This window comes from Nostoc sp. CmiVER01, from assembly GCF_034531135.2.
Lineage (GTDB): Bacteria > Cyanobacteriota > Cyanobacteriia > Cyanobacteriales > Nostocaceae > Nostoc.
Window position 1 is genome coordinate 1 of sequence record NZ_JAVRBU020000026.1, and the last position, 57,671, is coordinate 57,671.

Here is a 57,671-nt window from a genome sequence, read left to right on the forward strand (position 1 = left end):
CAAAAGCGGTTGGTAAGGGAACAGGATTAAGATTAGCGATCGCTCATCAGATTGTAGTCGAAAAACATGGTGGAGCGATCGCTGTCAATTCAACTTTAGGTGATGGTACTGAATTTATAATTACGCTCCCAGTGAAAGGGGATGAAGGGGCACAGGGGATAATTCCTAACTCTTAACTCAGTACTCCCAATGCCCAATCCCTTTATGCTAGATTTGAAGCGGGATAGTTACAAAGTTACAAAGCTATGGTTTAGGTTCTAATGCCTAACTGGTGCGCCATCCTTTAGTATAAGCGTATACCGCCGAGTGCTTAAAACTGTACCATCGTTTGATTAGCTCAGTTGGCAGAGCGATCGACTCTTAATCGGTGCGTCACAGGTTCGAGTCCTGTATCAAACACCAAAGGAAGTTAGCTCACTGGTAGAGCAATCGACTCATAATCGATGTGTTGTAGGTTCGATTCCTATACTTTCACCCAACCCTGTCCGGATCAAAAGACAATACCCTTCCAAGGTATCCAATATGGTACGGGAGAAATCCCAAAACGGTTCAAGTCCGTCATTTTCCAAACTCTGCGGTGTAAGTGTTCTGCTATTGGTCATTACTCATAAGGGTAGATGTTCTGTAGCCACAGTCAAGGAGTAAGCGCAATGCATTTTTCCCTAACTTGAGTATCTCCCTTCGTTTTCTACATCTAGTTTTCTTTTAAGATTCTAGATTGGTCAATTGAACGGTATATTTGAGCGCGGTTCTTTTTTCTAGATTGCCATTGAGCAGTTTGGGAAAAAGAATAGCAATCTTAATCCAGTTTTGGAGAAGCTTTTGCCCACACCTAAACTGTAAACACTTGCACTTGCAGAGTTAAAAAATATTTTGTAGTATTATAGTAATACAAGTAGCTAAAATTAATCCTTTAGGCTTTGTCCGCAAGGTTACAAACTCCAATAACTGTAGTATTCAAGCTGTAAGACAGCGATTTGCATTGCAGGGGGTATTTGAGTTCAAGCAAGGTTATAAATGTGTTGATCAAATCTTCTTAGCTGGTTGCGATCGCGTAAATTATTTATGCAAATTACTATGTGGCAAACGTTTTATATCAAACCTAACGAAATCGGCATCTTATATCACCGCAGCGACTTTAAGAAAATTTTGCAACCCGGTACACACACGTATTTTGGTCGGCATTGGCAAGTAAAAATTTATGACCTCAATCAGCCACTAGCTCAGATTGAAAACCTAGAACTGTTGTTGCGAAATCATGAAGCCGAACTGCAACAACATTTATTGATTATCAGAACTGCATTTAATCAAGCTGCGTTAGTCCGCTACGGTCAGAATTGGGTAAGCGTTGCACCAAATAAATTGATTGCTTTTTGGCGTGGTTTTATTGAGGTAGAGTCTCATCTATTCAACTTAGAAGAAAGCTTAGAATTGCCTAGTTCATTTGTGCAACAATTGCGCTCACTTACCTTGAATGGACTGAAGAAGTTCCAAATATCAGAGTATGAGATTGGTTTACTATATCTGCAAAATAATTTTGTGCGACCTCTAGAATCAGGAGAGTATGCTTTTTGGTCGGTAGATAGAGATGTTACAGTCAGGACTCTCAGCCGAATTATCCCTAACCCAGATTTTCCCCTCGAAGATGTACTCATTGAAAAACATCCCGACTTTGTTGCTGCCTACTGTGAAACAGTACAATTACTGCCTTCGCAAGTTGCAATTGTGCGATATCGAGGGAAAATGATTTCTATTTTGCCACCCACCAGCCGCAAGTTATTTTGGCAGGGTGTTACAGTGGAAATTCTCGACATCAGCGCGGATGCTCAGTTACAGCCTAGCTTAGTGGCTGAGTTGGTTGAGGGTTCAACAGAAGTAAAATTGCTCAGTCGCAACTGTTTGCATATTTGCCAAGTTCCTGCCCATCACGTTGGATTAGTATATATTAATCAAGAGTTTCAAGGACAGCGATCGCCAGGGGTACATGCTTGGTGGTTATTTGGCCGTTCCTTTCAAACCGAAACCATCGACCTCCGACTACAAAATATGGAAGTATCCGGTCAAGACATCCTCTCTAAAGATAAAGTACCTCTGCGGTTGAACTTGACAGCTGGCTTCCGCATACTCGACCCATTAAGGGCAAAAAACGGATTGTCAGATATTTCTGGTTATTTGTACAAAGAATTACAGTTTGCTTTGCGGGGTGCGGTCGGCGAACGCAACTTAGATGCTTTATTAGAAGATAAAGGTGCAATTGATAGAAGTATATCTGAATACATTCGCCAGAAAGCCGCCGACTATGGAATTGAAGTAGATTCCGTAGGTGTCAAAGATATTATTTTACCTGGTGAAATTAAGACTATCTTAAGCAAGGTAGTCGAGGCAGAAAAAGCCGCTCAAGCAAACGTAGTTAGACGTAGAGAAGAAACTGCTGCTACTCGTAGTATGTTAAATACTGCCAAAGTGATGGAGGATAACCCCGTTGCATTGCGTTTGAAGGAACTCGAAGTATTAGAGCGGATTGCAGAGAAGATTGATCGCATTCAAGTTAACGGCAGCTTGGATAGTATTTTGACAGACTTGATTCGGATGAATCCGCAATGATTTAGTGATTAAAGGCGATCGCACCATCTAGTAAATCAGTTTTATTAACACGCAATCATCGCGATTTGGGCAAAGTACCCGGATTCTTAATTGAGGATTGGACGGTTTAATGCGATTACATCGCCTGATCGCGCGATCGCCACCGATTCATGGCGGGTACGTGATCGCAAGTTGGTTATCGAAGAATGCGTAAGTGCATCTCAGTACACAATCCCTCAAAAGGAAAGCCTTAGTACAATTCTAGACAATGCAAACTTGGATTATTGAGTAACTTTTGAATTACCTCTACACCAGAACGAAGTAGAGATTCAACTTGTTTTGTTGGTGCATTTCCGCAGCGTAGCCATACAACTTTAGGCGGAGAACCGTACAAACGGCTTCTTTCAGCAAAGTCTACATCTTGAGTTACGATGCAAAAGTCATTGATTTTAGCAAATTCCCATATTTCAGTATCAGTCTTCACTTCCAGCCCATGAAACTGAACGTGACTGGAATCAGGGAAAGCATCTGCTAATTGAGTTACCAGCTTGCGACTCAAATTTTGATCAAAAAGCAGCTTCAAATACCACCTACCGTTTGTGTAGGGTCTGGTAGAGAGGCAACTAAACGATGTTCGCGGTCAGCAGCAAACTCTAGACTTGCCCTAATATCTTCTTCTGTTAATTCAGGGAAATCGTCTAATATCTCTCCATGAGACATACCAGCTGCCAACCAACCGAGAACATCGTACACGGTAATTCGCATCCGTCTAATACAAGGTTTACCACCTCGCTTGTCCGGTTCAATTGTAATAATATCGTGATAGCTCATGGTGATTATAAACTGCATAGCATATTTCTAAGTCTAGAACAGCTTTACATGGTGCTGCAACGAGGCGATTTCCACGACGGGCTATTCTGTGTCGCACTTATTTCGTAAAGTAGTTTTATCAACGCGCAATCATCGGCATTTGTCAAAGTACTTGGATTGTTAATTGTTTAATGCGTAGGCGCAGCTCGTCGTAGACATCGCTTAGTTTCTTGCCGAGTGAGGGCGATGTCTACGACGGGTTATTTATTGTGCATCTTACACAAAATCTCTAAATATGCAGTAGCGTGGTGTAGAGTTGGGACGATCACTATCTAATTGAACAGCGTACTTAAGCTTTGAAGCGTAATCTATAATAGGGGTTCAAGGTTACTAGCAACAGGTAATTAGACACGTTAGCCAGAAAGAGTCCGATGCTATCCGATGGAAAGTTTTCTCATATTCATCTGATTTAGAATAATATGCGGAAAGTTTCAGTGTAATAATTAGCCAAAAAGAATCCAATGCTGTCCGAGAGCAACAGAGTTCACCAAATAGATAAAAAGTTTGATGACAACATTTCTAATGATAAGTTTATGAACCACTTATTCGTTCGTCTCGTGGCGAAAGATAAGCAGTTCACCAAGGTTGATTTCAAGTACTCAATTTTTGACACCTGTTATCTTCGAGGTTGCAAGTTTGATTCATGTGACTTTACTGGGTGTCGTTTCGTTGGAACTAATTTGCACGGGGCAAAATTTTCTGGTTGTAAGTTTGAGTACTCCACCTTTGAGAGAACTATAGTTGATAACTACATACTAGATACAGAATGTCCAGGCAATGAAAACCTCAAAATGAAATTTGCCCGGACGCTACGCATGAATTACCAGCAACTTGGAGATGCCGAATCTGTTAATAAGGCAATACGTATAGAGCTACAAGCTACTGAACTTCACTTGCATAAGGCATGGAATTCAAAGGAGTCGTATTACAGGAAGAAATATACAGGGTTGAAGCGGCTTGAAACACTTATAGAATGGACTAACTTCAAATTTTTTGACCTAGTATGGGGCAATGGTGAAAGCCCTTGGAAGCTGCTAAGAGCAACTATTATTATACTTTTGATCATGTCTATAATTGATGTTTGGAAATTCAAAAATAATCAAAGTAGTTACAGTTATATACAGGCATTTTTTGAAGCACCTCAGATATTTTTAGGGACACTTTCTCCATCCGCTTATCCGAGTTCATATTTTACACTAATCTTGTTCATTAGGTTAGTTGCATTTGGTTTGTTTATGTCAATTCTCATCAAACGTTTGAATAGACGTTAATTATGCATATTTACGCATTCGGCTCTATCTGTCGCGGAGATATATCGCTAGGGTCAGACGTTGATCTTCTTGCAATTGTAGAAGGTTATAACTATAGTATAGATCCAGATACCTTCTCGATCTATTCCTACAAAAGAATCCAAGAAATTTGGCATGAAGGCAATCCTTTTGCGTGGCACTTGTCGCTTGAATCACGATTGCTTTTTTCCTCAGATCAGCTTGATTATCTGAAAGCATTGGAAAGCCCTGAACCTTACAAAAATTGTGTTCAAGACTGTGAAAAGTTCTTTGCGCTGTTTTGCGAAGCGTATGACTCACTAATTGCTAATAACACCAGTAAAGTGTTTGATTTGTCTACTGTGTTTTTAAGCATCAGAAATATCGCAACTTGCTTCTCTCTTGGCACTAACGATAAGGAGCGTTCAGACTTCTCTAGGAATTCTGCACTTTGCTTAGGATGTAATAGTATTCCAATTGCACTAGATTCATATCAAATTTTAGAAAGATCCCGCCTATTATGTACAAGAGGTCACGGCAAAAATATAACAGATGATGAAATAGATACCGCGATCCAAACACTTAATGAAGTGTATGAGTGGATGAATAACTTAGTGAAAAAGGCTAAAGAATATGAACGAGTTTAATAACCGTATTGCGGCTCAGAGGCAAGTCCTTCAGTTGGTAAACCGCAAAAAATGGCAAAAGGAAGAGCTATTAGGGCTTTCCTCCAAGGCAATCGAAAGGTGGATTTCTGTTAACCGTATCGATCCTGAATCTCGGTTAGTGGAGCTTGTTAAGACCGCTTCTGCAAAGCTCTTCTTTCTTGCCAACAAAAGCCAAGAGCAAATTTCCGAGAACTACAAGATGATATCCGAAGAAATCGCGGTTATCTCTCAAACAATAGAGCAGGAAATTGGCTAACAAATCGTTGCAGCGATGGAATCGATGATGACTCGCTGCTTCATTCAGTTCCTAAACCTTCAAGATATTGTTTGTTCGTCGCCAAATCACCGGGGCTACCATCAACACAACCAGCAAATTTTTGAACTGCTGCCGAAAATGAAATAGGCTAAATATCTTGCTTGGACGTAAATTTTATCTGCTACTGCTCAATTTAGTCGCTACACTATATTTAATCTAAAAAATCGTCATTTAAAATAGTCTTTCATTTTACAGTTTTCCTTTGAGCAAAATGCAAGCAAAATCTAAAAACCAGACTTTATAAGAGTTATACTATCTAAAGCATGAAAATAGATTGTTCCTAAATAACCCTGGAAGTTGCATTTAGGCTAAAAATAGGCTCTTTTTTCTACCGCCGCTAAAAAACCTTGCATTATATGATGTTGAGGAGCGATCGCTAGGTTCGGAGTAATCCCAAGAGTGCATTTGACGGAAAGGAAGACCCATCTTTTGGAAGACGTACTTCTCTTTCACACCAGAAGCTACCAAATCAGGCTTCAGCGCTTTGATAAATTCCTCGAATTCGTAAGCGGTAACGTCGTCATAAACGATGGTGCCGTTTTCGATGTAGTGAGTGGTACGTTTGTAGTCATCGTTATGAGCGAACTCATAACCTGTACCAATCATCTTCATGCCCAAGTCTTGGAAGGCTGGGACAACGTGGCGAGGACGTAGACCACCAACCATGATGGCAACGGTCTTACCATCCAAACGGGGGCGGTACTTAGCAACTACCGCATCCATTGTGGGCTGATACTTGGCGATAACTTTCTCAGCGTTTGCTTGGATTGTTTCGTCAAATTTGGAAGCAATTTCCCGTAAAGATTCAGCAATCTTGGTGGGGCCGAAGAAGTTGTATTCCAACCAGGGTATACCATAAGCTTCTTCCATGTGACGGCTGATGTAGTTCATCGACCGGTAACAGTGGATGAGGTTCATCTTCACATTGGGGGTCATCAACATTTCGTTGATGGTGCCATCACCTGACCACTGAGCGACTACGCGCAAGCCGATTTCTTCTAACAGGATGCGGCTAGCCCAAGCATCTCCACCGATGTTGTAGTCACCAATGATGGCTACATCATAAGGAGTACCTTCAAACTGAAGTGTACCGTCTTTTTTCGCTTTGTCTGCTCTGGTGAATACCCAGTCACGAACCATGTCGTTAGCAATGTGGTGTCCCAAAGATTGGGAAACACCCCGGAAGCCTTCACAACGCACAGGTACAACTGGCTTGCCGATTTCTTTCGATGTCTTCCGAGCAACTGCTTCGATGTCATCCCCAATTAGACCGATGGGACATTCAGATTGAATGGAAACACCACGGTTAAGGGGGAAAAGTACATCTAGTTCTTCGATTAGCTTGACAAGTTTCTTGTCACCACCGAAAACGATATCTCTTTCTTGGAAGTCAGAAGTGAAGTGCATGGTACCAAAGGTATCAATACCTGTGGTGCCGATGTAGTAGTTACGACGACCAGACCAAGACCAGTAACCGCAACCTACAGGCCCGTGGCTGATGTGGATCATGTCCTTAATAGGGCCCCAAACCACACCTTTAGAACCAGCGTAAGCACAACCACGAGCGGTCATTACCCCAGGAAGGGATTTGATGTTAGACTTAACGCCGCAATCGGACTTACCTTCTTCGTATACACTTAAATGCTTTTCCCGTTTTTTCTTAGCTTTATCGGGGTAAGCGTCTAGAACTTCTTTAATTAGTTCTTTTCTTTCTTCGATGATGTTTTGATTTTCTGGAGGTGTCATATTTAGCCTCTGTGACTCGTAAGGATCGGGGCATAGGGGGACTAGGAGTCCCCTCTAAGGTTAAGGGGGAGATTAGAGGGAAAGGTAAAAGGTCAAAGGTCAAATGTGAGATTCTTCCTTTTTCCTTTTTCCTTGTGCTAAAGCCTTATTTATTAGCAGCGACTTATGATACAGGAGCTTCAGCAGCAGTCTTACCAACCAACTTGGCAGCATTTTCGTCGCTTTCGAGAATACCGAATTCAATCAACAATTCTTCTAGTTCTTCCATTTCGATGGGTGTAGGAATAGCCAGATTCTTGTTGTCGATAATTTTTTGAGCCAAAATCCGATATTCGTTAGCTTGGTTGCTTTCAGGTGCGTACTCGTTAACAGTCATCCGGCGTAATTCTGCGTGTTGAACAATGTTGTCGCGGGGTACGTAGTGAATCATTTGGGTGTTCAACCGTTTTGCCAAGGTTTCGATTAATTCGATTTCTCGGTCTGTGTTACGGCTGTTACAAATCAAACCACCCAAGCGCACGCCACCAGTGTGAGCATACTTGAGTACACCACGAGCAATGTTGTTAGCAGCGTACATCGCCATCATTTCACCTGATGTAACGATGTAGATTTCTTGTGCCTTACCTTCGCGGATAGGCATAGCGAAACCACCACATACAACGTCACCTAATACGTCGTAAGATACGAAGTCTAGGTCTTGGTAAGCACCATTTTCTTCTAAGAAGTTGATGGCGGTGATGATACCACGACCAGCGCAACCTACACCGGGTTCTGGACCACCAGATTCTACGCAACGAACGTTACGGAAACCGGTCAGCATTACTTCTTCGATTTCGATATCTTCTACTGCACCACGTTCTGCGGCGAGGTGAAGAACGGTTGTTTGAGCTTTGCTGTGCAGCATCAAACGGGTGGAGTCAGCTTTAGGGTCGCAACCGACGATGAGGATGCGTTGACCCATTTCTGCCATAGCTGCTAAGGTGTTTTGGGAAGTGGTAGATTTACCGATACCGCCCTTTCCGTAGAAAGCTATCTGTCTTATATTTTCTTCTGTCATTGTTCGTGTTTCCCTGCAATTGGTTGGTTGGTGGGTCTGTGCGTTTGTCAGTTGCGTTCACGCCAGTTGAGCGACAGTAGTGAGCGCGTGTAGAGCATCGTTGGTACCATTGGCATAAATGCCTGCTGGGGGCGATCGCTCCACAGCCAAAATTATTGACAGTAAGTACATGGATCTTCCTTCGTTAAAATTTTTTTATTTTGATTTTTCGTCCTTTGTTCTTTGTCAAAACAAATGACAAAGAACAAAGAAAATTACGCAATTTACAAATACGTCATAATGTGTTTCAGCTTGCAAGATTCAATAGGACTTGATGTTGTTATTTGTCAACAATCAATGCATAGTCCTATTACTTGTTCAAAATAGCGCCCTTCATATTTGTGACGCGATCTAGTGCAGCTTTGGTGTCTTCTGCTGACACTCCACGCACAGCCATTGCTTCACCGAGATGCTTGGCGATCGCATCGAAGTGTGGTTGCTGTAGATTCAATCCTGCGTGGGTTTTGTCCATTGGACGACCGCCGTATTGCTTTGGCCCTTCAAATATTTGAGCTAAGAAAGCAACTAGATGATTACGTTGCTTCGCCATATCTGTACCAGCAAAAATGGGATTGAGGAGGCTGTCTGTGGCAATGCGTTTGTGGAGTTCATCTACTACTTGTTCAATAGCTGGTTGTCCACCAATGTTGTCGTACAATGTGCTCATATCCTGTTCCTTTGAAGCGAGTTGGATGATGAAATTTGCAAGTAGGCGCTTAATGTATGAAGCCTATATGCTGTTAGCCGTGATAGCTAATTTAGCTATTGGTTGTCGGTAGGATTGAAGCATTGATGTGGAGACAATTATATGGTTCAAATCCTACTTTCTGTTCCTGGCTGAATGCATATTAGAGCGTATTTGTAGATTACGTTAAGTCCTACAGCAATTCCTAAACTGCTTCGACTACAAGGCTCTTGCTGACACGATCTTGTAATCTGGCTTCGATCGCAATTTTGAGAGTTGCTGTACTACTAGAACAGGAACCGCAAGCACCTTGCAGTACAACTTTAACGCGATCGCCTTCTACATCATAGAGTTCTACATCTCCCCCGTCTGCAATCAGTACGGGTCTGACTTCTTCATCAAGAACCTTTTGAATTAGAGCAATCTTTTGCACGTTTGTTAGCGATCGTTGCTTTGAATTAACAATTTCTGTGGCAACTTGTACGCCGTAATTGTTGAGAGCAGGTGAGGCGTATTCCTGTTGAACTGATCTAATAATATCATCGATATTAGCCAGACAGGAACCGCATCCGCCACCAGCTTTTACATAATTTGTTACTTGTTCGGCATCCGTGAGATGATTTTCTAGAATCACGCGGCGAATTTTGGACTCGCTGATACCAAAGCAACTGCAAATTAATGCACCTTCATCGTCATCATCATGAGTAGCTAGAGGAATGCCACGATAATTATAGATAGCGGCTTCTAGGGCTTCTTGTCCCATGACAGAGCAATGCATCTTTGCTTCTGGTAAACCACCCAGGTAATCTGCAATGTCTTTATTGGACACTTTCAGAGCTTCATCTAAGGTTAAACCTTTGACCATTTCGGTTAATGCACTAGAAGATGCGATCGCACTAGTACAACCAAAGGTTTGAAAGCGAGCATCTAGAATCTTATCAGATTCTACTTCCACTTTCAGGTGCAATCTCAGAGCATCACCGCAAGCAATGCTGCCGATTTCACCCGTTGCAACCTTAATTCCAGGTTCGCTCGTTTCTTCAATTTCTCCCTGATTTTTGGGATCGTAAAACAGTTCTAATACTTTATCGGTGTAGTCCCACATATTTAGTGCTGAGTAATGAGTGCTGAGTGCTGAGTGGGGGAGTGGGGAGTGGGGAGTAGGGATTAGTAAATTCTTTATTCCCTATTCCCTATTCCCTAATTAACGATGCGCTAGTGCTTGTTCTTGTCCTTGCAACCAACCTGCATCATCATTTTTGAAAGGAGAGAGGGCGCGTAAACGTTCTACAATACTGGGCATTACTTCAATTACTCGATCGATTTCGGCTTCTGTGGTGTAGCGACAAAGACTGAAGCGAATTGAACCGTGCAAAGTTGTATAGGGTAAGCCCATTGCCCGCAGGACGTGGGAAGGTTCTAGAGAACCGGAGGTGCAAGCAGAACCGGATGATGCACAGATACCGTATTTGTTCAATAACAGTAAAATTGCTTCACCTTCGATGTACTTGAAGCCGATATTTGTGGTGTTTGGCAATCTCTGCGTAACGTCGCCATTAACTACACAATCGGGAATTTTAGCTAGTAAAGTTTGTTCGAGGCGATCGCGCAGCTTTATTTCTCTTGCGATCGCTTCTTCTAAGTGTAACAGTTCTAGTTGGGCAGCTTTGCCCAAGGCAATAATTCCTGGAACATTCTCTGTTCCCGCCCTACGTCCGCGTTCTTGGTGTCCCCCAATCATGAAGGGACGGAATCTAACTCCACGCCGGATATATAAAGCACCAATTCCTTTGGGCCCGTGCAACTTGTGACCAGACAGGGTTAACATATCCACCGTGCTAGTCTTCATATTCAACGGGATTTTTCCCACTGCTTGCACCGCATCTACATGGAAGATAGCACCATATTCTTTGACGCGCAACCCAATTTGCTCAATCGGGAAAACCGTGCCGGTTTCGTTATTAGCATACATAATTGTCACCAGGGCGGTGTTACCCGTCAAGGAAGCTTCTAGTTCATCTAGATCCAGCTGCCCTTGATGATTTACTGATAGATAGGTAACACTATAACCTTGGGTTTCTAATTGTTTGCAGACATTGAGTACTGCTGGATGTTCAACTTGAGTAGTGACAATATGTCGCTTTTCTGGTTGCGCTAACAGTGCGGCTCGAATCGCCGCGTTATCTCCCTCAGTACCGCAACTTGTGTAGACAATTTCAGACTCATCGGCTCCCAGGATGGCTGCAAGTTGTTCTCTTGCTGTTCTCACTGCTTTACCGACTTGCCCACCAAAAGTATGCATACTGGAAGGGTTGCCGTAATAATCCGTCAGGTAAGGTAGCATTACCTCTATTACTTCTGGGTCTACCTTAGTGGTGGCATTATTATCGAGATAGATGCAGTTATTTTGCATTGTTGTCTTCAATTAAGAATTAGGAATTATTTAATTAAGCTTCAGAACCCACTGATTGGGATTGACGCTTTTGCAACTGCTCAGAGTATTTCTGGGAATAACAATTAAACCAACGTTCCCAGTAATCTTGTTTATTTGTTAATTTAGCGACTACGCGGTTGTAATTGGCAAACCAGCCTTCCCAGTAATCGCTAGGCTGCTTAATGCAACCGTTGCAGGTGGGACAACCAGCTTTACACTGAGGTACGGTATGAATGCTACCAACGCAGTTTGTACAAAGTTCAGGGTCAATCCAGTGCTGTCCATCAACCACTTTTACTGCATTTGTAGGACATGCCGTTAGACAGAGATTGCAGGAAATACACTGGCTAGTAAGAATTTTGTAAGCCATGATTTATTCTCCTTTTGGGCGTGGGGAGTGGTGAGTGGTGGTGAGTGGGGAGTGGTGAATATTGAAATTCCCCACTCCCTACTCCCTATTCCCTAATCCCTAATTCCCTAATTCCTTAACGTATTGCTCGTAAAACTCTAAAGCAACCTTTTCAATCACGTCGTAAGCTTCAACAGTCTTTATTCCAGCTTCTTGCAATTTTTCTTGAGGACAGTTACCAATCTTCGAGACTAGAACTGCTTTGCAATCTGCGATCGCTTTCATAATATGCTCAAAGGAAGCTTCTTCACCGTATCCACCTTGGCAGTATTGGTCAATTTTGCGATGGCTGACAAAGCGAACTTCGTTTCCACCCACTTCGTAAATTTGGAATTCTTTCGCATGACCGAAGTGTTGATTAACCAATCCGCCACCTTTGGTTGCTACTGCAACGAGGATTTTCGGACTGTTGGCAACTTTCTTACCTGCTAACGCCTTATCTTTGGCTACTTTAAGTTCTTCTTTAAACTTCTCAATCCCTTCGTGAACGGTAGCGCGTTGCTCCATGTCATATTCTGGAGTCATTTCCAAGAATTTCTCTTTGGAAAATTCCTGGCTGCGGTCTTCTCCCAATAATCCTACTGCATCGGCGCGGCACTGGCGACAGTGACGCATCATTTTCATGTTACCGGAGCAGTTGTCTTGAACTTCTTTGAGTTCTTTGGGTGTAGGGCCGCGTTGACCGGTTAAACCGAAGTGTGTACCATGTTCTGGTGCAGAAATCAATGGCATGATGTTGTGCAAGAATGCACCTTTCTCACGAATGACCCGATTCACTTCGACTAAGTGATGGTCATTAATTCCGGGAATCATCACTGAGTTGACTTTGCACAAGATATCAGCATCTTTGAGGGCTTGCAATCCTTCCATCTGTCTTTCATGGAGGATTTTCGCACCTTCAAGACCTCTGTAACGCTTGCGTCTGTAGTGAACCCAAGGATAAATCTTAGCACCGATCTCTGGATCTACCATGTTAATGGTGATCGTAACGTGATCTATATTTAATTGTTTAATGCGATCGATGTAATCAGGCAGCATTAAACCATTGGTTGATAAGCACAGCTTAATGTCTGGTGCTTGTTCTGCAATCAACTCAAATGTGCGGAAAGTCTTTTCTGGGTTCGCCAGAGGGTCGCCAGGGCCGGCAATTCCCACAACTGTCATTTGGGGAATCTTGCCACCAATGACTAAAGCTTTGTGTGCTGCTTGTTCTGGTGTTAGTAATTCGCTAACTACTCCAGGACGGCTTTCGTTAGCGCAATCATATTTGCGGTTGCAATAGTTGCATTGAATGTTGCAAGCGGGAGCAACTGCAACGTGCATCCGGGCATAGTGGTGATGAGCGTCTTCGCTGTAGCAGGGATGTTTAGCAATGCGTTCTTGGAGCTTTTCGTCCCTTTCCACGGTGGTGCTGGTGGTGCTGTCGCAGCCGCAACCACCGGATTTTGCTTGGGTTGTCGATTCCGTAGCGTTGGAGTTGAGGAGTCGTGTAGACGGTGATGTCATTGAGTTTCGCAAAAGGTCGGTGGACTTGGCTGCCACTGTGGGAGATGGTGTTGCCACTCTTTATGCCCAGGAATTGAAGTCGCGTCTTTCACACTGCCTGCAAACCCTTGGGTTCGGGTGACTTGTTTTTAAGTAAGGCAGGCAATAGATATCTGATGTTCGGCTGGTGTGTGTCAACGTTCGGTTCTTGGGTAGAATTTGTGCTTACAGCCGCGACTTCTTTTCACTTCAGGCATGGTGCTATGTCATCCCTCCACTCACTTTTCGCTTTGTTTTGTTTCAGAGCGTTAGGTGATTGGCGATATAAGATTTATAGCAGCCGTCTCCTAGCCAAACGGTGCGTCTCTCTAGGATAGAATTTATTGGATTTATTACGTTTGTACTCAAATACTAAAAACCTTAATTCTTCAAGCATTACAAGAATTAAAAAAGTTTTTTTCAGGTAGGGGTTCTAGTATTTTTTGGTTGGGGTTCTAGTGTTTATAGATAGGGGTTCAGGATTTATTTGTACTCAGCCACAACCCAATACCAGCAAAGAATTTAATCTAATTGCAACTGGATTTTGGTTATTTAAATGTGTACTCACATTGCCCTCAATTTGCGTCAAAAGTAAGAAATGCCAAGGGGTTGAGGGTGAAAAACTGAAGCAATTTATCTTGTTTTACTCCATAAACGCATGAAATTGAATTCTGTATCTAACATATCATTTTTTTGAGGGTAAAAATGCACTTCATATTCTTTTAATTTTTCTTTGACAATGATGTTCAATTATGCCTTTAAGCCTTGCCTGGTAAGCTATATAAGCTAGTGGAAATAGATGTATTGCTGCACATAATTTTCAAAAAATTTAACTTTCTAGTTCTTTTTTTTCATTTCCACAATGAGGAGATGGGTAAGAAACTCTCAGATTTTGTGTTTAAGAGAAACAACAAACTATAATCTAACATGATTGAGCGATCGCAATGAATTTTCTGAATTGCTCATTACAAACCTTAGCAAAAAACCTAATCCCCTAACCCCCTTCCCGTGTCGGAAAGGGGGAAAATTTAAAGTTTATTTCTTGGATTTGGAGAGAGGTTTTACCGATAACCTGAATTGTCAGAGTGTCATTTAGCTACAATCAAACCAAGCGTGAAAAAATCTTAGTTATGATAGCCATCCCCCAACAGCCGCCAAAAATGACCGTTGAGGAATATCTCGAATGGGAACCTCAGCAAGACCTTCGCTATGAATATGCCAATGGCGAAGTATTTGCCATGACAGGCGGTACAATTCCTCATAACGACATTGCACTTAACTTGTACACTGCCTTACGCCCTCATTTACATTCCAGAGGTTATCGAGTGAATGTATTAGACGTGAAAATGCAACTCACTCCCCAGAGTCGCTACTATTATCCTGATGTTATTGTCAGTTGCGACCCTGAAGACCTCAATGCCCGTAAATTTATTCAACATCCCAAGCTAATTGCCGAGGTTCTTTCGCCAGGTACAAGCGCTAAAGATCGGGGTGAAAAATTTACTTATTACTTGAGAATCCCTAGTTTGCAAGAATATATCTTGATTGACTCGGAACAAATCTCCGTTGAGCGTTACTGTCGGGGTGAGGGTAGGATGTGGCTTTACTACCCATACACGGATGGAGATATCGTCACCTTATCGAGTATTGAATTTGAATGTCCAATTGAACTGCTGTACGAAGGTGTTGTATTTACCACTGAAGAATAAAGAGAATGTTCCGTGTTAACTTTTAAGCAACTGCATAACCAGTGTAAGGTCTTAACTCCGGTGGACGAAAGCCAAGGACGATATGTTCTTTAGGAATTCCAGCCCGTTCTAAATCGGCGGCAATGCCTTCTTCAGTGCCATCCCGTTGAATCCAAATTTTGCCATCAATTAGGTCAATATGAACCAGACAGCCATGAATGCGGCGATCGCCATCCCAACCTAGATCCATCCACAAATAGCGATCGCGGCTTCGATCAAACACCACTTCTGATTGAATGTTGGCATAAGAATAGGGTAGTGAGGCATATTCAGTGAGGATAGTTTCAATCACCTGGCGATAGTGGTCTAACTTGGTATAATCCATTGTTTAATAACCTCCTGTTTTGGATCAAAAGTAATCAGCTTTAAACGATGATTTCTCAGTAACAGTTTGCCAATAGGTTCTTCAAATAAATCATCAAAAATACTGTTAGGGACTGCAAGATATAGTATTCGTTCCGGCTCCAATTCAATCAAGATATCCTGATATAAAATATACTGACCTAACGCTTTTTCTAGATCATCAACATCCGATCTCCCGGTAAAACTTTTAATCTCAACTGCAATTTTGGATTCTGCTTTTTCAGCCGCCAACAACTGTTTAGCACCTAAATCAACATACAAATCTTTTTTACCAAACTTTAGAGTTAATGGGTCATGAGTAATTGTCCATTTGTCTTTAATCAAAGCATTTTTAACATTGTTGTGATAAAGGTCTCTAGCTGGCATACAGGTGTAGTTTTAGACTGATATTTCTATTTTAGGGAATCTCTGATTGTGCACCATCTTCGTTAAATACCATACGTAAGCGTAGCCCGTCGTAGACATCGTTACACTAGATTTATTAGGAAAAACAGGCTGTGTGATTCAGCAAAACAGAGTAGCAACCAGGAGGAATGCGATGAAAGCAGTGGTTATCCGTCGGTATGGCGGCGTTGAAGTGTTGCAGTATGAAGATGTGGAACAGCCGAAAATTGAGCCAACGCAGTTACTTGTAAAAGTTCGTGCTAGTAGCGTTAATCCCATTGATTGGAAAATTCGTCAGGGAATGTTGAGTCTGATTACTGGCATTAAATTTCCGAAGATTCTGGGGTTTGATGTGGCGGGAGAAGTTGTAGAGATTGGCTCTGGTGTCACGCGCTTTAAACCAGGAGATGCTATTTATGGCAGTACTAGCTTCCCTGGAGGAGGTTACGCAGAGTTTGCAGCCATCCCAGAAAACTTGGCGGTGCTTAAACCAACCAATTTAAACTATGAAGAAGCTGCTGCTGTGCCTTTAGCAGCACTCACGGCTCTACAAGCACTGCGAGATCAAGGAAATATTCAAACAGGACAAAATGTCTTAATTAATGGTGCTGCGGGTGGTGTAGGGATTTTTGCAGTGCAAATTGCTAAGGCTTTAGGCGCACAGGTGACGGGAGTTAGCAGTACCAAAAATTTGGATTTGGTGAAATCTTTGGGAGCAGACCGCGTAATTGATTATACGCAACAAGATTTTGCCGAAGATACAGCGCAGTATGACATTATCTTTGATGCAGTGGGTAAGCGATCGCTCTCACAAACCAAAAGAGTCCTTAAATCCAACGGAATTTATATCACCACATTACCCAGCCCCGAAGTCTTGTTAGAGAGTGTCTTAACAGCATTCCTCCCCGGTCAAAAAGCGAAATTTTTCTTTGAGAAACCTAACACTAAAGACTTGCTTTTTCTCAAAGAATTGATTGAAGCAGGTAAGATTCGTGTGGTGATTGATCGCACATATCCCTTGCAAGAACTAGCGGCGGCTCATAGTTATAGTGAAACTGGGCGTGCAGTGGGAAAAATTGCGATCGCGCAGTCCGTTTAGACATCGCGGTTTCTATTTGATTGCAGGACAATCAGCCAAAAGCAGCATAGGTGACTCAATTTTTGATTTTGGATAATAAAATTGTTCTCGCGTTTAAATTCGTTTGCTCTGGGACTTTTTTAAATTTTGGATTTTAGTCTATCAATCTAAAATCCAAAATTTAAAATCTAAAATTCGATGATTGGGGCTACTTAACTTCTATAAAAGATATTGAGTCATTTAAGTCAGCTCCAAGAGATTTATAATCCCCAGCACTAAACTCACGACATAAACCACCAGTTTCATTTTGGCAGACACGTACCACTTTACCAGACGGTACACTTAATGAGCTAATAGCGTCATTCCCTACAACATTTAAGTCCCCTTGGATCGCTTTGTATACTCCTGGACTTGTAGGAAATGACTGGGAAACTCCAGTCAAATTCAAATCTCTGTAGACCTTAACCTCTCCTCGCGGCATGTAGGAGAGCTTGTAGATAGTACCACTGTAGTCATCCGAAATTAACAAATTACCTTGCAGATCGACTGCCATATCCACCGGTCGACCCCAGACTTCTTCCGTTCTTGGAATTAGCCAACCGTTGACTAAATCTATCTCTTCCCCTAGAGTTTTTGTCGTACTGTTCCAGGGAAAGTAAGCTATTTTATAGCCCGTTTTCTTTTGCCGATTCCATGAACCATGCAGTCCCGCCACTACCCCACTTGAGTATAGGCTGGGAAAGTTGGTATTTTGTAAGAATGTTAGTCCCAAGGGAGCGGAATGGGCTTGAATACCCTTGCTAATTCTGTCCATTGCATTGCAATTAACACTCCCATTAGCATTGAACTGATAGTCGCGGTCAAACGGCATATTGTTGAGGCCGGTTGCCGTGTCAGGATTGGGGTTGCAGAATGGCCAACCGTAATTACCGCCATCTCGGACTTTCGTGAACTCCTCTGGTGGATGGTTGTCTACGTAAGAGCGGATAACCTTACCGTAATTGCCGGTACTATCGTTGAAGGGATAGCGGATCTCATCTCGATTATTAACGACTACCCAAAGGTCATTTGTGCCAGGTAAAAATGCTAATCCTTCGGCATTACGTAAACCTTGGGCAAAAAGCCGTTGATTGGTTCCATTAGCGTTGTATTGGTAAATCGCACCACGCTTTGGGGTACTAACAGTATCTTCCTTGCAAGCATTGCACGTAGAGGCGATCGACACATAAAGTTTGTGATTAGCATCAAGTGCAATATTTTTTAGCTCGTGACCATAAGAGCCTCTGAGTTCTGAGGTGCTGCTGTCTGGTAAGCCAGTTATAACGATTTGGCGATTTTTGGCGATTCTATCTCCAGAGTTGTAGATGAAGCGGTTAATTTGATGAGTCTCAGAGATATAAACGTAGGTGATGTTATCAATCTTATGAAACACAATGTCGTGTGGCCTGCGTAGACCCGTCACGAAGTCAGAAATAATTGGGTCTTTGCTGCCATTTTCTCGGACAATTAACACTTTACCCGTACTCGGCTGTGATACTAGAAGATCCCCATTAGGAGCAACTGCCATAAAGCGAGCTGCCTTGATTCGAGCATAAACAGAGACAGAGAAATTGGGCGGTACTTTCAAGTAACGATTAGTATTAAAGGGTGCAAAGGTCATTGTACTAGGCACTTTCACCTTAGTATCAACAGACGCAGGAGGCGGATTGCTTAACGCTGCGGTGGTAAGAACCTCTAAGGACATCAGACTCAGTAGCGATGTAGCTAGTATGCCTCCAAATATCTGTGTTAGTTTTAAAGCAAATGCAACCATCTTGAACTTCCCTCTAGCTTTGTAGTAATTTCTATTACACGTAAACTCTTGGCTAGCCGATTTTACCCGGAGTTTGCACAAAGTTAACTCAGAGGTACTGGTTTTTGAAAATACTTAAAATATCTTTATGTACTCTTATTTTTTTTTAACTTATCAAAAAATGGGTGAACCGAAAGTTACCAAGAAAAGCAGAGCGATCGCTCTTTTAAACCAAAAAATTTCTCACACTTAACAAAATTGTCATCACGCTATCTTCGCCTAAAACTATTATACAAAGAGTTTTAACAGCATTACTTCCAGGTCACAAAGCCAAGTTTGTGTTTGAAAAAACCAAGTCTTCAGCGTTAGTTTTTTCAAAAGTTTTAGTCCACTGTGGAGTTGAGCTATTAGCCAAAGAACTTGTTCTCTGATGAGATGTGGGGTTAAATGCGATCGCGCAATCTATTTCTGCAATAACCCTGAAATCTGTAAACATTATTCAAACTAGTGGATATACTCGTAATCAAACTCTCAACAGAAACGAGTATTATGCTGGACTGGTTAGCTTATTGGGGTGTAACTCAGGCCGCCGGGTTTAAAAATAAACCCATTCTGGAAGATTTAGCCAAAGATGCTGCTAAAGATTGGGCTAAAGATTTCTTAAAAGGTATCCCTGGCAAGATTTTCCAGAAACTTAAGAAAGAAGACATAGAAATTGCTGCTGGTAAAGCGTTAAAAGAATTTGTGCAACTCATGCAGCAGCAGTTAAAGGTTCGTTGCAAACTTGCTGAAACTGAGATTAAAGAGTACACCAAAGATATCAAGAAGTTTATCAGCGATAAATCGGTTGCAGAAACTCTTGGTAAAGGTTTTGATATTAATTGTGAATCTTTAGACGCTAAAACCTTAGAAGATAGTTGGAACAGGCTGCAATTAAAACCTCTGCCATCTAAGTTTAACTGGCAATCACTTATAGAACAGTATTTTACAGAAGTCCAAGAACTTCTTTTAGATTCAAAAGAATTACACCATCTTCTAGAACTACAAAAGCTATCTGATATTGAAATCAATACAAAAGAAATTGCTGGTGTTATTGTAGATTTTAATTTAAGCAAATATCAAGAAGGAATCCGCGAACGCTATGGCAATCTCAAGTTAGATAGCTTAGATACTAGCGGCTATGCCTATAACGAACTGAAATTATGGCGGATTTTTACTGCTCAAAATGTCCGGGAAACTCATCAAGTTTTACCACAAGTTCACGAACTGTCTAAAGAACATCTTAGACGACTGCGAGAAAGTGAACAAGTAGAAGCTGTTGAATTAGAAGAGTTAGAACGCCACAAACGGGTTTATTTTGAACAGCCGATACGTTGTGTTTTAGATGTTGTCAATAAAAAGCAAGATTATAAAAGTATTGTGATTTTGGGCGATCCTGGTTCAGGTAAATCTACATTGTTGCAATTTCTGGCTTTGAATTGGGCTGAGTCTCCACTGGATAATGTTATATCTTTACCAATTCCCTTGCTTATTGAATTACGCACTTATATGCGGCGACGGGAAGATAAAGAGTGCAATAATTTTCTCGAATTCTTCCATCAATGTAGTGGTGCTGTTCATCATCTTAATCAGCTTGAACTAGATAAAAAATTAAAAGCTGGTAACGCCTTAGTAATGTTTGATGGTTTGGATGAGGTATTTGACCCTGGTAAGCGAGAGGATGTAATTACTGATATTCATCGCTTTACTAATGACTATCCTGATGTGCAGGTAATTGTCACTTCCCGGATTATTGGCTATAAACCGCAACGATTGCTTAATGCTGAGTTTCGCCACTTTATATTACAAGATTTAGACTTAGAACAAATTCAGGATTTTATCTACCGTTGGCATGAGTTAACTTTTACCGATGCTGTAGATAAAGTCAGAAAACGGGAACGGCTAAAAAGAGGAATTGCAGCTTCCAAATCTATTGCAGAATTGGCGGGAAATCCTCTGCTGTTGACGATGATGGCAATTCTTAATCGGAATCAAGAGCTACCAAGAGATAGAGCTACACTTTACGATCAAGCTTCGCGGGTGTTGCTGCATCAATGGGATGTGGAACGTGCTTTGACAGAAGATAAGAGGTTAGATCCTAAAACGATTGATTATAAAGATAAGCAAGCGATGCTGCGTCAGGTTGCTTATCTGATGCAAACTGGTGACAAAGGTTTGGCAGGTAATTTGATTAATGAAAATGATTTAGTCAAAGTTATGACTGATTATCTCAAAACCATAGAATTTGATAAACCCAGAGAAGCTGCGCGGGTGATGATTAATCAACTGCGGACTCGCAACTTTATGTTATGTTTCCTGGGCGCGGATTATTATGCTTTTGTACATCGGACATTTTTAGAATATTTCTGTGCTTGGGAGTTTGTCTGGCAGTTTAAAGAAACGCAAACGCTGAGTATTGAGGAACTGAAGAATGAGGTTTTTGGCAAACACTGGCAAGATGAAAGTTGGTATGAAGTCTTGCTGCTAATTGCGGGAATGATTGAGCCTAAATTTGTTGGGGAAATTCTTGATTATTTAATGGCGCAAGATGGCGAAGAGGAAAAGTTTGTCAATCTTTTTTTAGCGGCTAAGTGTCTTGTAGAAGTGAGAAATCGCTCGGCGATCGCGTCAACGGCTAATAAATTACTTGACAAGCTAAAAGACTTAACTAAATATGAACTCTGGTACTATTATGACAATAGCTACTATATATATGACAATAGCTATTATCCCTATTATGATGAAGGAATTGAGCTAGTTCAAGAAATTCACACTCAAGCAGTAACAGCAATTGCAACGATCTGGCAAGAATCTACCGACACCAAAACCTGGCTCAAAGAACGCGCTACCCAAGATGAGCACGAAGATGTGCGAAGTGCAGCAGTCGAAGAATTAGCGAAAAACTTCAAAGATGACCCTGACACCAAAACTTTCCTCAAAGAACATGCTATCCAGGATGAGCACTGGGTTGTGCGAAGTGCAGCAGTCGAAGAATTAGCGAAAAACTTCAAAGATGACCTTGACACCAAAACTTGGCTCAAAGAACTCGCTATCCAGGATGATCACCTATTTGTGCGACGTGGGGCAGTCAAAGGATTAGCGAAAAACTTCAAAGATGACCCCGACGCCAAAACCTGGCTCAAAGAATGCGCTACCCAGGATGAGCACTGGGTTATGCGAAATACAGCAGTCCGAGAATTAGCGAATCACTTCAAAGATGACCCTGACACCAAAACTTGGCTCAAAGAACGCGCTATCCAGGATGATAATAACAATGTGCGAAATACAGCAGTCCAAGGATTAGCGAAGAACTTCAAAGATGACCCCGACACCAAAACCTGGCTCAAAGAAAGTGCTACCCAGGATGCTCATGGGTATGTGCGAGGGGCAGCAGTCGAAGAATTAGCGAATCGCTTCAAAGATGACCCCGACACCAAATCCATCCTCAAAGAACGCGCTACCCAGGATGAGCACTGGGTTGTGCGAGGTACAGCACTCAGAGGATTAGCGAATAACTTCAAAGATAACCCCGACACCAAATCCATCCTCAAAGAACACGCTATCCAGGATGAGCATGAAAATGTGCGAGGTGTAGCAGTCAGAGGATTAGCGAATCACTTCAAAGATGACTCCGACACCAAATCCATCCTCAAAGAACGCGCTACCCAGGATGAGCATGAAAATGTGCGAGGTGCAGTAGTTGAAGGATTAGCGAATAACTTCAAAGATGACCCCGACACCAAATCCATCCTTAAAGAACGCGTTACTCAGGATGATCACGAATATGTACGAGGTACAGCAGTCAGAGGATTAGCGAATAACTTCAAAGATGACCCCGACACCAAATCCATCCTTAAAGAACGCGCTACCCAGGATGAGCATGAAAATGTGCGAGGTGCAGCAGTCCAAAAATTAGCTAAATACTTTAAATATGAGCCTGAATTGTTTGACATCTACTACAACTGCGCTGTTGATGATTCCTTTGAGCGCAAGAAAGGGGATGAACCTAATCCTCGGCGCATTGCACTGGAGACAATTATCAAGCAATTTTCTCAGCATCCCCAGACTTTACCACTGTTGCGCGATCGCGCCAAGAATGACCCAGATGAGCAAGTGCGGGAATTTGCTCAGAAGAAGTTAAAGCAGTGGGAAGGGTAAATGTAAGCTGATTTACTATTCACAGTAAAAGTTTATTGCTGCTGGAACCACTCCCCAAAGTGTTATGGATTTCAAACTCTCGGATGCAGCCAAAGACCGTTTAGAGGATCTCGTTTACCGCGCAAAAACTGAAGGTCTTACAGGAAGTGACCAGCGAGAGTTAGATCATTTCCTCACGCTAGAGCATATTATGAGGTTGGCAAAAGCAAGAGCTACTCAGTATATTAACCCTAAATAAGTATTCAAAATGTCTCGTCCATATATTAATGCAGAACTGCGACGTTTAGTTAGCGATCGCGCCGCCCATATATGCGAGTATTGTTTATATCCAGAAGTAGACGGCTTAGGTTTTCAAGTTGACCATGTAATAAGTGTCAAACACAGTGGCTCAACAAAGTCTGAAATAGCTGATTAGCTGATTAACCAGGGTTTTACCCTCAATTGCTAATCGCTCTCCTGGATTTGGCGGCACTGTCATCGCTGCCAAGTATTAAATAACTCCGTTAATAGTTGAAAGTTAACTGTTGTCATCACACGCCGAAACGTCGAGTAGCAGGGAAACTTAGTAGTATCTTTGAGATTTAACAGTTCTATTAATCTTTGTCGATACGTAAGTGTAAAGTCTTCCAGTGGTCAATAGCCCCAATATCCGGTCATCGCTCCCAGCAGTGTCAGCAACAGCACCAACCATAATTCATGCCTCCCCCCTCGGATATGGCGATAATCACCGAATTTGTTGTAACTGCTCAATCAGATTCATCTTGTTTTCAACCGTGAATGCTTAAATACCCTTATCAGTATTTTGATTTTTCTACGGTTATATGAAACCACCCTGCATCGCAGCTTTTTAAGGGGAGGAACCAAAATTAAAGTTCCCTTTTTTACGGGGGATTTAGGAGGATCTAAAACTATTTGATACAGAGAATAGGACTTTTCAAACATCCTCTAAAGGCTATGTTGATTTTTTTTAGCTTAATTAATACAGAAGTTAATTAGAGGTTTTAACTGAATTTGAAAGCATAATGCAAAACCGTTACTGTTGTTACATGCTAATCAACATTAATGTTTTTAAATAATTATCAGCGTCTATCTGCGGTTCATGGATATCCCAATCATAATTAATCCCATATCACAATTACCGCTAGAAGTAACAGAAAACCCTCAAGATTTACCTCTATCACCTCAAGGTGCAGAGGTAATTTTAGGTAACATTATTGAACCAGAAGAATTAGTTATACCTGTAGCACCCAATGCCACAACAATGTTTGGGCCTCGTGGTGCTTGCTTGTTATCAGAAACTGGCCCATTATGGGTATCAGATACAGGACATCATCGATTATTAGGATGGCAAAATTTACCCACAAGAGATAGTCAATCGGCTGATTGGGTAATTGGACAGCCTGACTTTTATCATGAAGGACAAAATGCTAAAACTACAGCAGGAAGAGCAACTTTAAGTGTACCAACAGGGATTTGTGCTTGCGGCAAAGGGTTAGCTGTAGCAGATGCTTGGAATCATCGGATTTTGATTTGGAAGAACTTACCAGAAGATAACAATGTTCCAGCAGATTTGGTGTTAGGACAAGTTAATTTTACTGATAATGAACCAAATCAAGGAAATCAAACAGCATCTGCTAATACAATGCACTGGCCCTATGGTGTTTTCTATTATCAAGGACGCCTATTTATTGCTGATACTGGTAATCGAAGAGTATTAATTTGGCATCAATTACCAACAGAAAATGGCCAACCTGCTGATGTAGTTTTGGGACAACCAGATATGATATCTCGCAATGAAAACGGTGGTGCTTCTCCAACCGCAGCGAGTATGCGTTGGTGTCACGACATCACCTTTTGGGAAGAAAATTTGGTTGTCAGCGATGCAGGTAATCATCGAGTAATGATTTGGCAAGGAATACCCACAGAAAATAATGCTCCTTGTGCAGTAGTTTTAGGACAAAAAAATTTTGATTTTGTAGAAATGAATCAAGGAGTTTATTTGCCAAGTGCTAGTAGTTTAAGTATGCCTTATGGTGTGGGTGTGGCTGGTGATTGGTTAGTAGTTGCAGATACCGCTAATTCTCGTTTGTTAGGATGGAGGAAGCCAGAATCAATTTTATCACTGCAAGGTGCGGCGGCAGATGCCCTTGCAGGACAAATAAATTTTCAAAGTAAAGGTGAAAATCGTAATTTTGGGCTGCCAAAACGAGATAGCTTAAATTGGTGTTACGGGATAAAAATTTGTGGCAAAACAGCAATCATAGCTGATTCTGGAAATAACCGAATTTTGCTTTGGCAGTTTAATAATTCGTAATGGGCTACGCCCCGCTACGCTAAAGTAATTCGTAATTTTGGAAAGTCAGATTTATATGGCGACTGAAGAAATTAGAGTTCGCGGTACTGTTCAAGGAGTAGGATTTCGCCCTACTGTATATCGTCTGGCTAAAGCCTGTGGTTTGCTTGGAGATGTTTGTAATGATGGGCAAGGTGTATTAATTAGGGTATCTGGTAGTGAGGAAGCATTAACAGAATTTGTTGCCAGATTGCAAACAGAATGTCCACCATTAGCAAAAATTAATCAGCTAACTAGAATTCCTTATGAAGGTAAATTTAACTTTAACAATTTTGTGATTTCTACTAGTGTCAGTAATGCCATTAAAACAGAAATTACCCCTGACGCAGCTACTTGTCCGCAATGTCAACAAGAAATATTTGACCCTTTTAGCCGCTTTTATCGCTATCCCTTTACTAACTGTACTCATTGCGGCCCCCGCCTGAGTATTATTCGTGCGATTCCTTATGACAGAAGCAATACCAGTATGTCTGCGTTTGCTATATGTCCAGAATGTGCAAAGGAATACCACGATGTCGAAAATCGGCGTTTTCACGCCCAACCTGTAGCTTGTTATGCTTGCGGCCCTTCAGCTTGGTTAGAACGCGCTGATAGTAAATCGGTTACTGCTTCCATGTTCTCCATGCTAGATGATGTTGATGCCGTTTGTACCTTGTTGCAAAAGGGTGAAATTATCGCAATTAAGGGCTTAGGTGGTATTCATCTGGCTTGCGATGCAACTCAGGAAACCGTTGTACAAAAACTGCGTCAGCGCAAAAAGCGCTATCATAAACCCTTTGCTTTAATGGCGCGAGATATTGAGATAATTGAACAATATTGTAGTGTCAACGCCAAAGAAAAAGAATTATTGACAAGTTCTGTTGCACCAATTGTTTTACTACAAGCAACAGGTAAAAAAGTAGCACCATCGATAGCATCGGGGCAAAATACCCTTGGTTTCATGCTACCTTATACGCCCTTACATCATTTAATTTTGCGGCGGATGAATCGCCCAATTGTTTTAACAAGTGGCAATCTTGCTGATGAGCCACAATGTATTGATAATGACGAAGTAAGAGAAAAATTACGGGCAATCGCTGATTATTTTCTCTTTCACAATCGAGAGATTATTAATGGGGTAGATGATTCTGTTGTGAGAGTTATCGGCGATAAAGTCCAAACAATTCGCCGTGCTAGAGGATATGCATCAGCACCAATTAGTTTACCATTAGGATTTCATAATATACCGCAAATTTTAGCAATGGGTAGTGAGTTAAAAAATACCTTTTGCCTGTTGCGTGAAGGAGAAGCGATTCTATCTCAACATTTAGGAGATTTAGAAAATGCTGCGGCTTTTAATGCTTATCAAGAGACTTTGAATTTATACTTAAATTTATTTGAACATAAACCAGAAGTAATTGCCGTTGATAAACACCCTGAATATCTTTCCAGCAAACTTGGTAAAAAACTCACAGATACAAATCAAATTCCAATTCATCAAATCCAACATCATCACGCGCATATCGCCGCTTGTATGGCAGAAAATGGGATTCCTTTAGATTCGCCTCCGGTATTAGGCATTGCTTTAGATGGTTTAGGTTACGGTGATGATAATACACTTTGGGGTGGAGAATTTCTTTTAGCAGATTATCGGAAATTTCAGCGACTAGCAACATTTAAACCAGTAGCAATGATTGGTGGTGAACAAGCAATTTATCAGCCTTGGCGTAGTACTTATGCCCACTTAGTAGCTACTAACCTTTGGGATGATTACCAACAACAATATGCTGATTTAGAAATCGTAAAATTTCTGAAAAATAAGCCACTAAAGCTACTTAATCAACTTATAGATAAAAAAATTAACTCTCCTTCAGCTTCTTCAGTGGGGCGGCTGTTCGACGCAGTAGCGGCAGCTATCGGTATTTATAGAGATGAATGTAGCTATGAAGGACAAGCTGCGATCGCAATGGAAGCTATAGTAGATGTTAGCAGCTTAAATAATGATAAAGAAACGCTAATCTATCCTTTTAACTTTAGCTTTTCAGATAGTATTTACTGTATAGACCCGCGTCCAATGTGGCAAGCATTGCTCCATGACTTACAGCAGCAGATTTCACAACAAGTTATGGCTGCCAAATTTCACAAAGGTTTAGCGAATGCAATTGTGGAAATGGTTAAGCATCTTTCTCAAGAAAATCTGATTTCTCAGGTAGCCCTAACAGGAGGAGTATTCCAAAATTGTATATTGTTACAGCAAGTTACCAAACAATTAGAAAAATTGGGAATAAAAGTACTCACTCATAGCTTAGTTCCAGCTAACGACGGTAGCTTATCTTTAGGACAAGCAGTTATTACAGCCGCACAATTAATACACAAGTATTGATATTTGAAAACTCAGAAATAATTTTCTCTGTGTTCTTTGCGCCTCTACGGTTAGTTTATATTCAAAAAAAAATGTGCTTAGGAATACCCGGACAAATTATAGAAATTACCAACGTTAACCATAAACTAGCCTTAGTTAATATTGGTAGTGTAAAGCGCGAAGTAAATATTGCCTGCATCGTTGATGAACAACATCCACCCGAAGCTTGTATTGGTGATTGGGTATTAGTCCATGTTGGCTTTGCCATGAATCGAATTAATGAACAAGAAGCAGCAGAAACATTACAACTATTCCAAGAATTAGCAGCAGCACAAGCAGGGATTAGTACTTATACCAATTCTGTATGAAAATGTGCCTATAGTGTAAAAAATAAAGAACGAACCGCCAAGAGCGCCAAGTACGCCAAGAAATAAGAAATTAAGAGATTTAGCGCAGCTTCATAAAGAAATGGTATTAAATAATAGACTTTTCTTGTCTCACGTAAAGAAAGGTTTTAAAACTCACCTCTTTCTTCCTTGGCGTTCTTGGCGTCTTGGCGGTTCGTAAAAAACTCCCTACCACAAAAGCGAAATTAACTATTCCCCAATCCCTATGAAATATGTTGACGAATTCCGCGAACCTCAAAAAGCAGAAGCCTTACGCCGCGAAATCACCAAATTAAGCCAGCAGCTAGAAAAACCCATCAAAATCATGGAAGTATGCGGCGGACATACCCACTCCATATTTAAATACGGTATCGAAGAAATATTACCCCAAACCATCGAACTAATTCATGGGCCTGGTTGTCCAGTATGCGTTATGCCAAAAGGGAGATTAGATGATGCGATCGCAATCTCTCAAAATCATAACGTCATTTTTGCCACCTTTGGCGACGCAATGCGAGTTCCCGGTTCCAAAACCACTTTACTGCAAGCTAGGGCGCAAGGTGCAGACATCCGTATGGTTTACTCTCCCTTAGATAGCCTGCAAATTGCCAGAGATAACCCCGACAAAGAAGTAGTTTTCTTTGCATTAGGCTTTGAAACCACAGCCCCCAGCACCGCCTTCACTATTCTGCAAGCAGCAGCCGAAGAAATTCATAACTTTAGTATGTTTTCTAATCACGTTCTTGTGATTCCTGCCCTCAAAGCACTGCTAGATAATCCAGACTTACAACTAGATGGATTTGTTGGCCCTGGCCATGTCAGCATGGTAATTGGCACTGACCCATATCAGTTTATTTCCCAACAATATAATAAGCCAATAGTCGTCTCAGGATTTGAACCCTTAGATATTCTCCAATCAATTTGGATGCTATTGCAACAGCTAGTAGAAAATCGTTGTGAAGTTGAAAACCAATATAACCGAATTGTCCAAAAAAGCGGAAACACAGTAGCCCTGCAAGCCATAAATAAAGTTTTCGCCATCCGAGATAGTTTTGATTGGCGCGGCTTAGGTGACATTCCCTATTCAGGATTAAAAATTCAACCTGAATATGCCCTATTTGATGCTGAACTTAAATTTACCATTCCTAACCTCAAAGTAGCCGACCATAAAGCTTGTAAATGTGGAGAAATTCTCAAAGGAGTCTTAAAGCCTTGGGAATGCAAAGTATTCGGTACAGCTTGCACACCAGAAACACCAATCGGTACTTGCATGGTATCTTCCGAAGGCGCTTGTGCAGCCTATTACAAATATGGACGACTCTCCACCATTGCCAAAAAAACAATCAACCAAAAACCAAAAATAACTCAAGTACCTCTCCCCGCCTGCGGCTTCTCCTCAGACTAAATACTCCGCATACTTCTGGGCTTCCCTCTGCGTTAAAAAAAAATTTTAATATGAATATTTCCTCCACAAACCCAATCCAAAAAATAGAACCAATCCGCCGTCGCCAACCTAAAGTGCAAGACACTCATATAACTCTCGCACATGGTAGCGGTGGTAAAGCCATGCGTGATTTAATAGACGAAATATTTGTCAGCAATTTTGAGAACCCCATTCTCTCACAACTAGAAGACCAAGCCAGCTTCAACCTAACCCCTCTCCTTCAACAAGGAGACAGACTCGCATTTACAACAGATTCATACGTTGTAGACCCGTTATTTTTCCCCGGAAGTGATATAGGAGAATTAGCTATAAACGGCACAGTTAATGATTTAGCTGTCAGTGGTGCTAAACCTTTATATCTAACTTGTAGCGTAATTTTAGAAGAAGGATTACCTGTAGAAACTTTACGCCGTGTCGCAGCCAGTATGAAAGCAGCCGCAGAAAAAGCGGGTATTCAAATTGTTACTGGTGACACAAAAGTTGTACATCGTGGTGCTGCCGACAAACTCTTTATTAATACTGCTGGTATTGGTATTATCCCGCGAGGAATTAATATTTCTGCCTACAATATTAAACCCGGAGATGCAATAATAATTAATGGTGAAATAGGCAATCATGGGACAGCGATTTTAATTGCCCGTGGAGAATTAGCTTTAAATACTAATATTGAAAGTGATTGTCAGCCGTTACATAGTTTAGTAGAAAATATTCTCCATGTATATCCCCAAGTTCATGCTATGCGAGATGCTACACGCGGTGGTTTAGCGACAGTATTAAATGAATTTGCTCTCAGTTCAAATGTGGGAATTCGTCTATACGAAGAATCTATTCCAGTGCGAGAAGAAGTCAACGGAGTTTGTGAAATTCTCGGTTTAGACCCGTTGTATTTAGCTAATGAAGGTAAGTTAGTTGTAGTGGTTCCAAAAAAGAATGCTGAAAACGTTTTATCAGCTATGAAATTACACCCATCAGGCAAAGATGCTTCTATTATTGGCGAAGTTATTTCTTCACCCACGGGTATCGTATTGTTAAAAACAGTTTTTGGTACTGAAAGGATTGTTGATATGTTGGTAGGCGACCAATTGCCACGAATTTGTTAATATTTAATAGATTTTATTGTATGCACGAACTTGGAATTACCAAAAATATTGTGGCAATTGTAGCTGAACACGCCAAAGGCGCAAAAGTGCAGCGAGTTTTATTAGAAATTGGTAAACTTTCAGCTATTATGCCCGACGCTATCCGATTTTGTTTTGATATTTGCACCCAAGGCACAGTTTTAGAAGAGGCGACGTTAGAAATTGTGGAAATTTCTGGCTTAGGGCGATGTCGCCAATGTGGTGCAGAAGTTTATTTAGATAAACCTTTTGGTATCTGTAACTGTGGTAGCGGGCAATTAGATTTAATTACTGGTGAAGAATTGAAAATTAAAGAAATAGAAATAGAGGAATTATGTGTGTAACCTGCGGCTGTTCTGATGATGGCGAAGTCAAAATTACAAATTTAGAAACAGATAAAGCTGAACATAATCATACTCACACTTTACCAGATGGAACTGTCATCACTCATTCCCACAGCCATGACACGCATATAGAAGTGTCTCAAATTCATGCCAAAATACACAATACAACGATATCTTTAGAACAAGATATATTAGCAAAGAATAACCTGCTAGCCGCCCAAAATCGGGGATGGTTTAAAGGTCGAAATATTCTCGCCTTAAATTTAATGAGTTCTCCCGGTGCTGGTAAAACAACTCTTTTAACGAGAACTATCAATGATTTGAAACATCAATTATCTATTAGTGTCATTGAAGGCGACCAAGAAACTGCTAACGATGCCAAAAAAATTAAAGAAACTGGTTCTAAAGTCATCCAAATCAACACTGGAACAGGCTGTCATTTAGATGCCTCAATAATAGACAGAGGTTTACAACAACTGAATCCGCCATTGAATTCTGTTGTGATGATTGAAAATGTCGGAAATTTAGTTTGTCCAGCTTTATTTGATTTAGGAGAACAGGCAAAAGTCGTGATTCTCTCAGTCACAGAGGGAGAAGATAAGCCGATAAAATACCCGCATATGTTCCGTGCTAGTGATGTAATGATTATCACTAAAATTGATTTACTACCTTATGTAGATTTTGATGTGCAAAAGTGCATAGAGTATGCTGTGCAGGTGAATCCCCAAATTCAAATTTTTCAGGTTTCCGCAACTACTGGTACTGGGTTAGATAGTTGGTATAAATGGGTAACTGAAAAGGTGGTAGGATAATTGATGAAGCGGATGCCTACGGCTGGCTACGCCTACGCAGCATACCCTACCATACATTCATGAGTGACTTGACAATAGAAAAATTACGCCCGGAAGTTAAAAATAATTTCCGGGTGTAGGTTTGTTGGCTTTAAATTATAAACTTATCAGACTAATTTCTCTAAAATTCTAGATAAGCTGGATATCCAAACTAACCGCGAAATTAGCAGGCTTATTCTCAAGAGTCGCAAATTGAGTTCCCTGGAATAACAATGCACCAGTCGCGTCATTATAGCTGAAAGCACTAACGTCAGTAACACCAAATCCAATTTTAGAAATTTGAATCTTGTCACCTTCCACCCGACTGAAGTCCTTGATAACGTCAACTCCTTCAAGTTTAGAATTGAAGACAAATTGATCGGCCCCAGCACCACCAGCAAGAATATCATTGCCAACTCCGCCAACCAGAAGATCGTTGCCAGCACCACCACGCAGAACATCGGCGTATTGTGAACCAGTAAGTTCAAATCGTTCAATATTGCTGTAGCTGAGTAAAGTAGCGGTATTTAGACGGCTGAAGATGGCATTCTGTCCATTAAATCCGACATCAACACCAGCCCCATTGCTCAACTGGCTGTAATCTGCAACTAAAGTATCAGTGCCAGCGCCGCCATCGACAATACCATCTGTGTCAGATATTCTGTCGTTGCCATCGCCACCGTTGAGCGTATCATAACCTCCACCACCAAAAATCAGGTCATCACCAGCGCCACCATTGAGAATATCATTGCCAGCACCACCACGCAGGACATCGGTGTATTGTGTACCTGTAATTTCAAATCGCTCAATATTGCTGTAGTTGAGTACAGGATTTCCAGTCAAGCGGCTGAAGATGGCATTCTGTCCATTAAATCCGACATCAACACCAGCTCCATTATTCAACTGGCTGTAATCTGCAACTAAAGTATCAGTGCCAGCACCACCATCAACAATACCATCTGTATCAGTTATGATGTCATTGCCATCTCCACCATATAGGCTATCTAAGCCAGCGCCGCCATATAGGTTATCGTTGCCAGTTCCACCATCTAGGATGTCGTTGCCAGTTCCACCAAGTAGGTTGTCATTACCTTCATCGCCATAAATTTTGTCGTTCTGAGATTTACCTGCTAGGTAATCATCACCTCCTTTTCCAGAGAGCAACCAAGGTTGTCCATCATCGTCAGCTATAAATGTATTGTTAGTATTATCACCAGTGTATGTTCCCATTTGAATTTCTCCTTAATTCTTGAAAATAATGTTTTTGATGAGGCGATAGACCTCGTTTTAAGTGGGAAATGTCCTGTTTTTGGGTGGTTTTCCCTTTCGTTTTTCAGGACTCCTCTACTTTAGGTTTGTAGCCCGATCGCGTCGATGAGGATAAGTTATGGAAAGTTAAGGAGATAATTAAGTCGAATTCGTCTAAAAAATTAAGGTTGAAGCAGAGGACAAGTACGGTATTTGGAAAACTTCTTACCGTATATATTTTTACGGTGTACTTATAAACAATACGGTTCAGTTAAAAGTTATCGGTGTAGATGATTGGTCTTTGAAGACGCGATGAATCGCGTCTCTACAAATGGTCTATTTGTTGCATTGTTTTTTGCAATTGGTATAACTATTTTGACCTGCACATCGATTGCATCGAACTGCACGTTGATTGCATCGAACTGTACATTGATTGCATCGACCTGCACATTGATTGCATCGAACTGCACATCGATTGCATCGACTTGCACATCGATTGCATCGACCTGTACATCGATTGCATCGACCTGCACATCGATTGCATCGGCTATTGTTTGCGTAATTTATGCCTCAAATCTCGAAAGCACCTAAAGCTTTGAGGACATCTTTTTGAGCTGTGGTGATTCCTGTTACGCCTGTAATGTTGGTTCCTTGATAAGGTCTGTCAGGATTGAGTGTTTTTAAAGATTCACCCGTTTGGGCATCCCAAATCTGAATAGTTCCGTTTTGGCTGCCGCTAGCGATCGCATAATGTTCTGTATATTTACCAAATGCGATATGCGATCGCATTGCATGAGGCATGACAGGCAGCACTTTCAGGCAAACCCCTGTATGCCTATCCCAAATTCTCACTGTTTGATCTAAGCTGCTACTTGCCAAAATATCACCTTCTGGACTAAAGGCAACTGACCAAACACTATTACTATGTCCTTGAAAAATATTGAGGCATTCACCTGTATCAACTGACCACAGGCGCACTGTTTCATCTTCACTAGCACTACTGAGGATTTGCCCATCTGGACTAAAAGCGATCGCTTGGACTCTACTAGTGTGTCCTTCTAGAATTTGGAGACATTCACCAGTGGAAATCGACCACAGACGAATGGTTTGGTCTTCACTACTGCTAGCGACTATTTCACCATTGGGGCTAAAGGTAACACACCAAATCCAACTGGAGTGACCTTGCAATATGTTGAGGCATTTTCCTGTACTGACAGACCATAAGCGAATGGTTTGGTCGTCACTGCCGCTTGCTAAGATTTGTCTATCTGGACTAAAGGCAACTGATTGTACCCAATTTACATGACCTTTCAAAATTTGTAGACATTGCCCAGTGCTAACTGACCAAATCCGAACGGTGCGATCGGCGCTGCTACTGGCTAGCAAATCTCTATCTGGGTGAAACGCTACGGAAGTTACCCAGCCACTATGTCCGGTGAATTTTTTTAGACAAATCCCGGTATTGACATCCCATAATCTTACAGTTTGGTCTGTGCTGCCACTAGCAATTTGACCATCACCATTAAAAGCAACTGAAAATACAGAGTTACTATATCCTTTTAAGGTTTTAAAGCATCTACCTGTACTAACATCCCATAGTTTTACAGTTTGGTCTGTGCTACCACTGGCAATAGTTTGACCATCTGCATTAAAAGCAACTGAAAATACAGAGTTGTTGTGTCCTGGTAAAATATTCAGGCATTGCCCTGTATTATCCCAAATTCTCACAGTTTGATCGTCGCTGGCGCTGACCAGCATTTGGGCATCGGGACTAAAGACTACTGATCGGACGCGATCGCTATGTTCTTGTAATATATTGAAGCAGTTTCCAGTACTAACTTCCCAGAATCGAATTGTGAAATCGGCACTGCCACTGGCTAGGGTTTGACTATCTGGACTAAAGGAAAGTGACCAAATGCGATCGCTATGTCCTTCTAAAATGCGATCGCATTCTCCACTAATTTTCCAAAGTCGAATTGTGAAATCGGCACTGCCACTAGCGAGGGTTTGACCATCTGGACTCCATGATACTGAAAGAATTCGATCCCTATGACCCGACAAAATTTTGTAACATTCCCCAGTGTTGACATTCCATAATCTTATTGTTGGTTCATCGCCTCCACTAGCAAGGATTTGACCATCGGCACTAAAGGCAGCTGACCAAATTGAACTTGTGTGTCCTAACAACGTTCTTAGACATTTACCAGTATTGACATCCCACAGCCGAATTGTTTTGTCGCTACTGCAACTTGCTAATAATTGCCCATCTGGACTAAAAGCAAGCGACCAAACCCAACCTAAATGTCCAGCAAAATTGACAAGAAGTTTCCCTGTTGCAACTTCCCAAAGACGAAGTTCACCTTCTGCATCCCCCGTAGCTAATAATGTTCCATCTGGGCTAAAAGCAATACCAGCAAACACCATACCAAAGGTTTCAGCAAAAACACACTGACTCAAATCAGAAGATTCAAAATTAACATTATGCAAATTCACATCCTGTAAATAGGCTTGCCAAATCGTTAAATTTGAAAAATCGTAGTTAGTTAAAGTTGATTGCAGTTGACAAAGCAAATTTAAAATATTACCGCCTGCATATCCAGTTTTGAGTGACGATGTACCTCGTAGTTTGGTTAAACATTCACTAAGCAGGTTCTCAATTGCGAGTTTTTCGCTGACTTCTATTAATAAGCGATCTAGTAATAAGCGTTCAAGAATAGGCTTCAGGATGAAACGAACTTGTGTTTCTCGCACATAGTCTTGTGCAGTAGCTTTTAGTAACGCATGAGTTTTGAAAAGCAAATTTTTTTGATTGGCATTCGCTTCTAAACCTGTTAATATTTCTTGACAAACTTGAGCAACTAATTTCTCGGTGACATATTCCATTACCATCGGCTGAAGTGAAAATGCCCGATGTTTTGCAATCAGTGTCAGCTTGTTTTTCTCAATTAGAGAGCGCTGCTCTAACGATTCTAGAACTTCAATGAAGTTCTGCGGCGATATAGGTGGAAAAATATCCGATCGCAGTTCTGCAAATGAAGCAGAATCACGATAGATAGCAAGCCAATAAATAACTGTTTTCTCAGATTCAGAAAGCCGTTCAAATTGTTGAGAAATTAGATTGCGAATATTACCAAAAACTAATGTTTCCTGTTTAAGGAAATCAGAAATACTGCCATCAAACAAGTTTTGAATCGTCGTTGCAATAATTTTCAACGATAAAGGATTTCCTGCATAACCTTCAACTAGCCGATTCCATTCTTCTGTTGAGCCTTGGAAATTACCCTTTAACTGCAAAAGTTCTTGTGCTTCTGTTTTCTGCAATCCACCCAATTGAAAAGCTCGAACGGGTAAGCTTGCTCCTTCTAAAAGGCGAACTTCTGAAGGCTGATCTCTACTTGTTAGAATTAAACAGCTCTGATGGCGAATTTCTCCAATTTGTCTAAATATTTCGCCATAAGCTTCATAGCCTTCGATATAAGATGATTTAGATTTATCGTTGTGCTGTAAGATGGTTTCAACATTATCAAAAATTACTAAACAACGCTGCGATCGCAAATAATTCAGCAGACGCGAAATTTTGCCTTCAACGGTTTCTGGATAATCAATTTCTTGCTGATTAGATAAGAATTTTAATAACTCTGTTAATATCTCTTGTACTGGTGGCGCATTTCGCAGACTTCGCCAAATCACCCATTTAAACTCGCTCTGTAATTGTTGTGCCAGCTTTATAGAGAGGGAAGTTTTTCCCATTCCACCCATTCCTAACAAAGCTATAAGCCGACACTGATCAACCAAAATCCACTGCTGCAACTGAGCTAATTCTGTTTGCCTTCCGTAGAAAAAATCAACATCGATTGCATCTCCCCAATCTTGATGGGAAGTATTTGCTTCTGCAACTAGCAGAGTATCAGCAAATTTTGTTTGCATTTTTTCTTCAATATTATCAAAGATATTTTCTTGAACTTGATTTGATTGGGTAGTTGTATTCTCTATTTTAAATCTACGCTCAATTGCTGTTCTAAAACTTGTTTTATTAACTTTTTCTGCTAAAACTTCTGAAAGGAGTTTCCATAGTTTCGGGCCAACATCATGTTTTAAGTAAGTTGGAGAATAACCATAAATATCGGCAATGCGATCGTAACTTTGGCGTTCCAAAGACCAAGACTCACGCAACATAGCTTGTTGGAGATCGCTCAAATGAATTCTTGACTTGGCAAAAACGAGAGCGTCTGTAAATGCGAGTGCTTGCTCAATATCCATTGCTGCGATCGACAAAAGTTAAATATACTTTAAATTCTATAAGTAGAATGGCATAATTCATTTATCAGAGAATAACAAAAATAATACGCAATATTTTACAAATTCTTTACACAAGGTTTATGGTTCAGCCATTAATTAGTCGAATTTGGGAATCATTTTTACGCTTACTGTTGCAGAGGATTACTCTTGTACTCACAATTATGTTGTGTGGAGCGATCGCGATCGCAATTTCTAATATGTCTGCGCTTTCGTCGAGCTTAATTGAATCCCAAGCAGTTCAAAATGCTGCCTTGAATATCCAATCATTAACTCAAGCATTTGACCTCTACAGCGCCGCAGCCGCAGAGCGAGCTAAAGCCGTACCTGGAATTACCGTCACCCACGCTTACCTCAATACCAAAGGCGCAATCCCCCTACCCTCAACTTTTGCGATTGAACTTGGCGAGCAAATTAGTGAAAAAAATGCCGAAATGTCTGTACGGCTGTACAGTAACTATCCATATCCTTGGCGCAAAACCAAAGGTGGAGCAAGAGACGCATTTGAGCGGGACGCACTCAACTTCTTGAGAGAAAATCCTCGTCAAAAATTCTATCGTCTTGAGAAGCAAAATGGATATACCACCTTGCGTTATGCACAAGCCAGCCTGATGAAACCAAGTTGTGTAACTTGCCATAACACAGATCCCACCAGTCCAAAGAAAAACTGGGAAGTAGGAGATGTTGCTGGAGCGTGGCAAATTTCTCAATCTCTCGATAATTTAATCACCAAAACCAACCAAAGTCTCCAAGGAACCTTCGCCATGTTAGGCGGCATGTCAGTCTTAGGACTCTCAGGATTGACACTTGTTGTTGGGAAACTCCGAGAAAATGGCAGAAATTTAGAACATCGAATCAAAGAACGAACCACAGATTTAGCAGAAGCCAATACTGAATTAGAAAAAAGAAACCAATTAATTCGCCAAGTTTTCGGACGATATTTAAGTGATATGGTTGTCGCTAACTTGTTAGAAAGCCCTGAAAGATTACAACTCGGTGGTGAACGACGCAAAATCACTATCCTCACCTCTGATTTACGAGGCTTCACTGCACTCTCAGAACGCTTTCCGCCAGAAGAAGTAATTCACATCCTTAACCTCTATTTAGAATACATGGCGGATGTGATTAATCATTACCAAGGTACTATTGATGAGTTTATGGGGGATGGTATTCTGGTATTATTTGGTGCCCCGATCGCTAAAGAAGATGATGCCCTCAGAGCCGTTACCTGCGCCTGTGCCATGCAATTAGCAATGGGTGGCGTTAATGAAAAGATGAAAACCCTCGGCTGGCCACCATTAGAAATGGGGATTGGTATTAACACAGGTGAAGTTATAGTCGGCAATATTGGTTCCGAGAAGCGGACTAAATATGGAATTGTCGGTAGTCAAGTAAATCTCACTTATCGCATTGAGTCATATACTAGTGGCGGTCAAATTCTTATTTCAGAGCAGACTTTCAATGAAGTAGAGTCAAGCGTCAAAATTATTGGACAAAAGCAAGTTCAGCCGAAAGGTATAAGCCAACCAATTACCATTTACGAAGTATATGGTGTGGGTGGACGATACAATCTTTATTTACCCAAAGAAGAAGAAATATTTTTCCCTGTTCCTCAAGAAATTCCGTTTATATACACTATTTTGCATAACAAGCAAATGGATAATCCGGTTTTTTCAGGACGTTTAATTAAACTATCAGCAAAAGGAGCCGAATTACAAGCAGATATTCCTAATGAAATACCTCATAAGTTAACTAATATTAAAATTAATCTTTTCATATCTCAAAACTCAACACAAGTGAGTGAAGATATATATGCCAAAGTCTTAGAAAAACTAGCAAACACAAGAAGCTTTTATATTCATTTTACGGCTGTTCCTCCAGCACTCGTAGCTCAGTTTGATAACCTCTATAAAATGATTTCTCAAAAACCTAATTAAGCAGAAGACAAAGTACACCGTAGCATAACTTTGCCTCCCTTTAACAAAGATACAGGTTGCATTATCTTAAAAACTCTGCGTCCCTCTGCGCTTTCCTTTGCGTACCTCTGCGTTTAAACTAAAACCTGTCAAATTAAGTCACTAAGTTACGAAATTCCTCTGGGGGTTCATCAAAACTGGAAGTATTTTTTATCATAGAGCGATCGCTACATCTCTGTAATCTTGCTATCACGTTGAAAAATTTGGAGTAAGAAGCTGAAAAAATGCAAATATGAGAGAATTCTCTCGAATTGTATAATGAACTACGATGCAGTTAAACATTTACCAAGCTTTTCTGCTTATTAGTGTTAGCACTTCTACTCTTTTAACTACTCCCGGATATGCTGCCAATCCTGAACACGTTAAGCAGCTGCTGAATACCAACAAGTGTTTCAACTGCGACTTATCAGGAGCTAACCTTCAGGGAGCTACTTTGATGCAAGCCAATTTGTACCAAGCCAACCTTCAGGGAGCTAACCTTCAGGGAGCTACTTTGATGCAAGCCAATTTGTACCAAGCAAAGCTGTCAAAAGCCAACCTGTCAAAAGCTAACCTTCAGGGAGCTGTTTTTTTGCAAGCGAACCTTCAAGGAGCGAACCTATCAGAAGCGAAGCTTCAGGGAGCTGTTTTTTTGCAAGCTACTTTGTACCAAGCAAACCTTCAGGGAGCTATTTTGTTACTAGCGAACCTTCAAGGAGCGAACCTATCAAAAGCGAACCTTCAGGGATCTTACTTGTCGCAAGCTAACTTGTTGCAAGCAAACCTTCAAGGAGCTAACTTGTCGCAAGCTAACTTGTCGCAAGCCAACCTGGTAAAAGCGAACCTGTCAAAAGCGAACCTTCAGAGAGCTATTTTGGTACTAGCCAACCTTCTAAGAGCCAACCTTCAAGGAGCCAATCTTCAAGGAGCCAATCTTCAAGGAGCGGTGATGTCTGATGGGAAAATTCATCCTTGATTTTTGTGGTGGTTTTAGCCTTAACTGAACCCTATTGACTTATAGGGTTAGAACTGGCGGTGCGACTGGGGGTGGGTATTCGTTGCAAAGAGTGCGATGACCGCGCTACGCCAGTTTTAGTTTTTGGCCTTAACCCAAGCGTATTGTGGTATAAATCGCTAAGTGAAAAAATCACAAGTTTTTTTACCAGTAAATCAATCACAAACTCGCTGTAGTTCCTCAACTGTATTTAGCGTTTTGATAGCCTGTTGAATCACTTTTAATCGCTGTAAATCTGTGATTTGGTAAATGATTGGCATTAAATCTAAGCCAGGAGTCCCAAATTTTATCTCCAGTGCCAATTCAATACCTGAATATAATTCCTCTCGTCGTCCGCGTGCTTCCCCGCGTGCTTCCCCGCGTGCTTCTCCGCGTGCTTCCCCGCGTGCTTCTCCTTCACGTAAAATTTCTTGATACCAAGGCGACTCACGCAACACAGCCATATCCCACCTCATGATTTCTTGGACTAGGGCACTCTCTATTACAAACGTAGCAAAAAAAGCCAAAACTGTTTCAAGTTGATTTAATTGTTCATCCTGACGCAGAATTTGCAAAGCTTCTCGAATTACAACCTCGTTTTCACCCCCTTTGAGGATGGGTACAAATGGAATTAAGGATGGTAATGGTGTATTAAAGACAGTATTTACATCAACTTCCCATAGGTTAATCACTCGATAATCTTGAGTTGCTCTTAAACCTGCAACATTTGATGTATATGTTGTAGGTATTTCTATATTAGTTCCTTTAAGAATGTTAATTAATACTGGATAGGTAGGTAAATTATATTTTTCTTCAGCTAGAGCTGCATAAGCACGCATCCGTCGTGGCATTTCCGGTTTATACCGCAGTTGTAATTCATTGACAACTAGAAATTTTCCATACTGCGGATTCTCGACACGGATAAGTACATCACTTTGTCTACTAACCCACTGAAATTCTGAGTTGAGAATTTCACCTACAATAACATCGGGAATTTGTGTTACCCATTTTACCCAGTTATCGGGTGCAAGACTGATTAGGCGTTTAGTGCTGATATCAGCAGGTTTGGACATAAGCAAGTAGATAGGTTTAGATAATCGCTACTACACTTTTAATTAGACTAACACTGAGTGTAGACATAGCGATCGCCTAAATATTTACGTCTCAAAATACAAAAACAAACTAAAATTTCAGTATTTATTTCTACTTCAATAACTAACTGCGTCCAATTTTAAAAATAAATTATATCTCTCATAAAATACAACACCCTGCACTTTTAAAGTACAGGGTGGAAGACAGCGATAAGGATGATTACCAGTTTCTATTTACTTCAAAGCCAATCTCGATAAGCTGATATTTCATTTACGCTGATTTCAAATGGCATCCCCTTGCCAAATGGCGGATAAACGCGGATTTTACCGTTGCTAGCAAACCGCTCTAATCTATTACCTAACTGGGCAATATTGCTGACTATATGCCAGTAAGATACTAAATCAGGACAGTCAACAATTAATGTTAGAATGCTAGCATTTGTTGTGACATACCACTGGCAATTAGATAACAAGACTCGCGTAATGCGATCGCAGGCTTGATAAAAGCATCTACCTGTAGACTGTTCTAGCTCCATTTGCAGCATTCCATCCTCTTTTGTTACCTCAGATGGAGGTAAATCATCGGGAGGAAGCTGGTATAGTTTAGAAGACATAATTTCGCACCTCTTGGTTGTAGCGCGTCAAACTCTCCAAGTTTTTTTGCATATCCGAAGACGAGGGTTTGAGTGCTAACGTACCTAAATTTAATTCGTCTTGAAATTTCTTGATTTTGTCTCGACAAGTCTCCACATCACCGATAATTGAGTTCTCAATCAAATAATCTTCATCGAAACAAATATTTGTGCGGTCGAATGGTTTTTGGTTGGGATTTGGATTATTCTGCAATAATTCAGCCGAATTAGCTTTCATTTTTTGGCTAAATTTGCGAACGAAAGGTAACGCTTCACTCACCGCCTCGTCAAATGTTTTGCCAACAAAAAAGAAGCGTGCCAGCACAAAATTTTCCGCACCACTAGAATTTAAGGCTCGATATTTAGCAACAGTATCCTTCAATCTCTGTAGGGAGAATGGCGGCCCACCCATCAAGCTGAAAGAATGTTTAGCAGCAAACTCGATACCATCATCGCCACCAGTGGCAACATACACTGGTATTTGACTCTGCAATGGTTTTGGGTAAATTGTTAAGCGATCGCATTGATAATACTTGCCATTAAATGATACATCAGTTTCATATAATAGCTTTTGAATCAGTGCGATCGCCTCTAGCATCCTGGGACGGGATTCACTTGGGAGTGTCGCAAAATGCTTGTTTTGTTGGGGAAAGGGGCCGCCTTTGGCAACTCCAAATAATAATCGTCCATTGCACAGGTGATCCAGAGTGGCGATATCTTCCGCTACCCGAATCGGGTTATGGAATGGCAGTAATACCGCCGCAGTGCCTAATTGGATAGTTGAAGTCAGCCCCGCCAAGTGTGCCATTAACAGCAACATAGAGGGGCTGAGATTGGATTCACTAAAATGATGTTCACTCACCCAGGCTTCTTCAAAACCTAAACTTTCTGCCTGTTTTATCAGCGTGACTTGCTCAAAGATGGCACGACGAGCATCTTGGTGATGATTATCGTAATTGCAGAAAATTCCAGTTTTCATTACTTGCGTTAATACTTTGTGCTGGCTATTCTTGTGGTCGATAGGTTCGTAGTAAGCACTAAGCGTGCTTAAATTTTTGAGGAATAAAGTTTTCACCACAAACACCTTTACTCCTCTCAATTAATGCGCTCAAAGACTAATTTGCAACCCACTGCAACTCCAACCATAGACGTGGGTTATTGTGTTTGATATTCGACATCGGGTCGCGCAATAATCGTTTGGCATTCATGCAGACTACCTGTACTAGACCCATGTTGTCTGCTACTTCTCTGAGTATTTCTTTATGAGCTTGCACACAGGAAATCATTTCGTCAGAGCAATAAATTCCTATATATTGCAGGCGTCTCGCAGGTCGTCCCCAAAAACAGGTAATGACTTTCACATAACACCCATCTAGTAATTCTCCAACTTTTGGGTAGTATTCGTTGAGGACTCTTGTGAATTCTTTGGCTAAGATATCTTCAGCAATCATTGGAACTGATATTTCTGTAGCGTCCATCACGCTATTTAATATAACATAATTTTATCAATTAAACATTACAAAATAGCCTAATAGGCTTAAATAAAATATTAAATACTACAAAAAAAAGAGGCATACATTGTTTAGTATTACCTCAGATTCGCGTAAAGCATCTTTATATTTAAATATGAAAGTATTGGTTGGAATACCCCTAGTCTAGGCGAATATAATTCGCAGCTATACGACATACATTTGGCTTTGTATAAAATTGTAGGTTGGGTTAAGTAAAGCACAACCCAACATTTCCGGGGCTTTGTTGGGTTTCGTTCCTCAACCCAACCTACTAGCTACTAGCGCTTAACCCAGTCGCTTGTTTTCTTAGTCAGCATAGGCGAACTTGGTTTGCAAGACTAAGCACGATTTATAATCTAGAAGGATATTTGCAAAAGGAAGATGCACCTAAATACTCTAATATCGAAAATTATGAATTCAAATAAAATGCATTTAAATAGCATATTTTAATATTGAATTCTAAATTTTGTCTTTTTAATTATTATCGAGCATTACGTTCACAAACTAATACCTCTGCTATTATATCCGGCACATTTACAAAGTCTGTAAATCCTTCATAATCACGGATTGGTGATATAAATGTATAGTTTGGATCGCACACTCCATTGTCATATACTTGAATAAACCATCGATCGGGAAATCCTTCTACACCTAATTCTACAGTGTACCAACTCTCGCCAATCAAACGAGAGTTAAAGATTGTAAACCATTCCCGATTCTCTTCTGAAATATTCCAATCTGCCATGAGCAGTTCTAAAGCTATCTGCCCTGCATCCGTTGAAGTCAACAGCATTTTTACTCCTTATTTGCAGCTTCAGTGTTTGCAACTTCAGGATTGGAAACTTCCGGGTATAAACCCAGTTCTTTAGCTAGCTCACGCGCTACAAAAAATAAAAACTTAGCACCATCTTGATTGCCTTCATGAGCAAACATAGTTGCTACTTGTAGCATTGTCTCTACAAAACCAGAATCAATTAATTCTGGCTTACTTTCCAAAACTTCTGGTTCTTGACCATTAGGACATTTAAGTAGCTCATCAATCAGATTGAAATACAGTTGTTGGCGTTGTTCTGACATAGTAAGCTTCTTAATTTTAGTGAGTTAATTGTGAATTAGTTACTGTTCGATACTGTGCTGCCATAGTCTTTCCAACATTTCAACTTGTTCTTTTAAAACAGCAGCACGATGAACAAGATATCTGTCGTAAAAAAGAATCCCTAACCCAATACAAATAGGGGTTAGCAAGAAGAACCATTGTAGGATCGTGGCAAATTTATATTGTTCAGCAACAGTCAGCATTTGATGAATCACATTACGGTCAGAGGATTGGATGCTAGTCTGAGGGGAATGTGTACCCTCTGTCCGGGGAGCCAAGATAGGAGCATTTCTACTAGTCTTGTTAACTTCGCAGGCTAAATTCTGGGATTTTACTAACTCCAAATGTCGCTCCCAAACTATGCCAAATACTACTACTCCTGGAGAAAGCACTACTAAGGTAACTACGCAAACTGTGAGAAGATTTAAAAGTTTTGCTTTCATCTCGGCTCTCCCTTGCTAGGTAGTATGCACTCAGCAAGAAAATATCTTTTGCTGTTTATTTTAAGTAGCTATACATTTCTACTTTTCAAACAGTTTTGATATTAAAATATGTGTAAATGGTAGTTTTACAATTGTTAGTTGCCAGTCATTTTTACAATTATCACTGACTACGGACTACTGAAAAGTTACCAAGCTTTTCACAAAACGTAGGATTAATCAGTCAGAAATAACGCGCTTAGATTTAGAGAACCTGATTTCATCCTCCTCTCAAAAGAGAGATTAAGAAGTCCCCCCTAGTTCACTAAGCTTTCGCCCAGGAATGTTGGGGGGTAGAGGGGAATCTCTGCGTAAATCCTATACGATTTATATCAGCCGCTCTCCACAAAACAGTTTACCCTAGCCCCGTTAAGATTATTAAATTCATTAGAATAGTACTCAAAGTCTGTAATCCCTGCCTGATAAGTATTGCAAAAATTAATTGGGGTATGGGTGCTAGTGTTTTTAGGATGGGGTTCTAGTGTTTACGAGGTGGGGCGCTGGTAGTTCTGTACTCAACCTCAAAGCAGTGTAGGCAAGGATTAAGGACTGTTTATAATGCATTTTTTAGAAGACAAAAACTGCACTCAAAAGAAAATATCAATGTCTTTTGATAAAGATAGACTAATAAATTAGAATAAACAATTAAATGTTATGCAAGTAAATTATATTTCCATAACATATAGAAGAGATTGAAAATAATGGTAAAAATTATGCATATATACAGAATTTATGCCCAATAAGCAATAGTCAGCAATTCCAAATGGTAAAATATAAGTATGGCAAGCTAGCCCTCTGCTGAAGTGAGAATCAAGGGGAACATCTGAAAAAGGTTCTTCCTAAACTTTCATATTTTGTAATTTAGTTAGAATACATAGTATATGCACTCATTGACACTAAACTGCAAATTAAATACACAAAAGCTTATTGTTATAAGTAAATACTCTGTACTAAGATTTAGGATTTTAGGAGCTAAATAATGCGGATTGCTCAAGACATAACAGAACTAATTGGACGAACTCCTTTAGTTCAACTGAACAAGATTCCTCAAGCTGAGGGAGTAGTAGCAAGGATAGTTGTCAAATTAGAAGGGATGAACCCAGCAGCTTCGGTGAAAGACCGCATTGGGTTAAGTATGATACTCTCAGCAGAAGCAGCTGGTTCAATTGAGCCTGGAAAGACTATTTTGGTTGAGCCTACTTCTGGTAATACAGGAATTGCTCTAGCGATGGTAGCAGCAGCGCGTGGCTATCGTTTGATTTTAACAATGCCAGAGACGATGAGCCAAGAACGACGGGCTATGCTCAGGGCTTATGGTGCTTCTTTGGAATTGACACCAGGCGTTGAGGGAATGCGGGGAGCTATTCGCAAAGCTGAAGAAATTGTGGCTAATACTCCTGATGCTTTTATGCTGCAACAGTTTCGCAACCCTGCCAATCCTAAAGTTCACCAGGAAACCACCGCAGAAGAAATTTGGACAGATACAGACGGGGAAGTTGATATTGTCATTGCTGGGGTAGGTACTGGTGGGACAATTACTGGGGTTGCAGAAGTACTTAAACAGCGTAAGAAGACTTTTAAAGCGATCGCAGTTGAACCCAGCAATAGCCCAGTTCTCTCCGGTGGTGAAGCCGGGCCACACAAAATTCAAGGTATTGGTGCCGGATTTGTCCCCGATGTTCTCCGCCTAGAATTAGTTGATGAAGTAATTAGAGTCAGCGATGAACAAGCGATCGCTTATGGGCGACGTTTGGCAAAAGAAGAAGGCTTATTGTCTGGGATATCCTCTGGTGCAGCTTTGTGTGCTGCAATTCAAGTAGGTAAACGTCCAGAAAATGCCGGACGTTTAATCGTGATGATTCAGCCTTCCTTTGGTGAACGTTACCTCAGCACACCCATGTTTCAAGATTTGTCCTTAGAAACTGCTGGTGTGCGTTAAGGAGACAAGAGGGACAACGCATTAATGAACCTCCTGTCCCTCTCATTTAGCTCTAGCGTTTCATTCGGTGCTTGTCCTTAAAATTGCATGGGCGCTCGTGTCGCCCACCCCATAAGAAATGTACAATTTCAGATTATGCAAACTAGATGTGGTTTAGCTTATTACCCTGCAAAACTCAGCCTACTGGCATGGCGGTAAAATCGTTAGCGGACACGATTTTAATAAACTAGAACTTACGCCTTGACAAAATTTTTATTGTGTGATTTTCACCATAGTAGACACAGATACCTCAACTTTGTCGGGGTTTTGAACTAGCGAGGACATCAGCCCTCGTTCTACTTCTTATATAGGTGTAAGTGAAATCAATTTATTCACTAGCGGAAGATGAAACGTGGATTGTAGATAGCTGAAGCTTTTTGCAGCCGCAGTGCAATTGACCCGCAAATACAGACAATAGATCTGTCCGCGTTCATTATGCATAATCCGATCTTTTTGTACAGTGCATAAGTTCTATAAACTAGCCCTTTCAAGGTGGTGAAATTTGAAACGAAGATTGGTTATTTCGACCTTCAAAAATCCCCAAATCTGAGTGGAGGATTCAAGGTGCTAGCACTGGAACAATGTATCTTCGTTTGTCACCTTGAAAGGGCTAGTTCTATAAACGTAAAGAAAAATCTAAGAGGATGTTTGAAAAGTATTTTTGGTAACATCAAAGCCTCGAAAACCTAACCCCCTAGCCCCCTGACTCTAATCCCCACTCCGTGGGGATACTGAGTTTCCTACAAGGCAATGGGGGTTTCAAAGCCTCTCTCCTTGTAGGCTATCCCTTACCCGGATCTTTCTTAACATTTGACAGAGTATTCATTCACATTTTTATAACCCTTATTCGTTCGTCGTTAATTCTTAATAAAAACCTAGTTTTAGCGAGAATATTAAGAGCCAACTTGTCAAGTATGCCTGACACCTCAATGTTCAAGATGCTTGCAAAACAAGGGTTATAAAATTGTAATGAAAGATGTGACTAATAGATAGCCTTGTAGGAGAGAGGAATGGAAGCGAGGTTTTTAGTATAGATTTTGACTTTTCAAACATCCTCTAACGGCGCAGTAGGTAAACGCCCAACTTCCTTACATCGGCAGCGTAACACAAAGTGCAAAAGCTGCTCAAATCTGGTAGATATAGTCAGTATTAACTTTCGCTATCCTAAGCCATACTATCTAAACCGATGATAGTAGGTCATTGGTTTACATTGTACGTACCTGTTAACAGATAAAATAATACGCGTATTGAAAAAAATCATCTATTTAAGTTAACAAATTAAAATATTAACTATAAAGTTAATTTTCTAAGTAGATTTACTTGTAAATATTGGAAAAGTAAGGATCAACTTTATTTAATTGATACTCTCCTAAAGCAGGCAGTCTCCATCATAATTGATGCGTATGATAGTAGTTTTTTAGGCGATCGCACACCTTTAGAGTATGCAATCGCCTAAATCATTCCGACTACGCCGCGACTAACTCCCGTTCCGATACTAGTTCATACTCCAGCAGCCTCCGCCATTCCTCAGCAGAACAATCCCGCACTATTAGTTAGGGGCTGGGGGTGGGGTGTGAGGGACTTTTGCAAGAAATCTAATGTTTACAGTTGCCTTGTTTTTGGTGTTGTTGAGAACCGCGATCATGATTATGGTCTTTACCGTGGGAACAGTTTTGCAAATCTTGCTTCATAAGCTTGTCGCTGATTTCTTGCAAGGATTCATCCACAGCTTGTAAGCCAATCCAAGCATCAATTTTTTGTACATCAAACCCTACCTCGCGTTGTTCGCCTATTTCTAACAAAGGACGGCGAATCAACAACGGTTCTTTCAGCATCAGCGCCAAAGCAGTTTGTTCATCCACTTTTTCAGGAACCACCTCACCAGATTTTACCTTTGGGGCGGAAAGATTAAACCATTCGGCTATGGGGCGATCGCCGAAAAATGAACGCAACCGCTCAACTGTCCAAGGTTCAGTTAACAGGTTGTATGGTATCACCTCATGACCAGCAGCTGTTAGCAAAACTTTTTGCTTAGTACCACCTTTACAGCCTGGTTTGCTATAGAAAATTACTCTTGCCATTCAACTACCTCGCTGTAAAATTATTCGTTTTTAAGGGCGCACATTTGTGCGCTCCTACCGTGTGATGCTAAAAGTTTTTAGCACTACACTTAACCGGGTCAAACTCAAATCTCTCACTCGGATCAGTTTCGCCGTAAATGTTAAAAGTCACAGTTGGTTCATCACCCATTGCTTCTACACTGTGAATTGCATCAGGAGTAAAGCTAATAATATCCCCTGGAAATAGAGTTATCTCTCCCGTCTGTTCAATTTTGTCCTGAGATTCTGGGCTAGGAGTGTGTCGCCAAAAAGTATTTTTTTCCTGACCTTTTAACACCGCCACAACTCCCCACGTCCCATGATTATGAATGGTTGATCGGGTTCCCGGTGCAAATGTTACTGTCTGCACCGTTAACGGAAAACCCAATTCATCGTATAGGAGTAAAACAGAGGTTCCCGTTTTAGGCGAAGGTTCTAAATATTGACTTCGCACCCAGTAGGAATTTACTATCAAGCGCCTTACAAGCATTCGGATTTCTGGCAGACGACTGGTTTGATCGTTCACACTATTGAGAACATCTTCGATTTCAGTTAAAAACCGATAAACACGATAGTTTTCTCTCAATAAATCCCATGCTCTTACAGCTTTACAGGCTTGATAATGACCGTCCCCCGTTAGCAGCCAATCCTTACCTTTCATAAGTTTTAAGTTGATAGCTGAGAAGATTGGATGATGATGATCGGAGAGACATTAGGAATATTAGTACCTCCAGGAAGTTGAGTAGGTATGGTGATAGGAGGAATGATAGAATTGCTATCAGTAGCTGCTCCTAATAGGGAGTAAGAGGAATATGATGTGGTAGATAACCAATTGTTCATGATTGTTCACTAAAAGGGAATTGGGAATGGGGAATGGGGTATGGGGTATGGGGTATTCTCGTTATCTCCCCACTCTATATAGACGCGATGAATCGCGTCTCTACAATGCACATTGTCTTGTCGAGATGTGCATTGATTGATTAATCATCTTCTTCTGCTGGACGTGTCAAAATATCCAGGAGAATTCCGGCTCCAAAATCATGCTTTTCGTCTATCTCTTTGACTTTGGTGCTGATTTCTTTCGCTTCCTCGATTGCTCCTAACTTTGCTAGTACTAATCCAGAAGCAGCATAAGCATTTAAGTACAATCGAATTTGTGGGTCTTCTTTGCGATTGACTAATATCGGCTTAAGTTGCTCCCAGTCATCAGGCAAGTTTTCTATTTCTTTAATTTTATCTAATAATTTAGTTGTTGTTTGTAATGCAAGAGAATAATTATTCTTATAATAAAAAAATCTATATGCTGCTACCAAGACATCTGTATTATCACCAGTTTTGGCTAAAGCTTGTTGAATATATTTTTCTGATTCTGATGTGTTTTCCCAAGTTTGTGCAGCTAAAATTAATAAATTTTTGATGTCCTCTGGAACCTGGAACCATGAGAATTTATTTGTATTAGCTTGCATATTGGTAACTGGGGAGTAGGGAGTAGAGAATGGGGAGTGGGGGAGATGAGGGTGTGCTACATACCCTATTTAAAACAAAGTGAGAACGTAGACTAAGGTAAAGAGAAGAATAGCAATAGGGAGTAGGGAGTAGAAATATTCACCACTCCCTACTCCCCACTCCCCTTTAAAACAAAGTAAGAACGTACACCAAGGTGAATAAAACAATCCAAATAATGTCTACGAAGTGCCAGTAAATTTCTGTCATTTCGATGAAAGTATGATTGGTTGCAGAATATTCACCGGGAAGACGTGATCGCCACAATGCACGTAATATCAATAACAGTCCCACAAAAACGTGCAAACCGTGGAATCCAGTCATGATATAAAAGCAATTGGCAAAAACGTTGGTAGTCAGTCCGTATCCTAAAGTTGAATACTCATAAACCTGACCACCTAAGAAAATTGCCCCCATGATTGCGGTAATTGCGTACCACAGTTGCATTCCCTTAACGTTATTCTTTTTAATCGCCGTATCACCGAAGTGAATGACGAAACTACTAGACACCAGAATAATGGTGTTAATCGTTGGTACGAGTAGTTCTACTTCGCTTCCTTCTGGAGGCCAAACTGCTGTAGTACCCCGGAAAAACAAATAAGTGGCAAAAAATCCCCCAAACATTAGGGATTCAGAAGCGAGGAACGTCAACAATCCCCAGACTCTTAAATCTGGATGTTCTTCGTGTCCTGCACTGTGATCTTCGCTTGTGGTTGTAGCTATAGTCATAGATTTTTTGACAATACAATCTACTCTGTCTGTTGTGGAAGCTTGAATAAAGAATGAAGTCTGAACCAGCTAATACCAATTCGCAATTCGCAATGGGCTACGCCCCACTCCGCTAATAACGCAATTAAGAAACTTAGATGCAGCAAGACTTTCCTGATTTACATCTGTTGCTTCATTTTGGAGAATTGGTATAAATTTCTATTCTTTATCCAAAATCCTTGTTTAGCCAAACTCTTGAATTGTTCAAGAATTTTCAAAATTCCGAGTTTCGTTTTCTGAATTCGGGTATCCGTTTATTGAATTCGGGTATCCGTTTATTGAATTCGGGTATCCGTTCATTGAATTCGGGCGTCCGTTCATTGAATTCGGGCATCCGTTTATTGAATTCGGGCATCCGTTTATTGAATTTGGGTGTCCGTTTATTGAATTCGGGCGTTCGTGTTCCAAGCTTGAAGTTTCGTATTCCAAGCTTGGAGTTTTGAGTTCTCAAATCTAATGACTAGAAGTTTTAGTGACTTTGAGTGCGATCGCATTACTCACTTTATCTACCTAAGCATTAGCTTCCGGCGTTGCAGATGGCTGTATTTCAAGCCTGTTATCATGACCGTAGTCATAAGGGCCATGAGTTACAACCGGCAACACTTCCCAGTTTTCAATTGCAGGTGGTGAGCTAGTTGTCCATTCTAAGGTCAAAGCTTGCCAAGGATTATCACCAGCCAAAGGCCCTTTCAGCCAACTGTAGATCATGTTGATGGTGAAAGGAATTACCGATATCGCCAAAACAAATGAACCAAAGGTACAAATTTGATTGAGGTCGATAAATTGGGGGTCATACATTGCCACTCGTCGCGGCATTCCTTTTAAACCCAACTCGTGCATGGGTAAAAAGGTCAGATTAGTACCGATGAAGGTAAGGGCAAAGTGAATGCGTGCCAAGCTTTCATTCAGCATTCGTCCGGTCATTTTGGGGAACCAGTGATAAATACCGGCGTAGATGCCAAACACGGAACCGCCAAACAGAACGTAATGGAAATGTCCTACTACATAATATGTGTCGTGGACGTGAACATCAAAGGGGGCTGTTCCCATCGTCACACCACTTAAGCCACCCATAACAAACATGGACAACAAGCCAATGGCGAAAAGCATCGCACCTGTGAAGCGGATTTTACCACCCCAGAGGGTAGCAACCCAGGCAAAAATCTTCACGCCAGTGGGAACTGCAACTATGAGGGTAGAGATAGTGAAGAACATCCGCATCCAGCCGGGTGTACCACTGGTGAACATGTGGTGTACCCAGACGAATAAACCGACAACGCAGATGGCTACACTAGAATAAGCGATCGCTTTATAACCAAAAATTGGCTTACGCGAGTGAACTGGAATTACCTCCGACATGATGCCGAAGATGGGCAGAATCATTAAATATACTGCCGGGTGAGAATAAAACCAGAACAAGTGTTGATAAATTACAACGTTACCGCCTGCATCTGGTTTAAAGAAGGAAGTGCCAAAGTTGAGGTCAAACAACAGCAGAACTAAACCGGCTGCTAATACAGGTGTGGAGAGAAGTGCTAGCAGGGAGGTTGCCAAGATTGCCCAGCAAAATAGAGGCACTTGATCCCATTTCATGCTAGGAACCTTCATCATCAAAATGGTGATCACAAAGTTCAGTGAACCCAAAATTGAAGAAGTTCCCACCAAGACGATCGCCAGTATCCACATACTTTGAGCAATTGGCGCTGTCACCAAACTCAAAGGTGGGTAAGCTGTCCAACCAGATTGTGAACCGCCAAAAATGAAACTACCTAATATGAGTAATCCGGCTGGTGGGTTCAACCAAAAGGCGATCGCGTTCAGCTTCGGAAACGCCATATCCCTAGCACCAACCATCAACGGCACTAAATAGTTACCAAATCCGCCAATGGCGCTAGGAACAATCCACAGGAAGATCATAATCGTCCCGTGATTGGTCATGAAAGCGTTGTACAAATTGGGGTCGAGTACGTCTGCATCGGGTGTTGCTAATTCGACACGGAGAGCAACAGCCATCAGTCCGCCGATGAGATAGAACACAAACGCCGTCACTAGATATTGGATACCAATAACCTTGTGGTCAACATTAAATGTAAAATAGTCCTGCCATTTCCACGCCTTCGGATGGGAGGTATGGCCAGCCACCATTTCCGGTTTTTTTTCTTCTGGTGGAGTATTCCGTGGAAATTCTACCTGCGTCATATATTTTTGTCCTTTGTCTTTTGTCATTTGTCATTTGTCTTTTGTCTTTTTGTCCTTTGTCATTTGTCTGTTGTCATTTGTCAGTTACCAATAACTAATGACTAATGACCAATGACCAATGACCAATGACTAATGACTCATGACTAATGACTCTAGAGTTGCTGCACTAATTCCCATATCATGGGTGTGGGGTGCGAGAAACTCCGATGTTGATAAGTCGGCTGGATTAACCCTTTGGGTTCGCGAGTTCCCCATCGCCGGAAACCGCCAAGACGGGGACTCGCTCACTGCAACGACTTGATTTAAATTTTGCTGTTGAGCAATTTGGTTTTCTGTCCGCCAGCTATCATATTCTTCTGGTGTGTGGACAATTACTTGTGTCCGCATTGAACCGTGATAACCACCGCACAACTCAGCACAAACTACGGGATATGTACCTGGTTTGGTGGCGACAAATCGTAGTTCGGTAGGGATACCAGGAAGTGCATCTTGTTTCAAGCGGAAGTTTGGCACCCAAAATGAATGAATTACATCTTGTGCTGAAAGGTTGAGTTGCACATCAGCACCGACGGGTATGTGCAATTCCCCAGAGGTAATGCCACTATCAGGGTAATTAAATAACCAGGCATACTGTATGCCTTTGACATCAACAACTAAATCGGCTGGTTTGTTTAGAGTTTGAGGAGACGCGCCAATACCAATTGTTGGGGCGATTGCTGGAGCAGTTGTTGCTTCAGTATCGCTTAATGTGGCTGCCAAAGCACTCCCCGGCAGATGAGCAACATGAGCTGCTGAATGAGGATGACCCGCAGGCTCAAAGCCGCCCATTCGGTTAAAAACATCTACACTGTAAATGCCCAAGCCGAGAACAATCACTGTTGGGATTGCTGTCCAAAAGATTTCTAAGGGAACGTTGCCTTCTACTCGCACACCATCGCTATCATCACCGCGACGGCGACGAAACTGAATCAGAAAAAGTACAATTGTTCCTTCTACCACTAAGAAGAGTGCGATCGCAATGGTAAACATGACGTTGAAAAAACCGTCTACCAAAGGTGCTTGTAACGATGCTTGCACCGGCATCAGAGTGTGATTCTGACCAATCCAAATACTGGTTGCTGTAACTACTATCCCAGCAACCAGAGTCCATAGTGAAACAGGAACTTGTTGCATACATGCTACCTGTGTAAACAGTCTTTAAAGATGTGATTTTCTGGTATTAGGTATTAGGCGCTGGGCATTATTATCTATTCCCCATTCCCCATTCCCTATTCCCTTTTCCCTTTTCACTTATTAACTTTCTAACGTGCAGCCATAAAAAATGGGGGAAACTTCCAGATTTTTTCCATATCTTTCCCCCAGAAACTTACAAATTATATTTCAACTCCTATGAAAAAGGTAGCCCCCTGCTCCCAGAAAAGCTAGTTGTTCCAAGAGGGCACTGTTAGACCTAATATTGATTAGGCTATATTAGCAGCAAGTTTAATTTTGTTAATAACTGACATTTTGTGATTTACGCATTTGTTTACTGTGAACTTTCTATTAGTTACAGTAAATATTTAATATTCCCCTCAAGTTACCTTGCCTAGCACATTTGCGCTTTATACAAACAGTGCCTCCTTGAATGAACAACAATTTTGACTAACTTCAAAAACCTTAGTTGTTTAATGCAACATGGGTGTAGCAATTTTTGGGGCAAATCCGTGAACACGCTTCACAACCAATACAGTTTTCTGGAGAAGTAACTGCCATTACTTTCCGTTCAATTTCATCATCATCTTCATCATCTACAAATTCGCCTTCTTCATTGAGCGCCTTCAAACCCAAAACATTGTAACCGCATACTTTAACGCATCTGCCACAACCGATACATTTGTCCTTATCAATTTCTTGAGCAAATTTTGGTGTCCAAGCCTTACCGCCAAATGTCAAACCTGTTAGCTGTGCCATGAATAATCCTTCGGCAATTTTGCCTTTCAATCTGTTTGTGCATTAATCATCATATTATCCTAATCTTTTATTCGTTTATATTCAAAAATTACTTTTTAGTCATCAAATTCCGATGAATTTGAACACAAAATTACATTGTTTTTAATTTCAAATTATAGATAAGGATTATTGATAATAATTGTCTAGTTGTAGGGAGCTAAAGTATCTAATTACTACTGTGTATGGATAATTATTATTTCCACAAGATACAAATATCTCTATAAAAGTGATGATATTCTTTTTCAATTATTTTTTGATTATTCAGATAAATATATCTAAACAGTAGTAATTGATACAAAAGTAAATGTTCATAAGTTACATTTTTATATATGCAATATGTATTTTAAAAGCCAACAATTTTGATTTTATTTTAATTAATCTATTTAGATAAATGATGACAAAAGAGATTATTCTTTTACATCAAGAAAGTAAAGTTAATTATGAAGGAACTGTAAACTTGGTAGCAGAATATTATCATGCATTAAATATTAAAATCATTAATAAATCAGATGAAATGTGATTACAAAAAGCTTAAATGTTTTCTAAAAGCACTTTATGGATAAAGGAAAAATGTTCATTGAGGTAGATTTTCAACAAATGTTAAGATTTTCTTTAAGCTCGATACGAACAAATTAATCATTATTTTTATGAAATGTATAGTTAATAAATAAGTTTTATCCGGCTCGGTTTTAAAGCCTTAAATAGCTTCCAATTGGATGCAAACTCAAAATATGGATGTGGGGAGTGAGTATGGTGAGAAAAAATTATTCTCGCCATAAAGATATGTGGTAGCGAGTCATGAATAAACAGGACTCATCCAGGGGAGACCTCAATACCGTTCGGTTAAGAAATTTACTCGTTTGGGCAGGCAGTGGGAGCAGGGGGAGTAGAACAGCAGGGGGGGAAAGAATAGCTTTTCATAAACTCTTTGCCTCCCCTGCTTCCCCTGCTTATCCGAACCGTATTGGGGGAGACGGAGACCTGAGCCAGACATCTCAACGATTAGAGTGGGAAAAGAGCCAAATGCCTTATACAATTCCTAACAACAGTTGCGTTGGATGTGACAACTGCCGCCCCCAATGTCCTACGGGTGCAATCAGAATAGAGGACAATGAATACTGGATTGATCCTGGTCTTTGTAATAATTGTGAGGGCTATTATTCAGAACCGCAATGTGTAATAGCTTGTCCAACAAATTCTCCGATTCCTTGGCAGTCAAAAAAGGGGAGATGCAAAATAGAACCGAGAGATGCTAGCAGTTTAGACTTGTTTTCTAACGGCAAGAATAATCCATTTGCTTCAGCGATCGCTATTTGGGAAGCTTGTAATGTACTAGCACAACGTACATCGCTACATTGGGAAACCGATGAAGAAGGCTATATAAGTTACAGCCGACAAATCAATCAAGGGCGAGGTGCGATCGCTTTTCACATCCAAGATCCATTTAAAGTTAACGACAAGGCCACAGATTTAGCAGCAGTTGAGGGGATTGACATTAGGGCCGCTTGCATACATCTAATTTTTGCCGCTTATGCTACAGCCTTAGATCAACCTTGGGAGCAAGAATTTGCGATCGATGAGCGACAAATTGAGAAATATTTGGGGATGGAGAAACGCAAAGATTTAAGTAAAGCAGCCAAACTAGCTTTAATGAAAAATCTTGTCCAGCAAGCTTGTTCCCTAGTTATCTCCATCGACTGGCCTCAACAAGGTCGAATTAACGAATTCTCTATTACAGGTAGCCGCTTATGGCACTTAGTAGATATTCAGCACCACTTTCAAGAAGACAATCTTGGATGCAAATATCTTATTGGGTTAACTTTTAAAGTAAAAGCAGGCTTATGGGCACAATATTT

At 40.9% G+C, this 57,671-nt stretch carries 51 protein-coding genes and 2 tRNA genes (1 of these 53 running past the window's edge); 23 read left to right on the plus strand and 30 right to left on the minus strand.

What is annotated here, in order from left to right:
• From RMZ43_RS32165 to RMZ43_RS32180, 4 genes are all read left to right on the plus strand, one after another.
• Window positions 1-176 (plus strand): ATP-binding protein (locus tag RMZ43_RS32165; RefSeq protein ID WP_428850953.1); only part of this gene is annotated, 176 nt, incomplete at its 5' end.
• A gap of 150 nt (window positions 177-326) precedes the next feature.
• Window positions 327-402: transfer RNA gene (locus RMZ43_RS32170), tRNA-Lys, on the plus strand.
• A 1-nt stretch (window position 403) separates the two neighbouring features.
• Window positions 404-478: transfer RNA gene (locus RMZ43_RS32175), tRNA-Met, on the plus strand.
• Window positions 479-1,077: 599 nt separating this feature from the next.
• Window positions 1,078-2,604, plus strand: coding sequence for a slipin family protein (locus RMZ43_RS32180; RefSeq protein WP_322655810.1), 1,527 nt, complete (start codon window positions 1,078-1,080; stop codon window positions 2,602-2,604).
• A 229-nt stretch (window positions 2,605-2,833) separates the two neighbouring features.
• Here RMZ43_RS32180 and RMZ43_RS32185 read toward each other — a convergent pair whose 3' ends face one another.
• Both RMZ43_RS32185 and RMZ43_RS32190 read right to left on the minus strand, forming a co-directional pair.
• On the minus strand, window positions 2,834-3,166 hold the full coding sequence (locus RMZ43_RS32185) for a DUF5615 family PIN-like protein (RefSeq protein ID WP_322655808.1): 333 nt from the start codon (window positions 3,164-3,166) through the stop codon (window positions 2,834-2,836).
• Window positions 3,163-3,414 carry a DUF433 domain-containing protein gene (locus RMZ43_RS32190; protein ID WP_322655809.1) on the minus strand — a complete coding sequence of 84 codons (252 nt, stop codon included), beginning with the start codon at window positions 3,412-3,414 and terminating at the stop codon, window positions 3,163-3,165. The genes RMZ43_RS32185 and RMZ43_RS32190 overlap by 4 nt, the downstream gene beginning before the upstream one ends.
• Before the next feature lie 500 nt (window positions 3,415-3,914).
• On the opposite strand from RMZ43_RS32190, the gene RMZ43_RS32195 reads away from it, so the two are divergent.
• The 3 genes from RMZ43_RS32195 to RMZ43_RS32205 are packed head-to-tail and all read left to right on the plus strand — an operon-like array spanning window position 3,915 to window position 5,645.
• Window positions 3,915-4,724 (plus strand): pentapeptide repeat-containing protein, encoded by an 810-nt coding sequence (locus RMZ43_RS32195; protein WP_322655807.1) that lies wholly within the window; start codon window positions 3,915-3,917, stop codon window positions 4,722-4,724.
• 2 nt (window positions 4,725-4,726) lie between these two features.
• Window positions 4,727-5,368, plus strand: coding sequence for a nucleotidyltransferase domain-containing protein (locus tag RMZ43_RS32200; protein WP_322655806.1), 642 nt, complete (start codon window positions 4,727-4,729; stop codon window positions 5,366-5,368).
• Window positions 5,355-5,645 (plus strand): hypothetical protein, encoded by a 291-nt coding sequence (locus RMZ43_RS32205; RefSeq protein ID WP_322655805.1) that lies wholly within the window; start codon window positions 5,355-5,357, stop codon window positions 5,643-5,645. Before RMZ43_RS32200 ends, RMZ43_RS32205 begins: the two co-directional genes overlap by 14 nt.
• Before the next feature lie 363 nt (window positions 5,646-6,008).
• Here RMZ43_RS32205 and nifD read toward each other — a convergent pair whose 3' ends face one another.
• The 7 genes from nifD to nifB form a co-directional block, all read right to left on the minus strand.
• Complete coding sequence (gene nifD, locus RMZ43_RS32210) at window positions 6,009-7,451, minus strand: nitrogenase molybdenum-iron protein alpha chain (RefSeq protein ID WP_322655804.1); 1,443 nt, start codon at window positions 7,449-7,451, stop codon at window positions 6,009-6,011.
• 163 nt (window positions 7,452-7,614) lie between these two features.
• Complete coding sequence (gene nifH, locus RMZ43_RS32215; protein WP_174710323.1) at window positions 7,615-8,508, minus strand: nitrogenase iron protein; 894 nt, start codon at window positions 8,506-8,508, stop codon at window positions 7,615-7,617.
• Between the two features lie 349 nt (window positions 8,509-8,857).
• Window positions 8,858-9,214, minus strand: a complete 357-nt coding sequence (locus RMZ43_RS32220; RefSeq protein WP_322639552.1) for a group 1 truncated hemoglobin — start codon at window positions 9,212-9,214, stop codon at window positions 8,858-8,860.
• Window positions 9,215-9,437: 223 nt separating this feature from the next.
• Window positions 9,438-10,337 (minus strand): Fe-S cluster assembly protein NifU, encoded by a 900-nt coding sequence (gene nifU / locus RMZ43_RS32225; protein WP_322655803.1) that lies wholly within the window; start codon window positions 10,335-10,337, stop codon window positions 9,438-9,440.
• A gap of 99 nt (window positions 10,338-10,436) precedes the next feature.
• Window positions 10,437-11,645, minus strand: coding sequence for a cysteine desulfurase NifS (gene nifS / locus RMZ43_RS32230; protein WP_322655802.1), 1,209 nt, complete (start codon window positions 11,643-11,645; stop codon window positions 10,437-10,439).
• 34 nt (window positions 11,646-11,679) lie between these two features.
• Window positions 11,680-12,036, minus strand: a complete 357-nt coding sequence (locus RMZ43_RS32235; protein ID WP_322650949.1) for a 4Fe-4S binding protein — start codon at window positions 12,034-12,036, stop codon at window positions 11,680-11,682.
• A 99-nt stretch (window positions 12,037-12,135) separates the two neighbouring features.
• The gene (gene nifB, locus RMZ43_RS32240) at window positions 12,136-13,581 is read right to left on the minus strand and encodes a nitrogenase cofactor biosynthesis protein NifB (RefSeq protein WP_322650969.1); all 1,446 of its coding nucleotides are present in this window, start codon (window positions 13,579-13,581) and stop codon (window positions 12,136-12,138) included.
• A 1,148-nt stretch (window positions 13,582-14,729) separates the two neighbouring features.
• On the opposite strand from nifB, the gene RMZ43_RS32245 reads away from it, so the two are divergent.
• Window positions 14,730-15,308, plus strand: a complete 579-nt coding sequence (locus RMZ43_RS32245) for a Uma2 family endonuclease (protein ID WP_322650950.1) — start codon at window positions 14,730-14,732, stop codon at window positions 15,306-15,308.
• A 22-nt stretch (window positions 15,309-15,330) separates the two neighbouring features.
• On the opposite strand, the gene RMZ43_RS32250 is transcribed toward RMZ43_RS32245, so the two are convergent.
• Together RMZ43_RS32250 and RMZ43_RS32255 are read right to left on the minus strand one after the other, a co-directional pair.
• The gene (locus RMZ43_RS32250) at window positions 15,331-15,672 is read right to left on the minus strand and encodes a XisI protein (RefSeq protein ID WP_322650951.1); all 342 of its coding nucleotides are present in this window, start codon (window positions 15,670-15,672) and stop codon (window positions 15,331-15,333) included.
• Window positions 15,654-16,076: a XisH family protein gene (locus RMZ43_RS32255; protein WP_322650952.1), complete on the minus strand. Its 423-nt coding sequence runs from the start codon at window positions 16,074-16,076 to the stop codon at window positions 15,654-15,656. The genes RMZ43_RS32250 and RMZ43_RS32255 overlap by 19 nt, the downstream gene beginning before the upstream one ends.
• A gap of 172 nt (window positions 16,077-16,248) precedes the next feature.
• Between RMZ43_RS32255 and RMZ43_RS32260 the strand changes: the two genes are divergently transcribed.
• The gene (locus RMZ43_RS32260) at window positions 16,249-17,193 is read left to right on the plus strand and encodes an NAD(P)-dependent alcohol dehydrogenase (protein WP_322655801.1); all 945 of its coding nucleotides are present in this window, start codon (window positions 16,249-16,251) and stop codon (window positions 17,191-17,193) included.
• A 187-nt stretch (window positions 17,194-17,380) separates the two neighbouring features.
• Here the strand turns inward: RMZ43_RS32260 and RMZ43_RS32265 are convergent, their stop codons facing one another.
• On the minus strand, window positions 17,381-18,985 hold the full coding sequence (locus RMZ43_RS32265; RefSeq protein WP_322650954.1) for a PQQ-dependent sugar dehydrogenase: 1,605 nt from the start codon (window positions 18,983-18,985) through the stop codon (window positions 17,381-17,383).
• Window positions 18,986-19,513: 528 nt separating this feature from the next.
• Here RMZ43_RS32265 and RMZ43_RS32270 point away from each other — a divergent pair.
• The 10 genes from RMZ43_RS32270 to hypB all read left to right on the plus strand — a co-directional run bounded on the left by RMZ43_RS32270 (window position 19,514) and on the right by hypB (window position 31,959).
• Window positions 19,514-23,161, plus strand: coding sequence for a HEAT repeat domain-containing protein (locus tag RMZ43_RS32270; RefSeq protein ID WP_428850950.1), 3,648 nt, complete (start codon window positions 19,514-19,516; stop codon window positions 23,159-23,161).
• 34 nt (window positions 23,162-23,195) lie between these two features.
• Complete coding sequence (locus tag RMZ43_RS32275) at window positions 23,196-23,399, plus strand: hypothetical protein (protein ID WP_322650970.1); 204 nt, start codon at window positions 23,196-23,198, stop codon at window positions 23,397-23,399.
• A 9-nt stretch (window positions 23,400-23,408) separates the two neighbouring features.
• Window positions 23,409-23,576, plus strand: a complete 168-nt coding sequence (locus tag RMZ43_RS32280) for an HNH endonuclease (RefSeq protein ID WP_322655799.1) — start codon at window positions 23,409-23,411, stop codon at window positions 23,574-23,576.
• Window positions 23,577-24,260: 684 nt separating this feature from the next.
• Window positions 24,261-25,475, plus strand: a complete 1,215-nt coding sequence (locus tag RMZ43_RS32285) for a hypothetical protein (RefSeq protein WP_322655798.1) — start codon at window positions 24,261-24,263, stop codon at window positions 25,473-25,475.
• A 55-nt stretch (window positions 25,476-25,530) separates the two neighbouring features.
• Window positions 25,531-27,876: a carbamoyltransferase HypF gene (gene hypF / locus RMZ43_RS32290; RefSeq protein ID WP_322655797.1), complete on the plus strand. Its 2,346-nt coding sequence runs from the start codon at window positions 25,531-25,533 to the stop codon at window positions 27,874-27,876.
• A 71-nt stretch (window positions 27,877-27,947) separates the two neighbouring features.
• Complete coding sequence (locus RMZ43_RS32295; protein ID WP_322655796.1) at window positions 27,948-28,223, plus strand: HypC/HybG/HupF family hydrogenase formation chaperone; 276 nt, start codon at window positions 27,948-27,950, stop codon at window positions 28,221-28,223.
• 244 nt (window positions 28,224-28,467) lie between these two features.
• Complete coding sequence (gene hypD / locus RMZ43_RS32300) at window positions 28,468-29,646, plus strand: hydrogenase formation protein HypD (RefSeq protein ID WP_322655795.1); 1,179 nt, start codon at window positions 28,468-28,470, stop codon at window positions 29,644-29,646.
• 50 nt (window positions 29,647-29,696) lie between these two features.
• Window positions 29,697-30,785 (plus strand): hydrogenase expression/formation protein HypE, encoded by a 1,089-nt coding sequence (gene hypE, locus RMZ43_RS32305; RefSeq protein WP_322655794.1) that lies wholly within the window; start codon window positions 29,697-29,699, stop codon window positions 30,783-30,785.
• A gap of 20 nt (window positions 30,786-30,805) precedes the next feature.
• On the plus strand, window positions 30,806-31,147 hold the full coding sequence (locus RMZ43_RS32310) for a hydrogenase maturation nickel metallochaperone HypA (protein ID WP_322655793.1): 342 nt from the start codon (window positions 30,806-30,808) through the stop codon (window positions 31,145-31,147).
• A complete protein-coding gene (hypB, locus tag RMZ43_RS32315; protein ID WP_322655792.1) occupies window positions 31,138-31,959 on the plus strand; it encodes a hydrogenase nickel incorporation protein HypB in 822 nt (273 codons plus the stop codon). Before RMZ43_RS32310 ends, hypB begins: the two co-directional genes overlap by 10 nt.
• Window positions 31,960-32,127: 168 nt before the next feature.
• Here the strand turns inward: hypB and RMZ43_RS32320 are convergent, their stop codons facing one another.
• The 3 genes from RMZ43_RS32320 to RMZ43_RS32330 all read right to left on the minus strand — a co-directional run bounded on the left by RMZ43_RS32320 (window position 32,128) and on the right by RMZ43_RS32330 (window position 37,500).
• Entirely contained in the window at window positions 32,128-33,207 is a 1,080-nt protein-coding gene (locus tag RMZ43_RS32320; protein WP_428850951.1) for a calcium-binding protein, read from the minus strand.
• A gap of 296 nt (window positions 33,208-33,503) precedes the next feature.
• On the minus strand, window positions 33,504-33,758 hold the full coding sequence (locus RMZ43_RS32325; RefSeq protein WP_322654165.1) for a hypothetical protein: 255 nt from the start codon (window positions 33,756-33,758) through the stop codon (window positions 33,504-33,506).
• Between the two features lie 37 nt (window positions 33,759-33,795).
• A complete protein-coding gene (locus RMZ43_RS32330) occupies window positions 33,796-37,500 on the minus strand; it encodes an NB-ARC domain-containing protein (RefSeq protein ID WP_428850952.1) in 3,705 nt (1,234 codons plus the stop codon).
• A 104-nt stretch (window positions 37,501-37,604) separates the two neighbouring features.
• Here RMZ43_RS32330 and RMZ43_RS32335 point away from each other — a divergent pair, with 104 nt between their 5' ends.
• Both RMZ43_RS32335 and RMZ43_RS32340 read left to right on the plus strand, forming a co-directional pair.
• Window positions 37,605-39,458, plus strand: coding sequence for an adenylate/guanylate cyclase domain-containing protein (locus tag RMZ43_RS32335; RefSeq protein ID WP_322654167.1), 1,854 nt, complete (start codon window positions 37,605-37,607; stop codon window positions 39,456-39,458).
• A gap of 307 nt (window positions 39,459-39,765) precedes the next feature.
• Window positions 39,766-40,452 (plus strand): pentapeptide repeat-containing protein, encoded by a 687-nt coding sequence (locus RMZ43_RS32340; RefSeq protein WP_322654168.1) that lies wholly within the window; start codon window positions 39,766-39,768, stop codon window positions 40,450-40,452.
• 194 nt (window positions 40,453-40,646) lie between these two features.
• Here the strand turns inward: RMZ43_RS32340 and RMZ43_RS32345 are convergent, their stop codons facing one another.
• The 7 genes from RMZ43_RS32345 to RMZ43_RS32375 form a co-directional block, all read right to left on the minus strand.
• Entirely contained in the window at window positions 40,647-41,543 is an 897-nt protein-coding gene (locus tag RMZ43_RS32345; RefSeq protein WP_322654169.1) for an Rpn family recombination-promoting nuclease/putative transposase, read from the minus strand.
• 257 nt (window positions 41,544-41,800) lie between these two features.
• Window positions 41,801-42,175, minus strand: a complete 375-nt coding sequence (locus RMZ43_RS32350; RefSeq protein WP_322646785.1) for a hypothetical protein — start codon at window positions 42,173-42,175, stop codon at window positions 41,801-41,803.
• Window positions 42,165-43,172: an LLM class flavin-dependent oxidoreductase gene (locus tag RMZ43_RS32355; RefSeq protein WP_322654182.1), complete on the minus strand. Its 1,008-nt coding sequence runs from the start codon at window positions 43,170-43,172 to the stop codon at window positions 42,165-42,167. Before RMZ43_RS32355 ends, RMZ43_RS32350 begins: the two co-directional genes overlap by 11 nt.
• Before the next feature lie 136 nt (window positions 43,173-43,308).
• On the minus strand, window positions 43,309-43,671 hold the full coding sequence (locus RMZ43_RS32360) for a hypothetical protein (protein WP_181374248.1): 363 nt from the start codon (window positions 43,669-43,671) through the stop codon (window positions 43,309-43,311).
• 514 nt (window positions 43,672-44,185) lie between these two features.
• Window positions 44,186-44,497, minus strand: coding sequence for a hypothetical protein (locus RMZ43_RS32365; RefSeq protein ID WP_322646784.1), 312 nt, complete (start codon window positions 44,495-44,497; stop codon window positions 44,186-44,188).
• A 2-nt stretch (window positions 44,498-44,499) separates the two neighbouring features.
• Window positions 44,500-44,781, minus strand: a complete 282-nt coding sequence (locus RMZ43_RS32370; RefSeq protein WP_100900566.1) for a hypothetical protein — start codon at window positions 44,779-44,781, stop codon at window positions 44,500-44,502.
• 39 nt (window positions 44,782-44,820) lie between these two features.
• Window positions 44,821-45,243 (minus strand): hypothetical protein, encoded by a 423-nt coding sequence (locus RMZ43_RS32375; protein WP_322646783.1) that lies wholly within the window; start codon window positions 45,241-45,243, stop codon window positions 44,821-44,823.
• A 1,015-nt stretch (window positions 45,244-46,258) separates the two neighbouring features.
• Between RMZ43_RS32375 and cysK the strand changes: the two genes are divergently transcribed.
• Window positions 46,259-47,218 carry a cysteine synthase A gene (cysK, locus tag RMZ43_RS32380; RefSeq protein WP_322654170.1) on the plus strand — a complete coding sequence of 320 codons (960 nt, stop codon included), beginning with the start codon at window positions 46,259-46,261 and terminating at the stop codon, window positions 47,216-47,218.
• A gap of 1,634 nt (window positions 47,219-48,852) precedes the next feature.
• Here cysK and RMZ43_RS32385 read toward each other — a convergent pair.
• From RMZ43_RS32385 to fdxB, 8 genes are all read right to left on the minus strand, one after another.
• Window positions 48,853-49,338 carry an ArsC/Spx/MgsR family protein gene (locus tag RMZ43_RS32385; RefSeq protein ID WP_322646780.1) on the minus strand — a complete coding sequence of 162 codons (486 nt, stop codon included), beginning with the start codon at window positions 49,336-49,338 and terminating at the stop codon, window positions 48,853-48,855.
• A 67-nt stretch (window positions 49,339-49,405) separates the two neighbouring features.
• On the minus strand, window positions 49,406-50,017 hold the full coding sequence (locus RMZ43_RS32390; RefSeq protein WP_322654171.1) for a cupin: 612 nt from the start codon (window positions 50,015-50,017) through the stop codon (window positions 49,406-49,408).
• A gap of 5 nt (window positions 50,018-50,022) precedes the next feature.
• A complete protein-coding gene (locus RMZ43_RS32395) occupies window positions 50,023-50,196 on the minus strand; it encodes a hypothetical protein (protein WP_322646778.1) in 174 nt (57 codons plus the stop codon).
• A gap of 140 nt (window positions 50,197-50,336) precedes the next feature.
• Window positions 50,337-50,822 (minus strand): hypothetical protein, encoded by a 486-nt coding sequence (locus RMZ43_RS32400; protein ID WP_322646777.1) that lies wholly within the window; start codon window positions 50,820-50,822, stop codon window positions 50,337-50,339.
• 166 nt (window positions 50,823-50,988) lie between these two features.
• Entirely contained in the window at window positions 50,989-51,588 is a 600-nt protein-coding gene (locus tag RMZ43_RS32405) for a cytochrome c oxidase subunit 3 (protein ID WP_229468424.1), read from the minus strand.
• 549 nt (window positions 51,589-52,137) lie between these two features.
• Window positions 52,138-53,826 carry a cytochrome c oxidase subunit I gene (ctaD, locus tag RMZ43_RS32410; protein WP_322654183.1) on the minus strand — a complete coding sequence of 563 codons (1,689 nt, stop codon included), beginning with the start codon at window positions 53,824-53,826 and terminating at the stop codon, window positions 52,138-52,140.
• A 129-nt stretch (window positions 53,827-53,955) separates the two neighbouring features.
• Window positions 53,956-54,999 carry a cytochrome c oxidase subunit II gene (locus tag RMZ43_RS32415; RefSeq protein WP_322654172.1) on the minus strand — a complete coding sequence of 348 codons (1,044 nt, stop codon included), beginning with the start codon at window positions 54,997-54,999 and terminating at the stop codon, window positions 53,956-53,958.
• 483 nt (window positions 55,000-55,482) lie between these two features.
• Window positions 55,483-55,776 (minus strand): ferredoxin III, nif-specific, encoded by a 294-nt coding sequence (gene fdxB, locus RMZ43_RS32420; RefSeq protein WP_109012311.1) that lies wholly within the window; start codon window positions 55,774-55,776, stop codon window positions 55,483-55,485.
• A 1,062-nt stretch (window positions 55,777-56,838) separates the two neighbouring features.
• Between fdxB and RMZ43_RS32425 the strand changes: the two genes are divergently transcribed.
• On the plus strand, window positions 56,839-57,671 hold the 5' portion of the coding sequence (locus RMZ43_RS32425) for a helix-turn-helix domain-containing protein (protein WP_322654184.1). The gene runs 763 nt beyond the window's last position; only the first 833 of its 1,596 coding nucleotides appear in the window; its start codon is at window positions 56,839-56,841; its stop codon lies off the right edge, out of view.

Coding starts and splice junctions, on each gene's coding strand:
- RMZ43_RS32345 (WP_322654169.1), bottom strand. CDS start 41,543: ATGTCCAAACCTGCTGATATCAGCACTAAACGCCTAATCAGTCTTGCA.
- RMZ43_RS32405 (WP_229468424.1), bottom strand. CDS start 51,588: ATGACTATAGCTACAACCACAAGCGAAGATCACAGTGCAGGACACGAA.
- RMZ43_RS32245 (WP_322650950.1), top strand. CDS start 14,730: ATGATAGCCATCCCCCAACAGCCGCCAAAAATGACCGTTGAGGAATAT.
- RMZ43_RS32220 (WP_322639552.1), bottom strand. CDS start 9,214: ATGAGCACATTGTACGACAACATTGGTGGACAACCAGCTATTGAACAA.
- RMZ43_RS32250 (WP_322650951.1), bottom strand. CDS start 15,672: ATGGATTATACCAAGTTAGACCACTATCGCCAGGTGATTGAAACTATC.
- RMZ43_RS32370 (WP_100900566.1), bottom strand. CDS start 44,781: ATGTCAGAACAACGCCAACAACTGTATTTCAATCTGATTGATGAGCTA.
- RMZ43_RS32270 (WP_428850950.1), top strand. CDS start 19,514: ATGCTGGACTGGTTAGCTTATTGGGGTGTAACTCAGGCCGCCGGGTTT.
- cysK (WP_322654170.1), top strand. CDS start 46,259: ATGCGGATTGCTCAAGACATAACAGAACTAATTGGACGAACTCCTTTA.
- hypE (WP_322655794.1), top strand. CDS start 29,697: ATGAATATTTCCTCCACAAACCCAATCCAAAAAATAGAACCAATCCGC.
- RMZ43_RS32355 (WP_322654182.1), bottom strand. CDS start 43,172: ATGAAAACTGGAATTTTCTGCAATTACGATAATCATCACCAAGATGCT.
- RMZ43_RS32180 (WP_322655810.1), top strand. CDS start 1,078: ATGTGGCAAACGTTTTATATCAAACCTAACGAAATCGGCATCTTATAT.
- RMZ43_RS32285 (WP_322655798.1), top strand. CDS start 24,261: ATGGATATCCCAATCATAATTAATCCCATATCACAATTACCGCTAGAA.
- ctaD (WP_322654183.1), bottom strand. CDS start 53,826: ATGACGCAGGTAGAATTTCCACGGAATACTCCACCAGAAGAAAAAAAA.
- RMZ43_RS32415 (WP_322654172.1), bottom strand. CDS start 54,999: ATGCAACAAGTTCCTGTTTCACTATGGACTCTGGTTGCTGGGATAGTA.
- nifS (WP_322655802.1), bottom strand. CDS start 11,645: ATGCAAAATAACTGCATCTATCTCGATAATAATGCCACCACTAAGGTA.
- RMZ43_RS32280 (WP_322655799.1), top strand. CDS start 23,409: ATGTCTCGTCCATATATTAATGCAGAACTGCGACGTTTAGTTAGCGAT.
- RMZ43_RS32375 (WP_322646783.1), bottom strand. CDS start 45,243: ATGAAAGCAAAACTTTTAAATCTTCTCACAGTTTGCGTAGTTACCTTA.
- RMZ43_RS32260 (WP_322655801.1), top strand. CDS start 16,249: ATGAAAGCAGTGGTTATCCGTCGGTATGGCGGCGTTGAAGTGTTGCAG.
- RMZ43_RS32265 (WP_322650954.1), bottom strand. CDS start 18,985: ATGGTTGCATTTGCTTTAAAACTAACACAGATATTTGGAGGCATACTA.
- RMZ43_RS32205 (WP_322655805.1), top strand. CDS start 5,355: ATGAACGAGTTTAATAACCGTATTGCGGCTCAGAGGCAAGTCCTTCAG.
- RMZ43_RS32365 (WP_322646784.1), bottom strand. CDS start 44,497: ATGCTGTTGACTTCAACGGATGCAGGGCAGATAGCTTTAGAACTGCTC.
- RMZ43_RS32385 (WP_322646780.1), bottom strand. CDS start 49,338: ATGGCAAGAGTAATTTTCTATAGCAAACCAGGCTGTAAAGGTGGTACT.
- nifU (WP_322655803.1), bottom strand. CDS start 10,337: ATGTGGGACTACACCGATAAAGTATTAGAACTGTTTTACGATCCCAAA.
- nifB (WP_322650969.1), bottom strand. CDS start 13,581: ATGACATCACCGTCTACACGACTCCTCAACTCCAACGCTACGGAATCG.
- RMZ43_RS32190 (WP_322655809.1), bottom strand. CDS start 3,414: ATGAGCTATCACGATATTATTACAATTGAACCGGACAAGCGAGGTGGT.
- RMZ43_RS32340 (WP_322654168.1), top strand. CDS start 39,766: ATGCAGTTAAACATTTACCAAGCTTTTCTGCTTATTAGTGTTAGCACT.
- RMZ43_RS32310 (WP_322655793.1), top strand. CDS start 30,806: ATGCACGAACTTGGAATTACCAAAAATATTGTGGCAATTGTAGCTGAA.
- RMZ43_RS32200 (WP_322655806.1), top strand. CDS start 4,727: ATGCATATTTACGCATTCGGCTCTATCTGTCGCGGAGATATATCGCTA.
- RMZ43_RS32235 (WP_322650949.1), bottom strand. CDS start 12,036: ATGGCTTACAAAATTCTTACTAGCCAGTGTATTTCCTGCAATCTCTGT.
- RMZ43_RS32360 (WP_181374248.1), bottom strand. CDS start 43,671: ATGGACGCTACAGAAATATCAGTTCCAATGATTGCTGAAGATATCTTA.
- RMZ43_RS32400 (WP_322646777.1), bottom strand. CDS start 50,822: ATGCAAGCTAATACAAATAAATTCTCATGGTTCCAGGTTCCAGAGGAC.
- RMZ43_RS32350 (WP_322646785.1), bottom strand. CDS start 42,175: ATGTCTTCTAAACTATACCAGCTTCCTCCCGATGATTTACCTCCATCT.
- hypD (WP_322655795.1), top strand. CDS start 28,468: ATGAAATATGTTGACGAATTCCGCGAACCTCAAAAAGCAGAAGCCTTA.
- RMZ43_RS32320 (WP_428850951.1), bottom strand. CDS start 33,207: ATGGGAACATACACTGGTGATAATACTAACAATACATTTATAGCTGAC.
- hypF (WP_322655797.1), top strand. CDS start 25,531: ATGGCGACTGAAGAAATTAGAGTTCGCGGTACTGTTCAAGGAGTAGGA.
- nifD (WP_322655804.1), bottom strand. CDS start 7,451: ATGACACCTCCAGAAAATCAAAACATCATCGAAGAAAGAAAAGAACTA.
- RMZ43_RS32295 (WP_322655796.1), top strand. CDS start 27,948: ATGTGCTTAGGAATACCCGGACAAATTATAGAAATTACCAACGTTAAC.
- RMZ43_RS32335 (WP_322654167.1), top strand. CDS start 37,605: ATGGTTCAGCCATTAATTAGTCGAATTTGGGAATCATTTTTACGCTTA.
- RMZ43_RS32395 (WP_322646778.1), bottom strand. CDS start 50,196: ATGAACAATTGGTTATCTACCACATCATATTCCTCTTACTCCCTATTA.
- RMZ43_RS32255 (WP_322650952.1), bottom strand. CDS start 16,076: ATGCCAGCTAGAGACCTTTATCACAACAATGTTAAAAATGCTTTGATT.
- hypB (WP_322655792.1), top strand. CDS start 31,138: ATGTGTGTAACCTGCGGCTGTTCTGATGATGGCGAAGTCAAAATTACA.
- RMZ43_RS32390 (WP_322654171.1), bottom strand. CDS start 50,017: ATGAAAGGTAAGGATTGGCTGCTAACGGGGGACGGTCATTATCAAGCC.
- fdxB (WP_109012311.1), bottom strand. CDS start 55,776: ATGGCACAGCTAACAGGTTTGACATTTGGCGGTAAGGCTTGGACACCA.
- RMZ43_RS32195 (WP_322655807.1), top strand. CDS start 3,915: ATGCTGTCCGAGAGCAACAGAGTTCACCAAATAGATAAAAAGTTTGAT.
- nifH (WP_174710323.1), bottom strand. CDS start 8,508: ATGACAGAAGAAAATATAAGACAGATAGCTTTCTACGGAAAGGGCGGT.